This is a genomic window from Brucella tritici (assembly GCF_902825325.1).
GTDB lineage: Bacteria > Pseudomonadota > Alphaproteobacteria > Rhizobiales > Rhizobiaceae > Brucella.
Genome location: NZ_CADEAR010000002.1, coordinates 400,100 through 456,162, shown reverse-complemented (window position 1 = coordinate 456,162; position 56,063 = coordinate 400,100). Strand labels below are relative to the sequence as shown.

Genomic DNA, 56,063 nt, shown 5'->3' with positions numbered 1-56,063 from the left:
CCGCCGCGCCTTTGCGCGCGCCGAACCCGGCGCGGATTTCCTGTTGCAGCGCATTGCCGACGATCTCGCTGATCGTCTCGACGCAGTGGAGCGCCATTTTCCCGTCGCCGTCGATCTGGCTGGCCATACCGGCGCAGCGGCTGCAGCCATAGCACAGACTGGCAAGGCCGACCTGATTGTCCGCATCGAACGCGACAGGGATTTTTTGCAGGGTCCATTCCCGGCTATTGTCGGCGATGAGGAGATACTTCCGCTGAAACCTGGCAGCGTCGATCTTGTCGTGTCGCTGATGGCGCTGCACGCGACAAACGATACGCCGGGCACAATGGTGCAGATCGCCCGCGCCCTGAAGCCGGACGGGCTTTTTCTCGCCGCCCTGAGCGGCAGCGGAACGCTGGGTGAATTGCGCGAAAGTCTGCTTCAAGCAGAAATCGAATTGACGGGCGGCGCCTCGCCGCGCGTTTTCCCATTTCCGGACGTACGCGATGTGGGCGGCCTTCTGCAACGTGCAGGCTTCGCCCTACCTGTAACCGATGTCGATAACATCACAGTGCGCTACGATTCGCTGTTCAATCTGATGGCCGATCTGCGCGCCATGGGGATGCAGAACATTCTGCATGATCGGTCCAGAAAGCCGGTTTCAAAACGCCTTTTCCTGCGTGCCGCTGAAATCTACGCAGAACGGTTCTCCGATCTGGACGGGCGCATCCGCGCCACTTTCTCCGTCATCTGGCTATCGGGCTGGGCGCCGCATGAATCGCAGCAAAAGCCATTGAAGCCCGGCTCTGCAAAAGCATCGCTCGCGGAAGCGCTAAAAAAGGCTGAGGAAGAATAAAGCATGCCTCCCAAAAGCGGGAACCGGTTTTGGGAATAATGGCATGTGAAAGACGGCTAACAATCGCCGTGGTGGCTGCCGTTTGTCTCAATAATGCAGACGGAATTCGGACTTGGCTGAAGCACGCTCTTGCGCACTGTATAGGTCTGACCTGCCGCGTGCGGCTGATTGCCGGTATCACGCTTGATCGAACCGGTCATGGTGCGATCGATCCCGGCCGGGAGCACTGACTGGGCTGCAACCTTGTTTGCCTGATCGTTGAGAACCGGCACAATGATGAGAGCCAGAGCGACAACAGCAGAGCCGAACAATAGCACAACGCGCAGGATTCCACGACCAGCCTTCGTTAGCGGCTTGGCCGTATATTCGTTGTGATCGGCACTGAAATAATTGTTGTCGAAACTCATGCTTCAAGACTCCGGGGCGGCTCGTAAACGAGAATGCCTCAACGGAGTGAATCATAGATTAACCGGCCAGCGGAATCGTAAGAAATTGCCAACCTTTTTCCACAGTTGTGGGCAGGGCTCTCTTTACAGAAGATCCAACAGGAACGGGATCAGCGGTTCGTCGGCCGGCGGCATCGGATAGTCGCGCATATCCTTCGGGCGAACCCATTTGAGTGCTTGCCCTTCAAGCCCTCGCGCGATGCCTTCATAACGACGGCAGACATAGAGCGGCATCAGCAGATGGAAGTCATCATAGGTGTGGCTTGCGAATGTCAGTGGCGCAAGGCAGGCCACCTTCGTGGTGATGCCGATTTCTTCCTGCAATTCGCGGATCAGCGTTTCTTCCGGTGTTTCACCCGGCTCCACCTTGCCGCCAGGAAACTCCCACAGCCCGGCAAGCTGCTTGCCTTCCGGGCGCTGCGTCAGCAGAACGCGGCCATCCGAATCCACCAATGCGCAAGCTGCGACCAGAAGAATGCGCCGTCCCTTTACCTCGGTCATTTGTCGTTGCTCTCCCGATAGGCATAGCGATAGGCTTCCTGAAAGCCGAAGCTCTCGTAAAGAGCAAGTCCGGCGACGTTGTCCGCCTCGATCTGCAGCCATGCCGTCTTCGCACCGAGCTTTGCGGACCATTTGAGCGCAGAACCGACAATCGCATGCCCATACCCCTTGCGCCTTGCGTCGCGCAGGGTTCCGACATCGAACAGACCTGCCATCACACCGTCCTGCACACACAGCAGGTTGGACACAGCGCGACCACCTTCCTCCAGCACGAACATGCCCTTATTCGGGCGAACGCTGTTGAGAAGCTCGGAAAATCCGGGCCGCATATCCTCCGGTCTTTCATGGATCGAAAGCGAGGCATCCACGAAACGCCCGATATCCTTCAAGGGTATCTGGTCGATGGCGCCCGACAGATCGAGTTCCTCGAGATTCGCCGTCATCACGATGGTTTCGTCCCGGCGCTTCCAGCCAAGTCCTTCCAGATAATCCTCAAGCTCGAGCGGCGCGAGTGGCGAAAGCCTGAAGCAGGGAACACGGCCATAGGCGCGAAAACGCTGTGCTGCCAGTTCCACACGCGTTGGAATATCACGCGTGTCGCCGGGATCGAGCGGGTTAATCGAGTTGAGACGCCGGGATGGATGCGCTGCGGTCATGCGTATCGCCCAGGTGCCGTCATAGTGGACCGACGTGGCGGGCCAGGCACGGAAGCCGACGGCTTCGAGTTGGCGTACGATAGCGAGACTTGGGGTGCTGGTTTTTTCCATCACTTCGATCAACTTCTGTAATCGCCGTTGATGGCAACATATTCCTTGGTGAGGTCGCAGGTCCAGACGGTTGCCTTGCCCTTGCCTATCCCCAGATCGACGCGAATATGAATATCCTCGCCCTGCATATAGGCGGACGTCGCTGCTTCCGAATAGGCCGGATCACGCTCGCCCTGATGCGCAACGCGAATATCGCCGAACCAAATCGCAAGCAGGTCACGATCGGCGGGTTCGCCAGCCTTGCCGACAGCCATGACCACGCGGCCCCAATTGGCGTCTTCGCCAGCGACAGCCGTCTTGACCAGCGGCGAATTGGCGATGGAAAGCGCAATTTTCTTGGCAGAAGCTGCAGACTTTGCGCCCGTCACTTCCACTTCCACCATCTTGCGTGCGCCCTCACCGTCGCGCACGACCTGCAGCGCCAGCGACTTCAGGAGGCGGCCCAGCGCCTTCTTGAATTCACCAAGGCGCTTGTCTGCGGGATCGGTGATCTCAGGTGCGCCGCGTTCTGCCGCCGCACCGGTGGCGAACAACATCAGCGTGTCCGACGTGGATGTGTCACTATCCACTGTCACAGCATTGAAGGTCGAGCCAACGCCCTTGGAGAGCAGGCTCTGCAACACGTCAGCCTTGATCGGTGCATCAGTGACGACGAAGGAAAGCATCGTCGCCATATCCGGGGCGATCATGCCCGCCCCCTTGGCGATACCGTTGATCGTGACCGGCACCTGACCGAGCAGCACCGTTTCGGTCGCAACCTTCGGATAGGTATCCGTGGTCATGATCGCCTTGGCGGCTTCGGTCCAGAAATCCTCGACCGCATCCTTGTTCATGTCGCCAAGCAGATGCGCGAATTTGCTTGCATCGAGCGGTTCGCCAATCACGCCCGTTGACGCCAGAAAGACATCTGTTGTGGCGCACCCGACCGCCTTGGCGGCAGCTTCAGCCGTTGCTTCCGTCGCTTCACGACCCTTGACGCCGGTAAAGGCATTGGCGTTGCCGGAATTGACGACGACCGCGCGGGCCTTTCCGTGCACGAGATTGCGTCGGCAGAAATCGACCGGCGCCGATGGGCAGAGCGAACGAGTAAAGACCCCTGCGGCTTCTGCCGGTCGGTCGAAGACCATCAACATCACATCCGTTCGCCCCTTATACTTGATCCCGGCAGCAGCGGTGGCAATGCGTACGCCATGAACGACCGGCATTGTGGGGTAGTGTTTGGGAGCGAGCGGAGAAACAGACGCGGACATATGTGCCTCGATGGAATGCGGTTTCGTAGAAAACCCGAAAATCGTAATACCCAGCAAACGGCGCCACGCAAATTTCGGATTCAAAATATGACGCGCGCATTGGAAAGGTTTGCAGGCCAAAATCAAGCGGGAAACGCGAGATCGAAATAAAAAACGCCCCGGCAAGCCGGGGCGTTGATATTTAACGCCAGTTTTTACTGCTGCGGAGCAGCCTCTTCCGGCGCGTCTTCCTTGTCCGCGCCTTCCTGGGCTGCTGCGGCATCCTTCATGGCTTTCTCGACAGCCGGGTCCTTGTAGTCGATCTTCATGCCGTCACGCAGCTTCTTGACGGTTTCGACATAACGCTCGCGCATGATGATCGAACGGATCTGATCCTTAACCTGATCGAAAGCCGGTGGCTGCTTGGTGCGACGATCTTCGAGCTGGATCACGTGGAAACCGAACTGTGTCTGAACCGGCTCCTTGGTGTATTCACCCGGCTTGAGCGCAAAGGCGGCCTTTTCGAATTCAGGCACCATCTGGCCTTCGGCGAAATAACCGAGATCGCCGCCATTAGCTGCCGTGCCGTCGGTCGAGCTTTCCTTGGCGAGGTCCTCGAACTTGGCGCCGCCTTCAAGCTTCTTGATGATGGCTTCGGCTTCTTCCTTGGTCTTCACGAGGATGTGACGAGCGCGCACTTCCACCTGCGGCGGCATGGCTGCGATTTCCTTGTCGTAGCGCGCGCGCACATCGGCATCACTGATCTTGTCGACAACGGCATCCTTGAAATATTCGTTATGGAGAGCGCGTTCACGCAGGAATTCCATACGATCCTTGAATTCCTGGGACTGATCGAGCTTTTCCTTTTCCGCTTCACCAGCCATCGCCTTGATGTCGATCAGGGCGGCAAGCGCAGCCAGACGGCGCTGATCGGCGGGAAGACGCGAGAACTGCGGGTCAAGATCGCCTGCAGCCTGATCGACTGCACCAACAGTGATGTCCTTGCCGTTGACGGTCGCCAGAACCTTGGACGGATCTTCCTTTTCTGCAGGGGCTGCAGCCGGTGCGGCAGCAGGCTTTTCAGCATCCTGTGCGAATGCGGCGCCTGAGTAGCTTGCCAGCGCCACCGAGGCCGCTAGAGACATGCCGACGACAGCGAGAGCCTTGCGATAAGGGGCTTTCAGAATGGCTTTCATATGGAATTCTCTCCTTCGTGACCGCTTACCGGCCCGATGAATGCGGCGGAATTTGGCCCGGATACCTCCAATATTGCAACAAAGGAAAGGTTTTCCAGCCCTTAGAGCAACGTTGACATCGCCCGAAGCCCCTCTTATCTGTCCTTCGGCTTTACGTCCAGTAAGCGGTGGGGGAATTGCGCCGGAAATGCGCCGTATCTGGCAGCTTTCATAGCGCAGTTTTCTTGCAATTGTTTCAATACGCGTGAATAAAGCATTCGACATTGCCGGAAGCACTTCCGGCTGAACGGACAGGAAAGGACCAGTGATGGTCAGCTTTGGCGGCCTCGCCCGCAAGATATTCGGTTCATCCAATGACCGCCGCGTTAAAACCCTGCGCCAGCGGGCCAATCAAATTACTGCTATCGAGAAGAATTACGAAAATCTTACCGATGAGCAGCTGCAGGCCAAGACCGCCGAGTTTCGCGCGGCGCTGGCTGACGGCAAGACGCTCGACTCTCTTCTGCCAGACGCTTTCGCCACGGCACGTGAAGCCGCGAAGCGCGTGCTCGGCATGCGCCCGTTTGACGTGCAGCTGATCGGCGGCATGGTTCTGCACGAACGCGGCATCGCCGAAATGCGCACCGGTGAAGGCAAGACCCTGATGGCAACCCTGCCGGTCTACCTCAATGCGCTTGAGGGCAAGGGCGTGCACGTGGTGACGGTTAATGACTACCTTGCCACCCGCGACGCCGAAACCATGGGCAAGCTCTACAACTTCCTCGGCCTGACCGTCGGCGTCATCAAGCACGGTCTCGACGATGATGAGCGTCGCGCTGCCTATGCCTGCGATATCACCTACGGCACCAACAACGAGCTCGGCTTCGATTATCTGCGCGACAATATGAAGTATGAGCGCGCCCAGATGGTGCAGCGCCCGCACAATTATGCCATCGTCGACGAAGTGGATTCGATCCTCATCGACGAAGCACGCACGCCGCTCATCATTTCCGGCCCGCTGGAAGACCGCTCGGACTTCTACAATCTCATCGACACCTTCATTCCAGCCCTTGAGCCGGAAGATTTTGAAATCGACGAGAAGCAGAAGACCGCGATCTTCACCGAAGTCGGCACCGAGAAGGTCGAGCAGCTTCTGGAAGCTGCAGGCCACCTCAAGGGTGAAAGCCTCTACGATATCGAGAATGTCGCCGTTGTTCACCACCTGAACAATGCGCTTCGTGCGCACAAGCTGTTCCAGCGCGACAAGGACTATATCGTCCGCAATGACGAAATCGTCATCATCGACGAGTTTACCGGCCGCATGATGCCGGGCCGCCGTTATTCGGAAGGCCTGCATCAAGCGCTGGAAGCCAAGGAACATGTGACCATCCAGCCGGAAAACCAGACGCTGGCCTCGATCACCTTCCAGAACTACTTCCGCATGTACAACAAGCTGTCGGGTATGACCGGTACGGCCGCAACGGAAGCGGAAGAATTCGGGAATATTTACGGCCTTGAAGTGCTCGAGATTCCGACCAATCTGCCGGTCAAGCGCATCGATGAAGACGATGAAGTCTATCGCTCCGTCGAGGAAAAATACCGCGCCATCGTGCGCGACATCCGCGCCTCGCACGAAAAGGGCCAACCGATCCTCGTCGGCACGACCTCGATCGAAAAGTCGGAACAATTGGCCGAACGTCTTCGCAAGGAAGGCATCAAGGACTTCCAGGTTCTGAACGCCCGCTATCACGAGCAGGAAGCCTATATCATTGCACAGGCCGGTGTGCCGGGGACTGTCACCATCGCCACCAACATGGCCGGTCGCGGTACCGACATCCAGCTCGGCGGCAATCTGGAAATGCGTGTCCGTCAGGAACTCGCCGATGTACCGGAAGGCCCGGAGCGCGATGCCAAGATCGCGGAAATCAAGGCTGATATTGCACATCTGAAAGAAAAGGCTCTGGCCGCCGGCGGACTTTACGTTCTCGCCACCGAACGTCATGAAAGCCGCCGCATCGACAATCAGCTGCGTGGCCGTTCGGGCCGTCAGGGCGATCCAGGCCGCTCGAAGTTTTTCCTGTCGCTGCAGGACGACCTGATGCGCATCTTCGGTTCCGATCGCATGGACAGCATGCTGCAGAAGCTCGGCCTCAAGGAAGACGAAGCCATCGTCCATCCGTGGATCAACAAGGCGCTTGAGAAGGCCCAGAAGAAGGTCGAAGCCCGTAACTTCGAAATCCGCAAGAATCTTCTGAAATACGACGACGTGATGAACGATCAGCGCAAGGTGATCTTCGAACAGCGTCTGGAAATGATGGATGAAGAAGACCTGACCGAGATCGTCGGCGAAATGCGCCACGAGGTCATCGAGGACATGGTCGCGTTGCGCATCCCCAAGGATGCCTATGCGGAAAAGTGGGATATTGCCGGCCTGAAGGAAGACATCATCTCCAAGCTCAATCTCGACCTGCCGGTCGAAGACTGGGCCAAGGAAGAAGGTATCGCGGAAGAAGAGTTCGAAAACCGCATCAAGGAAGCCGCCGACAAGGCGGCTGCCGAAAAGGCTGAACGCTTCGGCCCGCAGATCATGACCTATGTCGAGAAATCGGTCATCATGCAGTCGCTGGACAATCTCTGGCGTGAGCATCTGGTCAATCTCGACCATCTGCGCTCGGTTGTCGGTTTCCGCGGTTATGCCCAGCGCGACCCGCTGAATGAGTACAAGACTGAAGCTTTCGAACTGTTCCAGTCGATGCTTGCGAACCTGCGTGAAGTGGTTATCTCGCAACTGATGCGCGTCGAGATCGTTCGCGAAGCACCGCCTGAACCGGAGTTGCCGCCGATGACCGGCCGTCACATCGACGGCACGACCGGCGAAAACGATTTCGATGAAGCGGCATGGTCCGAACATCAGCACGACGAGCGCAACGTGCCTGCTGCCGAACGCGATCCGGCCGACCCACGGACCTGGGGCAAGGTCAGCCGCAACGAACCGTGCCCATGCGGCTCCGGCAAGAAATACAAGCACTGCCACGGCGCTTTCGAGTGATGTGAACGGGCTCAATCGTCGTCTCTATCAAACAAACCCCGGCAAGCCATTTGCCGGGGTTTGTTTTTTTCAACCAAGCAACTCATGTCGATGTATGTCGAAGGCAGTGATATGCCTTTCTTTATTTTAGATATGTCAAATATAGATGCCGTTTAGGAAATACTCACCATTCCTTGAAGTCTTGCGACCTTCGACAGATTAGACTTTTTCTTTTTCTCTTTATAAAGAACTCCTGTCTAAGGTTTCCATGCGCGCCAAAGGCAGCAAAGCATAGGCGCGAAAAGCCGGGTTATCCGGTGCAGAACAAGCGGGTCCTGAGACGCCCGCAAAGACAGGGTTGGCAAATAGTGCGGTTTTCGGCGGCTGAAACGGCGAGCCGGTTTCTACCCGGCAGGATCGCGGCCAGGCTTCGTCCCTTGACGGAGCGGCTGGATGCTGTGCTTACGGATAGCGGACCGCAGGCAAGCGCGCAGCGCTCGTCCCTCATTGCCTTTTCCGTGCGCGTGGCGAGTGCGGCAATAGCTCTTCTGTCTCAGGTCATTCTGGCGCGTTGGATGGGTGAATTCGAGTACGGCATCTTCGTCCTCGTCTGGCTGACTATGGTTATCATCGGCGATCTGGCCTGTTTCGGACTGCACACCACCATCATCCGCTTCGTACCGGAATATGTGCAGCGCCATATGTTCGGCCTCGTGCGCGGCATTATCCGAACCGGACGTATCTTCGCTTTTACAGCCGCTACACTCATCACGCTTCTGGGTGCAGGGCTGCTGCTTCTGCTCAAGGACCATGTGGCGAGCTATTATCTCGTGCCCTTCATCCTCGGCTTCATCTGCCTGCCAATGATCACGCTCGGCAACATGCTAGATGGCATTGCGCGCTCTCGCACCTGGGTGATGATGGCGCTGACGCCAAGCTATATCGTCCGCCCGCTTCTGGTTCTCCTATTCATGATTATCGCGCATGAAACAGGATTGCCCTCCACTGCGACTATCGCGCTGGCAGTATCGATTGCCGCAACCTGGCTCACCACCGCCGGGCAATTTCTGACTGTCGACCGCTCAGTGGAGAAAGATATTCCCGCCGCGGGGCGCGAAGAGCGTCTTGGCGAATGGATGAAAGTTGCCCTGCCGATTTTCCTCGTGGAAGGCTTTTTCTTCCTGCTCATCAATGTGGACGTTCTGATGGTTGGCCACGCGCTCGACCCCGAGCACGTCGCGATCTATTTTGCGGCTACGAAGATCATGGCGCTCGCCCATTTCGTCTATTTCGCAGTAAAGGCCAGCGTCGCCCAGCGTTATTCCGACCTGCTGCACAGTGGCGACCGCGCCGAATTTGCAAGTTTTGCCAAGGCCTCCGTACGCTGGACATTCTGGCCGACCCTGTTCCTCGGCGCCGTCATTCTACTCACCGGCTATCCGCTCCTGCGGCTTTTCGGTCCGGCCTTCACAGCGGGCTATCCGCTTCTGTTCATCCTCATTATCGGGGTGATCGCGCGCGCCAGCGTCGGCCCGGCAGAAAGCCTCCTCAACATGTCGGGAAAGCAGAATATCTGCGCGCTCCTTTATGCGGCAACCCTTGCTGTCAACGTCATTCTCAATCTGGTCCTGATACCGCGCTTCGGCCTGACGGGCGCCGCCATTTCGACAGCCATTGCCATGCTGATGGAAGCAGCACTTCTTTCGGCAGCCGTATCACGCACCTTGCACATAACCATGTTCATTCTCATTCCACGAGACCGTACCAAGACCTCGGAGGGGACTTTGTAATGGCCGCGAAACCTTTGCTTGAAGAATCGGCAGGCGGAAATGCAGCTCACATCGTGTCGGAACTCTCCGAAAGCGGTATGGCGCACGAAGCCATCAAGAAGCTGGAAGAAAGCCTTCATAGCCGCGATATACCGCGCAAGCTCGCGATCTATGGCGCTGCAGCAGGCTTCGAACTGCGCGACGAACTCGATCACCTGAGCAACCGGACCGTCGAGCCGAACGTGTTCTTCAATGCACGGTTTCTAGCGCCAGCCATGCCGCGCCTTGAGGATCGCGAAGTTCGCTTCATGGTCATGCGCGACGAAAACGAAATCCGCAGCCGCCTGCGCTTCGTCATGCCCTATACGATCGAGCGTCCCGGCCTGCCGCTTTCGACGCCTGTGATCCGTGCCTGGTCGACACCGTTCGGGCCGCAAGGCACTCCATTGATCGACCACGACGACCCTGTCGGCGTGCTGGAAGACTTGTTCGACATTCTGGCGCGCAGGCATCTCAAATTACCGGATGTGCTTGTTTTGCCCGAAATGCGCGCCAATGGCCCGGCTGCAAAACTAATCCGTTCGGTTGCGGTGGGCCGACAATTGCCTTTGGTTGCCATAGAACAGAAGGAGCGTCCCTTTCTCCAAAGCGATCTGGACGGCGATGCCTATATCAAAGAGGCAATCGGCGCGCACCATCGCCGGGACTATAATCGTCTGTGGCGCAGGCTGGCAGAAAAGGGCGAACTTGCCTATCGCGTTGCCCGCACGCCTGACGAAGTGCGTCACGCATTCGAACATTTCCTGACGCTGGAAGCGAGCGGCTGGAAAGGCAAACGCGGCACCGCCATGGCTGTCGACCGGTTTCGCGCCGCCTTCGCCCGCGAAGCGGTCAACAATCTTGCTGAACGCGACTGCGTGCGCGTGCATACGCTGGAACTGGATGGACGGGTTATCGCCATTTTGATCGTCTTTACGGTTTCAGGAGAAGCCTGGACATGGAAGACTGCCTATGACGAAAGCCTGAACGCCTGGTCGCCTGGCGTTCTTCTGATGATCGAAGTCGTGAAGAACCATCTGAACGATCCCAACATCAACCGCACAGATTCCTGCGCCGTCCCCGACCATCCGGTCATGACGCGGCTCTTCGACAAGCGCGAGACAATCGAAACGCTGGTAATTGGCCTCAATCCGTCCACGGACAAGCTTGTCCGTCAGGCTGCCTCGCAGATTCATCTTTATCAACGGACACGCAATCTGGCCCGCATCGTGCGCAACCGCATCCGCAGCTTCACCGAGAGGAAATAGGGTCGAATTTAAGCAACCTTAAAAAAGCCCAGAAATCACTGTCCTGAATCTTCTGCGCCGGATTTATCCGGCAAGAAAGTTGCGATTGCAGTTTTGCGGAAGCCCTGCGAAGCTCCATCCCCAACAGCCACTTTGAGATTTTGAAGGTTCAGGAATGCGATTTCCACGCCCAACCGTCGCCAGCGGCACGCTTTGCGTCCTGACCGCGATTTATCTCCTCGCCTTCACCAATACTTCTTTCTGGCAACGGTTGATCGCCTATTTTTCCGACCACCCGCAAAAGCTGGTTGTTGGGGCGGCGGCTATCCTTCTCATCCATATCGCCGTGTTGATGGCCTTCTCGGCGAAATATATCATCAAGCCGGTTCTGATTTTCGCAATATGGGTCGCCGCGGGCGGGTCCTATTTTACAGACACGTTTGGCACCATTATTGACCGCAACGTGGTCGAGGCGACGCTCACGACGACAAAAGCCGAGTCGGGCCATCTGATAACGACGGGCTTTCTGCTGCATATGCTGCTTTACGCCGTCGTCCCCTCGCTTCTCATCATCTGGGTCCGCGTGAAGCACCGGCCTTTACTGCAAAAGCTTCTGGTCAACACCGTTTCGATCATCGTCTGCCTGGCTGTCGCAGTCGCACTTATTGGCTCCGATTACGGCAGCTTCTCCTCAATGTATCGCGAACACCGCTCCGACATCATGGAACGGCTCATGCCCGGCACACCGCTCAAGAGCACGGTGCAATATATCGTACGTGACCTGAATGACAGGCAGATCGTGATGCAGCCGCTCGGCCTCGATGCCAAACAGGCATTGCCGCCGATAGCGTCGGGCAAGAAACTGCTGACGGTTATCGTGGTGGGCGAAACGGCACGCGCCCAGAATTTCAGCCTTTACGGCTACCCACGTGAGACCAATCCCGAGCTCAAGCAGCAGGATATCGTCACCTTCACGAACACGACAAGCTGCGGCACCGATACCTCGGTCTCTGTGCCGTGCATGTTCTCACCCTTTCCCCGTGAGGATTATTCGAGCTCCAAATTCCATAGTTCGGAAAATCTCATGGATGTTCTTAATCATGCTGGCGTGCAGCTAACTTGGTACGAGAACAATACAGGCAGCAAAGGCGTTTCAGACCGCATACCGACGGTTGACCTGCAAAATTCGAACAATGCGCAATATTGCGAAGGCGGCGAATGTCTTGACCAGATTCTGGTCGATCAGCTTCGCGATCACCTGAAAAACGTGGATGGTAATGCCACGATTGTCCTGCACATGACAGGCAGTCACGGACCATCCTATTATCGCCGTTATCCGCCGGAATTTGCAAAGTTCAAACCGGAGTGCCGCACGAGCGAGTTTTCCGATTGCACGACAGACCAGATCGTCAACGCTTATGACAATTCTATCCTCTATACCGACCATATCCTGTCGGAGATTATCAATGTCCTCAAAGCAAGCGAGGACCGTTTTGCGCCTGCCATGATCTACATGTCCGACCATGGCGAATCGTTGGGCGAAGATGGCCTTTATCTGCATGCCGCGCCCTATTTCATTGCTCCTGACGAACAGACGCATATTCCATTCGTCGCGTGGTTCTCGCCGGACTATGCCTATGCCACCAAGCTCGACACGGCCTGCGTAAGGCAGGATGCCGCTGCCCCTTCCTCACACGACAATCTGTTCCACACGATCATCGGTATGATGGGCATAAAAACCTCGGCCTATGATCAGGCACTGGACCGCTTTGCAAATTGCCGGAAAGCCAGCGTCGCAACGTCGAATTAGAACATTCACTGTTGCGTAAATTTGGCTGATTATTCCAACCGAACCAATGATTTGAGCCTCCTGACAAAGCGTGATACACTCTGTCTTGGGAGAGCGCATGGACAGGCGGAAGAGGAGGTCCGCACCGGTGCATTCCGGCACTTTGAACAAGTGTCCGACGCCCGGATAATTATAAGCTTCCGTCTGGCTCAAACGCTATCGCGCCCTCCCGGGAAAGGAGATGCGCCATGGAATATTTTCACTATGTCAGCACGCTGGATTACGTCCTGCTCGGCTTTATCGCCTTGCTAGTCTTCTGGAATCTGGTTGAAGCGAACTTGCGCAGATAAAGAGCGGCAGTCTATTTCCAGGCCGTTCTGGACATATGAAATCTGTTGTGCCTGACGCTGTCAGGAACGGATTTTTTAACCTGAACGCAGCCGTGACGACGGGCGGTTGGGTAGACCACATGCCGCCACTTCTTACCTCTTCAACTTTCTTTCAGAAGAGCGGTACAAGCTGCGCTTTTGAGCAATTGACCTCGTTTCGTTTAGCCGTTATATCCCAACCGCTGTCCCTTTGGACCATATCAAACTGCTTTGGCAGAAATGTGCGGGTGTGGTGGAACTGGTAGACGCGCCGGACTCAAAATCCGGTTCCGAAAGGAGTGTCGGTTCGATTCCGACCACCCGCACCATTCTTATCAATCATTAATGGTGGAAAACTGCGAAGGCATTCAGCACACCTCCGCTGCAGGCCGTCTCAGCGCTTCAGCAATTGCTTCATTTCACTGCCATTCACGCCATATTTGCTCTCGGCAATGGAGCAGACCTTCTTATCCGGTACATTCTGATAGCGCAGCTTTGCGCTCTTATAGCCGTCCAGCGAGCCCTCGATGAAGCTCTTCGCAGTTCGCTCTGGATTACACTCCCTGTTGTAAGCCTTGTTTGCCATACAATACACGAACACTGCGCGCTCGGCATCAACCGCCTTATATTGAGGACAGCGAGACTGAAAATATCGCGCTTCGCCCATATGATGATCGGTTCTGAACTGTTCTGGAATGCGATTGGTCGTGCAAGCCGTGAGCGCCAGAAGCAACCCGGCGCCTAATATAAATTTGCCCCTCATTATCCCTCCAATATGTCTTGAATTGACCATACTGAATTAGCATTGGGGCCTTCTTCGAGAAAGCACCGGCAACCGGTCGCTGCTTTCTGTCGCATAAGGTTTTCAAGCCGTTTCGAGTGCCTGCGCCAGATCGGCGATCAGATCGTCAGGATGCTCGATGCCGATGGAAAGCCGGATCGTCGAGTCCAGCACGCCGATACGCTCTCGCACATCGACGGGAACGCCCGAATGGGTCATAGCAGCAGGATGGCTTGCAAGCGATTCCGTGCCGCCAAGACTGACCGCAAGCTTCAATATCTGAAGCGCATTCAGGAAGCGGAATGCCGCCGCCTGCCCGCCTTTAATATCGAAGGAAAAAGTCGACCCCGCACCGCTGCATTGGCGCTTGAACAGCGCGCCGACATCCGAATTCTCATCCTCAAATGGGAGATAATGCAACTTCGCGGCCTTCGGATGGTCGCGCAGAAATTCCGCGATTGCCCGAGCGTTACTGTTGGCGCGTTCCATGCGCAGCCCGAGTGTTTCAAGCGAGCGCCCAAGCATCCAGCATGAATGCGGATCAAGCTGTGTGCCGATGGCACCGCGCAATGCCTTGACCTGCTTTACAACAGCCTTGGCGCCCAACACTGCCCCCGCGATCAGATCCGAATGTCCGCCGACATATTTGGTCAGCGAATAGACCGAAAGATCGGCACCATGATCGAGTGGTTTTTGATAGACAGGCCCGAGCAGGGTATTGTCGCAGGCAATGATCGGTCGGTGTCCCTGCTCTTGTTCGATTTTTTCTGCAACACGCCGGATGGCTGCAATATCGACAATGCTGTTGGTAGGATTGGCGGGCGTCTCGATCAAAATTACCGAGACGCGCCCCTTGCTAACAGCCTCATTCGCTGCCTGTTCTATCGAGGCTTCGTGCACGCCATCGGCGAAGGCGACCGCTTCGACGCCGAAATTGAGAAATGTCTTGGCAAGGAGCGTTTCCGTACCACCATAAAGCGGCTGCGAATGTAAAATGACATCACCGGGACGTGCGAAGGCAAATAGCGTCGTAGCAATAGCCGACATGCCCGAAGAAAACAGCGCGCAACTCTCGGTCCCTTCATAGACCGCGAGGCGATCTTCAACGATCTCGCTGTTGGGGTGATTAAAACGGGAATAGACGAGACCGGCACCCACACCGGCGGGCGGTTCCTTGCGACCGGAAACAAAATCGAAGAAATCGCGCCCGTCTTCGGCCGTCTTGAACACGAAAGTTGAGGTCAGAAATACTGGCGGCTTGACCGCTCCTTCAGAGAGTTCAGGATCGTAGCCATAATTAAGCATCTGCGTTTCAGGATGAAGCGGATGATTACCCAGCATGGTTTTTGAAGGCCGTGGCGCAGTCATGATTACCTCCTTGAAAAAAAACTCCTCCTGTCCGAGTACGGACGGGAGGAGCTTAACAGAGGTTTTCAGGAATCTTCTTGCGTTGTCATGCGCGTTAGAGAAATCGTTGCAATGTCGGAAGATTGGAAATAGCTGCCAATTACTTGATGACCAGTACCGGCACAGTGCTAAGCGACAGAACCTCCGCCGCCTGACTGCCCAGCAGCAACTTGTTCACACCGCGACGTCCATGCGATGCAATGACGATCAGATCGGCATTCCTGGCATTCGCAGCCTCGACGATGCCCTGCGCCGGTGATTGGTTCTCGACATGCACGGCTTCAGCGCCGACGCCAATCTCCGTTGCCTTCGCTTTGGCCTTCGACAGGATTTCCGTGGCTGCCTTGGTAATGGCCTCGCGATATTCCTGAAACGCCGCCGGGCTCGACGCCCATTCTGCAGCGACCACGATGCCATAGGATGGCAAAAGTTCAGTTACGGACACAAAGGTAACCTTGGCACCCGTTTCCTTGGCCAGCGCGACACCCTGGTCGACGCCTTTTTCCGCAAGTTCAGATCCATCGGTTGCGATCAGTATGTTCTTGTACATTCGTGCTCTCCTGCAGCCTGATACCCGATGATGCGCGCCTCCCCGTTACAACGCATTGACGCGGATCAATCGAGCTTTACTCCAAGCTAATACGTCGCCCCTCATTTATGATGGAATTTATTTCCAATTTATTCAATTATAAAGAATATACTTCCAAACTTGACGCCGCGAGCGCACGTACCCAACTATGCTTTTGCGTCATTTCCTCCTAAACTTTGCGCGACAAAAGGGAGATCACGCCATGAACAAGCCCCTGAACGAACCGAAAGCCGGTAAAACAGCAGGTCGCGGTCGCATATACGATTCCATACTCGACACGATCGGCAACACCCCACTTGTACGGATCGACAAATTCGCCAAGGAAAAGGGTGTGGAAGCCAATCTTCTCGCCAAGCTGGAGTTCTTCAATCCTCTGGCGAGCGTGAAGGACCGCATCGGTCTGGCACTAATCGAAGCGCTGGAACGCGACGGCAAAGCCGTACCGGGCAAGACGGTCTTCGTTGAACCCACTTCCGGCAATACCGGCATCGCGCTTGCCTTTGCCGCTGCGGCCAAGGGCTATCGCCTCATCCTCACCATGCCGGAAACCATGTCGGTGGAGCGCCGCAAGCTTCTGAAGCTCCTCGGCGCTGAACTGGTTCTGACCGAAGGCGCAAAAGGTATGAAGGGCGCGATCGCGGAAGCGGAAGCTATCGCAGAAGGCAATCCGAACGCGATTATCCCGCAGCAGTTCGAAAACCCTGCCAACCCCGAAATTCATCGCCTGACGACAGCGGAAGAAATCTGGAACGATACAAATGGCGAAGCCGATATACTGATCTCCGGTATCGGCACGGGCGGCACGATCACCGGCGTGGGGCAGGTCATCAAGGGACGCAAGCCATCCTTCAAGGTGATCGCGGTGGAGCCGAAAGATTCACCGGTGCTTTCCGGTGGCACACCCGGCCCGCACAAGATTCAGGGCATCGGCGCAGGTTTTGCCCCGAAGACGCTCGATACCGGCATCTATGACGAAGTCGTTCAGGTCTCCAATGAAGATGCCTTTGCCAACGCACGCCTGCTCGCCCGGCTCGAAGGCATTCCGGTTGGCATTTCATCCGGCGCGGCTCTGGCCGCCGCTGTCGAAATCGGCAAGCGTCCTGAAAACGCCGGTAAGAACATCGTCATCATCATCCCGTCCTTTGCCGAACGCTATCTTTCGACGGCACTGTTCGAGGGACTTGAATAGACCGCCCACACGCAAATTCTCAAAAGACAAAAGCCAGAGCGGACAACCGTTCTGGCTTTACTTTTTACAATGCCAATCCGTTCGCCACGCAAACGGAGGCTTCAAGCGCTCATGTCAATGATGGGTACGCGCGGCGCAAGCCGGGCCTGGTCCGCGCATATAATGACGCTCGGGCCGGTAGCTCGGTGCGACGAACTCGCGGATGACATTAACGCTGTCACGCAGCTGAACAAGAATGCTCATCGTCTTAACCTTCGTCAAAAACACGCTATTCGGAATGGATGCCCGTCATGTCCCGACCACCAATTAATCGGGACCATGAAACCCTGTTCATTTCCGAACATCTTAATGAAAACTTTAACAATCAAAGATGAATAAGCTCTGAACTCATATGGTTAAGGGTAAGTTAATAGTAAGGATGTTTGCGCTTTTCCACAGCCCGCGAATTATTGCCACAATTGAAAAAGGCCGGTTCAAACCAGCCTTTTCCACGAAACCATTGTACGCCTTAGCGCGTCGGAACCGGATGCTCACCACGATAATCGTAAAAGCCACGGCCAGCCTTGCGCCCCAGCCAGCCTGCTTCGACATATTTGACCAGAAGCGGGCATGGGCGATATTTGGAATCTGCCAGTCCGTCGTGCAAAACCTGCATGATGGAAAGGCAGGTATCCAGGCCGATGAAATCGGCAAGCTGGAGCGGGCCCATCGGGTGATTGGCACCGAGCTTCATCGCCGTATCAATAGCTTCGACACTGCCAACGCCTTCATAAAGCGTGTAGATGGCCTCGTTGATCATCGGCAACAGGATACGGTTGACGATGAAAGCCGGGAAATCTTCGGCAACCGTTACCGTCTTGCCAAGCGCAGTTACAAAATCATTCGATTTGCGGAAGGTTTCCTCATCCGTGGCTATCCCGCGCACCAGTTCAACAAGCTTCATCACCGGCACAGGATTCATGAAATGAATGCCGATGAAGCGCTCTGGACGATCGGTCGTGGAAGCAAGACGCGTGATAGAGATCGATGACGTGTTGGTCGCGAGGATCGCTTCCGGGTTCAAAGCCGAGCAAAGCTGCGCGAAGATCTTGCGCTTGACGGTTTCGTCTTCCGTTGCTGCTTCGATAGCCAGATCGACACCCGCCAGATCCGCCATGGAATTTGCCGGACGGATAAGCTTCATCGCTGCAGCGCGTTGATCTTCCAGCAATTTTCCTGAAGCAACCTGACGCGCCATGTTGCCATTGATGGTGGCGATGCCCTTTTCCAGCCGGTCCGCTGCCGCATCATGAAGAAGCACATCGAACCCGGCCAGCGCGCATACGTGAGCAATACCGCTGCCCATCTGTCCTGCGCCGACCACCCCTACCGTCTTGATTGCCACAGTTATAACTCCTTCATTCAGCCGCCCCACAACAGAGCCGAGGCCGAGAGCATATGCTCTAACTTTTGTTCTTACGCATTACCCCCAGCAAAATCGCTTCGCACTTTTGCTGGGAATGCTTCAATATACCAATTCTGCCTAAGACAGATACAGCCCTCATTCAGCGAAAGCAAAATCAGTGTTTCGTGCCTGAAGTCCTCCAAAATAAAAAACGGCGGGACCAGCCCGCCGCTTTCTGATCGATCAAAGCGCTTTTTGCAGTTCGGGAAGAACTGTAAAGAGATCGCCGACGAGGCCGTAATCGGCGACCTGGAAGATCGGCGCTTCTTCGTCCTTATTGATGGCGACGATGACGCGGCTGTCCTTCATACCAGCCAGATGCTGGATCGCGCCGGAGATACCCACGGCGATATAGAGATCCGGTGCAACCACCTTGCCCGTCTGGCCGACCTGCCAGTCATTCGGTGCATAGCCTGCATCGACCGCCGCACGGCTTGCACCGACAGCAGCGCCGAGCTTGTCGGCTACAGGCAGGATCACTTCCTGAAACTTTTCGGCAGAGCCGAGTGCACGACCACCCGAGATGATGATCTTGGCCGAGGTAAGTTCCGGACGATCCGAATCCGACAGCGCATTGCCGACGAAGCTCGACAGCGCCGGATCGGCAGGCACGGTTGCACTTTCAACCACAGCCGAACCGCCTTCGCCGGTTGCCTGGAACGAAGCCGTACGAACGGTGATGACCTTCTTGGCGTCTGTCGACTGCACCGTCTGGATCGCATTGCCCGCATAGATCGGGCGCTTGAACGTATCAGCCGATACGACTTCCATGATTTCCGAAAGCTGCATCACATCGAGAAGCGCTGCCACGCGCGGCAGGATGTTCTTGGCCGAGGTCGTTGCCGGAGCAATGATCGTGTCGTAATTGCCTGCCAGTTCCACAATGAGAGCAGCCGTTGGCTCGGCCAGACGGTTTTCCAGTGCATCGCTTTCAGCAAGCAGAACCTTGCGCACGCCCTTCAGCTTGGCCGCGGCATCGGCAGCAGCCTTTGCGCCCGTGCCTGCAACCAGAACATCCACGTCGCCGCCGATCTGGGCGGCTGCCGTCAGCGCCTTCGCCGTCTGGTCGGAAAGGGTTGCATTGTCATGTTCGGCAATAAGAAGAATAGCCATTTATTTCGTCCCTTCCGATTTCTTTAGAGTACGCCGTCGGCCTTGAGCTTCTCGACCAGTTCGGACACTGAACTGACCTTCACGCCAGCCTTACGGCCACCCGGCTCTTCGGTCTTCAGGACCTTGAGACGCGGCGCAATGTCGGCGCCGAAATCAGCGGGCGACTTTTCGTCGAGCGGCTTCTTCTTGGCCTTCATGATGTTCGGCAACGACGCATAGCGTGGCTGGTTCAAACGTAGATCGACCGTGACAATCGCCGGAAGCTTCACGTCGATGGTCTGGAGACCGCCATCAACTTCACGCGTTACCTTGGCCGAACCGTCGCCCAGCTCCACCTTCGAGGCGAACGTCGCCTGGCTCCAGTTGAGGAGCGCCGACAGCATCTGACCGGTCTGGTTCGAATCATCGTCGATGGCCTGCTTGCCGAGGAAAACGAGGTCCGGCTTTTCCGCATCGACCACGCCCTTCAGCACCTTGGCGACGCCGAGCGGTTCAACCGCTTCATCAACCTTGACCAGAATGGCACGATCAGCGCCCATGGCGAGCGCTGTGCGCAGCGTTTCCTGTGCCTGAGCCGGGCCAACTGAAACCGCAACGATTTCCGTCACCTTGCCCGCTTCCTTCAGTCGGATCGCTTCTTCAACTGCGATCTCGTCGAACGGATTCATCGACATCTTGACGTTCGCAAGCTCAACGCCCGATCCGTCTCCCTTTACACGGATCTTTACGTTGTAATCGACAACCCGTTTCACTGCGACAAGGACTTTCATCCGCGATTACCTCTTCAATAACTCTTGCAGCAGGACTATGCCGCCGTGAACTCCCACCTGCATGTCAAAATCCGACATGAAAGCGGCACCGGCGCAACTTGGGTTATGGCGCAAATGCGCTGCCTATCCGCCGGGAACCGGCACGAAACCTAAAGACGGTTGACGTGCACGTCAATCAGGGTTGGGCCGCTATATCGATTAAAATCAATTTATCTTGACAAGAGGTCATTCCGAAACTGCGCAACCCGGCGCCTCCTGTTTTCATGTCGTTTACAAGCCACACGCCATGCTTTAGGTAACGCCCCGTAATCCGGTCGCAGCCTACCCGGTCAAAACAAGGAACCCTGACTTATGAAAACGCTTGTCGTCTGCTCCGGCGGACTCGATTCCGTTTCGCTTGCTCACAGAATAGCAAGCGAACACCAACTTACTACCCTCCTCTCCTTCGACTATGCCCAGCGCCACAAAAAGGAACTGGATTCGGCCAAAGCCTGCGCCGAAAGGCTTGGCGTTCCCCATCAGGTCATCGACATCACCGATATCGGCGCCAGCCTGACCGGCTCTGCGCTCACCGACGATGTCGATGTGCCGGACGGACACTATGCCGAAGAAACGATGAAGATCACCGTCGTCCCGAATCGCAATGCGATCATGCTGGCAATCGCATTCGGTGTGGCGGCAGCACAAAAGGCAGAGGCCGTAGCCCTTGCTGTCCACGGCGGCGATCACTTCATCTATCCTGACTGCCGCCCCGGCTTCATCGATGCTTTCCAGACGATGCAGAACCATGCACTGGACGGTTATGCGAACATAAAGCTGCTCGCGCCTTATGTGCAGGCATCGAAAGCCGACATCGTTATCGACGGCGCAAAATACCGTACGCCCTTTGCCGCGACGTGGTCCTGCTATAAGGGCGGCGAACGCCATTGCGGGCGTTGCGGCACCTGTGTCGAACGACGCGAGGCCTTTCATATCGCGGGCATCGAAGACCCTACCCTCTATGAAGATGCAGATTTCTGGCGCAACGCCGTTGCACGGAGGAGCGCCTGATGTTTCGTATCACCAAGAAGTTTCACTTTTCCGCATCGCATCAGCTGACAGGTCTGCCCGCAGATCATCAATGCGCCCGGCTGCACGGCCACAATTATATCGTAGAGGTCGAACTCTCGGCTCCCGATCTGAACCAGCACGGTTTTGTCCGCGACTATCATGAGTTGGCGCCGTTCAAGCGCTATATCGATGATTGCTTCGACCACCGCCATCTCAACGATGTTCTGGGGCACAACCAGAGCACGGCTGAAGCCCTCGCCCGGCATTTTTTCGATTGGTGCCGTGAGCACTGGCCGGAAATTTCCGCTGTGCGGGTCAGCGAAACGCCCAAAACATGGGCCGAGTACAGACCGTGACACAGATACGCATCGCAGAAATTTTCGGCCCGACGATACAGGGCGAAGGTGTGTTGATCGGCGAGCCGACGGTTTTCGTGCGAACCGGTGGCTGCGATTATCGCTGCGTCTGGTGCGACAGCCTCCATGCCGTTGAAAGCCGTTTTCGCCATGAGTGGAAAGCAATGAGCGCGGAAGCGATCTGGGATGAAGTGACGACACTTTCCCGAAATCAACCTCTAACAGTGTCACTTTCGGGTGGCAATCCGGCCATTCAACCGCTAGGCCCCTTGATCAGGCTCGGCAAAACCGAAGGCTATCGCTTTGCACTGGAAACCCAAGGGTCGGTCGCACAAGGCTGGTTTTCCGAGCTCGACACGCTGGTACTGAGTCCAAAACCACCTTCAAGCGGTATGGACGTCGATTTCAATGCGTTCGCAACATGTGTCGAGGCTGCAGGTGGAGCGCCGAGAACGGTGCTGAAATTCGTCATCTTCGATGAAGAGGATTACGCCTTCGCTAAAGAGGTGGGCAGCCGCTATCCCGCTCTGCCGGTCTATCTCCAGCCGGGCAATCACACACCACCGCCGCCCGAGGCACACGACGCCGCAGTCGATATTGACGGCATCATGCGGCGGATGGAATGGCTGGTGGAAAAGGTGATTGCGGATGGCTGGTACGGAGCACACGTCCTGCCCCAGCTCCACGTGCTGATCTGGGGCAACAGGCGCGGTGTCTGATCAGCGGTTGGCACCGGGCACCCAAAGAATGTCCTGCGCACCATTATCATTGACGGTTCGCGATGCCACGAACAGGAAATCGGAAAGGCGGTTGATATATTGCAGAGCCTCTGCCGAAACGATCTCTCCTTCGACGCGGGCAAGCGCAACCATCAGGCGCTCGGCCCGGCGTGAAACCGTACGAGCAAGGTGCAATGCAGCCGATGCAGCCGAGCCGCCCGGAAGAATAAACGAGCGGAGCGGCTGCAAATCGGCATTGAGGAGATCAATATCGGCTTCCACACGCGAAACCTGCGATGCGACGATGCGCAAAGGTTCGTAGGCGAGCGGTTTGCCGTCATCCGGCGTCGAAAGATCTGCACCAAGATCGAAAAGATCGTTCTGGATACGGCCCAGCATGGCATCGATTTGCGAATGAGGATTATCTTCGCCGCCGGTGTGAAGACGCGCCATGCCAACGCAGGCATTGGTTTCATCCACCGTACCATAGGCTTCGACACGCAGGTCCGACTTCAGCCGCCGTGGCCCGCTGGCAAGCCCGGTTGTGCCCTTGTCGCCCGTGCGGGTATAGATCTTGTTGAGCTTGACCATATTTACTGACCGGTTTTCTGGCGAGCGAAATAGATCGCGCCGACGATCAGAACAATCGCAATGAACTGCAGGAAAACGCGCAGCTGCATCATCTTGTTCGAGAAATTGCCGTCACCGCCGCGCATCATGTTGCGCAGACCGATGATCAGAACGACGGCCACAGCAAACATGGCCACCATTGCCGCGCCCTTGAACAGAACGTCCATTTTATTTCCTTCCCATGCGCACTGTTCCTGACCTCATGACTGGTCGGATAGCATCCGGTAGAGCCAGCGTGCAGGCATCAGGCGCCGTGCCAGTGACCCAAGTTTCGCCGGTCTCGTCACCACATAATGCGGACGGGGACGCGGCGCCTCCAATGCATGAAGCAGTACAGCATAGACGGCTTCCGGTCCAAGCTTGTTCTTGGATTTTGTACCGCCACTTTCTAATTTCGCCATCTGGCGCTGGTAGAGCTCACGATGCACCGAAGCTTCCATATCGATATTGGCTCTGGCGTGACTGGCAGCATTATAGGTAAAGCGCGAAGCAATTGGGCCAGGCTCGATCAACGACACATCGATACCAGAGCCTTCCAGCTCCATGCGCTGCGCAAGCATCAGCCCCTCAAGCGCGAACTTCGACGCCACATAAGCGCCGCGCCATTTCATCGGAACCAATCCCAGAATCGACGAACAATGCACGATACGCCCATATCCCTGCTGCCGCATGACCGGAACAACGCGCCGGGTAAGATCGTGCCAGCCGAAGAAATTGGCGTCGAACTGCTGGCGCAAGGCTTCGACCGGCAAGTCCTCAATCGCGCCGGGTTGCGCGTAAGCACCATTGTTGAACAGGGCATCGAGCGTCCCGCCAGTCCGCCGCAACACCTCATCGGCAAGGGCAGCGATCGACTGCGGCTCCGTATAGTCGAGATAATGGGCTTCAATTCCCTTTGCCTTGAGTGCCTCAATATCCGCATCCTTGCGGGCGGTCGCAAATACGCGCCAGCCACGCTCATGAAGCGCTTCGGTACAATAGGCGCCTATACCGGAGGAACAGCCGGTGATGATGATATTGCGTTGTCGATTCTGACCGGAATGTGCCGGAGCCATAGGTTCGTTTCCCGCTGCGATTTCAACAAGCTTGCTTGATTCGGGTCCGGTTTAAAACGGGTCCCGCCCTTGCAATCCGCAGACCGATGCTAGATTTAAGGCCTTGAAACACAGGCTGAACACCTATCGAATACCGACCAAGGCTTTAGGGGACAAATCTGCGGATGCGAAAAATCAAACGTTTTCTCCGTCAGATCACCTACGACGTCATTGGTCATTTCAGTTCCGACGATGGCTGGGCTTTCGCCAGCCATATCGCGCTTTCCGGCCTGATGGCACTGTTTCCGTTCCTCATCTTTGCTACCACACTGGCGAGCTTTCTCGGCACCAAGGAATTCGCCGATACGGCAGTACATGTTATCTTCGATATGTGGCCATCGAATATCGCTGCCCCAATTGCCAACGAAGTGATGAACGTGCTGACCGTGCAGCGCAGTGGACTTCTGACATTGAGCGTGATTGCAGCGGCTTATTTTGCCTCGAATGGTGTCGAGGCGTTGCGCATCGCGCTCAACCGCGCCTATCGCGTCACCGACCAGCGCTCGATCATTTTCTGCCGCCTGCAAAGCCTGGGCTTCGTTCTGGTCGGCACATTGAGCCTGATGGCAATCAGCTTCCTGCTGGTTCTGGCCCCGCTTGCCGTGCGTATTGCCGAACAATGGTTTCCAGATATTGCGCCGTTCACCGGCACAATTGCCTTCTGGCGCTACACGGTAGCGGTGGCAGTGCTGGTCCTGGCACTGTTCATGGTGCATATCTGGCTTCCAGCCGGACGACGCAGCCTCGGTGATATCCTGCCCGGCATATTGATCACACTCATAGCCTGGCTTGCCGCCGCGATGGCCTTTGCAAAATATCTCGAAACCTTTGCCACCTATGTGACGACCTATGCAGGCCTCGCCTCGATCATGGTGGCGATTGTCTTTCTCTACATGCTGTCAGCAATCTTCATCATCGGTGCAGAAGTAAACGCTGCGATCATGATCTTTCGCAAGCGCGAACAACAACCCGAACTTAACTCATAACATCAACGCACGATCCGGTCCGAAAACCGGCTCCCGCTTTTCGGGATCATGCCCGGCGTAAAGTAGTCAGCGCAACGCCAAGCGTCGTCACCACCATGCCTGCGATCTGGATTGCCGATAGCGTCTCACCGAAAATCAGATAAGCCATGACCGCGGCAGTACCGGGCACCAGATAAAACAGCGATGCGACTTTCGACATTGCGCCTTCGCGGATCATCACAAGAAGTGCCAGAATAGCGCCGATGGAGATGGCAAGCGTCAGCCAGACCAGCGCAAAAATCAGTGATGGCGACCAGATGATGACACGTGTTTCGAAGGCGAAGGCGCAGATAGAGGTCAGAATGGCAGCAGCGATATATTGCACCGCCGTTCCGGCCTTGAGATCGCCAGCCGTGCCGAAACGCTTCTGCCAGACGGTGCCAGTGCTGATCGCCACTACCGCCAAGAAAGCCGCCGCAAGGCTTTTCGGATCAACGCCGCTGCCCGCCGAAAACTTTGGCCATACAACCATCGCAACACCGATGAAACCGATGAGAAGCCCTGTCCATTGCCGTCCGCTCGCCCGTTCTCCCAGAAGAATGGCCGCAATCAGCGTGGTCAGCATCGGCTGAAGACCCGCCACTAGACCGGACATTCCCGCAGGCAGGCCGTGGTGAACGGCCCAGAACAAGGCTGAAAGATAGACGCCATGTATGAGACATCCAGCAATCGCCGCATGAAGAAGTACATTGCCTTTCGGCCAGATGCTCCGGCTTGCCAGCGCCCAAAGCGTCATGATGACAGCCGCAATGGAAAAACGCACCGCCATGAAAGTGAACGGCTCCGCATAAGGCATGGACAGCCCCGCACCGATGAAACCGGTGGCCCAAAGCAGGACAAACATGATGGGGAAGAAACGGGCAGCCATGGCAGAACTCTCACTTTCGCGGCTCGCCTTATACCGGTTCGCAACTAACGCCTATCTCATAAAACTGAACGCAGCGTTGAATTTGCCAAACAGCCGCCCGCATTTTATGAAGCGGCATGAACAACGAACCTGAAACCATCTGCATTCTCGTCGATGCCGACGCCTGCCCGGTGAAAGCTGAAATCTATCGCGTGGCGGAACGACACAATCTGCCGGTCGTGCTGGTGGCCAACAGTTTCATTGCCATCCCACGCGATGCAGAACGTGTTGAACGGGTTGTCGTATCGGACAAGCTCGACGCCGCCGACGACTGGATCGCCGAGAATTCACGGCAGGGCGCAATCGTGATTACCGCCGATATCCCTTTGGCCAGCCGCTCGCTCGAAAAAGGCGCCTCGGTGATCGCTCCAAACGGGCGCGTTCATACCCAAAGCACCATCGGCAATACGCTTGCGACGCGCAATCTGATGGATAGTTTGCGTTCTGCAGGCGAAGTTACAGGCGGACCCGCTCCCTTTTCGCCCAAGGACCGTTCTGCATTCCTCTCGGCGCTTGATCTGGCCATCGTCCGGCTGAAACGCGCCGGTTTCATCTCAGGTTGATCGCATTGAGGCGGAGGCAACACCGGCACCGATCAGCAATGTCCCGCCCGTCCGATTGAAAATGCGCAGCGCCCGTTCGCTTGAGAAGAAGCGGCGTGCCCGGGTCGCCAGAAGCGCATAGGCAAAGGCGTTAAGAAAAGCGAGCACGAGGAACGTGCTTTCGAAAACCAGCATCTGGGTCAGAAAATCCCGGTGCGGACTCAGAAATTGCGGAAGAAAGGCAACGAAGAAGGTGATGCTTTTCGGATTGAGTGCCGTCACCAGCCAGGCATGAACCAGCATTCTTGCGGGATGCACCTTGTCGTGCCGCGCACTGGCATGAAGTGTTCCGCCAGCGCGAAACAATTTTATGCCAAGCCAGATGAGATAGGCGGCACCTGCCCATTTTACGGCGGTGAACACGGTTGCCGAAGCGACCAGCAACGCACCCACACCAAGCATGGAAAGCGTCATAGCCGTAAAATCCCCCAGCGCAACGCCAATCGCCATCGGGAAAGCCGCTTTCCAGCCCTGACCGAGTGCGTATGAAACGACGAGCAGAACAGTCGGCCCCGGAATAATCAGGAGCACGATGGATGCGGCGGAAAATGCAAGCCAGACTTCAAGGCTCATAGGCAACTCCCTCTTTGGAAGAGAAAACAAGCCACTGATTCTCGATTTTGTCGAGTGTTAGAGTCTCTGAGCGGCGTCGATCAGTTTCGCAGCTTCCGGGCTGTCCCACGGCGCCGGACCGTTCATGGATGCAATCTGGCACCCGTCCTTGTCGACCAGCAGCGTCACCGGAAGGCCAAAGGCCAGGTTCTTGCGCTTCAACTCGTTGAAGCTCGACATGGAAGCATCTCGGTGCAGGGTCAGATTCTTGATGCCGATTTCGTTCAGAAAGCCCTTGGGCTTGTCATCCGAACCAGTGTCGATGTTGATCGCGACGACCTCGAAATCAGCTCCGCCTTTTTCGGCCTCCAGCTTGTCGAGAGCGGGCATTTCCTCGCGGCACGGCGCACACCACGTCGCCCAGAGATTAACCAGCAGTGTCTTGCCCTTGAAATCGCCCAGCGTCATCTGCTTGCCGTCAGGTCCCGTAAAGGCAATATGCGAGACTGAGATCGGCTTTTCGGCAGCACGCATCGCAGCCACACCACCAGTCGCAGCTGCATCAAGTGCCTTCAGCTTATCCGCCTTCAACACGCATTGAGCCGAAGCTTCATCGTTTTCCGCAGAGACATTCGTCGAAACATTCTGGGTAACCACATTGCCAGAAGGGCGCTCCATCACGTATACCGCCCCAATACCGGCAATGACACCGGCAAGGGCTGCGAGAAGGACGATCTTGCGATTTCCCGATTTCGCCTTTTCGTTGTCTTCTGCCATGTCGCATCACTTCTTTCTATTATCCGGCCAAATCGTCACTCGGGGCATATGAGCATGAGCGAACAAAAATCAAGCAATCAGATGTGGGGCGGCCGTTTTGCCTCAGGACCCGATGCGATCATGGAAGAGATCAATGCATCCATCGGCTTCGACCGCAAGCTCTATGCGCAAGATATTCAAGGCTCACTCGCCCATGCAGCCATGCTCGCAAAGACGGGCATCATTACGGCAGACGACCACAAGCAGATCGAGCAGGGTTTGAAAACCATCCTCAAGGAGATCGAGGATGGCAAGTTCACCTTCTCGCGCAAGCTCGAAGACATTCACATGAATATCGAGGCGCGGCTGGCCGATCTGATCGGCCCTTCTGCCGGACGCCTGCATACTGCCCGCTCGCGCAATGATCAGGTGGCCGTCGATTTCCGCCTCTGGGTCAAGCAGGAACTGGAAAAGACCGCCATCGCCCTGAAAAACCTGATCGAGGCTTTTCTGGAACGCGCGGAAGAACACGCCACGACCGTGATGCCGGGCTTCACCCATCTCCAGACCGCACAGCCCGTCACTTTCGGTCATCACTGCATGGCCTATGTGGAAATGTTCGGCCGCGATCTGTCGCGCGTGCGTGATGCGATTGAACGCATGGACGAATCGCCGCTGGGCGCGGCAGCCCTTGCAGGCACCGGCTTTCCGATCGACCGTCACATGACGGCCAAGGCACTCGGCTTCCGCGAACCGACCCGCAATTCGCTCGACAGCGTTTCCGACCGCGACTATGCGCTGGAATTCCTGTCGCTCGCCGCTATCTGCGCCGGGCATCTTTCGCGCCTTGCCGAGGAAATCGTCATCTGGTCGACCCCGCAGTTCAATTTCGTGCGGCTTTCCGACGCCTTCTCCACCGGCTCCTCGATCATGCCGCAGAAGAAGAACCCGGATGCCGCCGAACTGGTGCGCGCCAAGACTGGCCGCATCAACGGCTCGCTGGTCGCCCTTCTGACCATCATGAAGGGTCTACCGCTCGCCTATTCCAAGGACATGCAGGAAGACAAGGAACAGGTCTTCGACGCCGCCGAAAATCTGGAACTCGCCATCGCCGCCATGGCTGGCATGGTGCGCGACCTGACCATCAATGTAGCGTCCATGAAGAAGGCCGCAGGTTCGGGCTATTCCACCGCGACCGATCTGGCCGACTGGCTGGTGCGCGAACTGGGCCTACCCTTCCGCGAGGCGCATCACGTCACCGGTCGCGCCGTGGCGCTGGCCGAAAGCCGCAAGGTCGATCTGGCCAAGCTCTCGCTGGAAGAGCTACAATCGATCCATCCGGGCATCACTGATGCGATCTTCGGTTATCTCACGGTTGAGAAATCGGTGAAGAGCCGTCAATCCTTCGGCGGGACAGCCCCGCAGGAAGTTCGCCGCCAGATCCGTTACTGGAAAAAGCGCATCACCAAGGCCTGATAAGCTATCAACATGACGTCATGTGGAATCATCTGCCGAACTGATGATTCCACTTTCGAGCATTATGAGTTAGACCTATCGCAAGATTATACGTTTCGGGAACCAAAGCTGATGACAGGCCGCTCCGCCATTTCTTCCGTGCTTCTGATCGCCGCGCTTGCGGCCATGCTCGCTGCTTGCGGTCGTAAGGGCCCGTTGGAGCCGCCGCCATCGTCGCTGATCACCGACGATCAGGGACACACCAAGCCGAAACCGAAGGAAGACAAGCCTATCATCCTCGACAAGCTGTTGTAAGTTTCTGCTGCAGGGCCTTCCCGTGAACCATTTCGAATATCGCAACGGCGTTCTTCACGCCGAAAATGTCAGCCTGCCTGAAATCGCTCAGGCTGTTGGTACACCTTTCTACGTCTATTCCCGCGCGACCATCGAACGTCATTTCCGGGTGTTCAGCGAAGCCTTCGCCGGTATGGAAACGCTGGTGACCTACGCGCTGAAGGCCAATTCCAACCAGGCCGTGCTGAAAACGCTGGCGAAGCTTGGCGCCGGTGCCGACACCGTCTCGGAAGGTGAGATCCGCCGGGCACTTGCTGCGGGCATCCCGGCCAATAAGATCGTCTTTTCAGGCGTCGGCAAGACCCCACACGAAATGGACTTCGCGCTGGAAGCAGGTATCTATTGTTTCAACGTTGAATCCGAGCCGGAACTGGAAATTCTTTCTGCTCGTGCCGTCAAGGCGGGCAAGGTCGCATCCGTATCGCTGCGCATCAATCCCGATGTGGATGCGAAAACACATGCCAAGATTTCTACCGGCAAATCCGAAAACAAGTTCGGCATTCCCCGCGTCAAGGCGCGCGAGGCCTATGCCCGCGCGGCAAGCCTGCCCGGTCTCGACGTGGTCGGCATCGATATGCATATCGGCAGCCAGATCATCGATCTCGAACCGTTCGACGATGCCTTTGCTCTGATGGCGCAACTGGTCAAGGAACTGCAGGCCGACGGTCACAACATCCGCCACGTCGATGTTGGCGGGGGGCTCGGCATTCCTTACCGTACTGACAATACGCCGCCGCCGCTACCCGTCGCTTACGCGGAAATCGTTGCAAAACACATCAAGCCGCTCGGCTTGAAAACCGTGTTCGAGCCGGGCCGCCTGATCGTCGGCAATGCCGGACTTCTGGTAACGGAAGTGATCTTCGTCAAGGAAGGCGACGCCAAGAACTTCGTCATTGTGGATGCGGCGATGAACGACCTGATTCGTCCCACACTTTACGATGCATTCCACGACATTAAGCCCGTAACCCTGCCGAAGGATGATGCGCCACGCATCCGCGCCGATTTTGTCGGCCCGGTCTGTGAAACCGGCGATTATCTCGGCCTCGACCGGGAAGTGGCAAAACCTGCTCCGGGCGACCTTATCGCCGTCTGTACGACGGGCGCATATGGTGCGGTTTTATCCAGTACCTACAACAGCCGCCTACTCATTCCCGAGGTGCTGATCGACGATGATCGCTATCATGTCGTACGCCCGCGCCGTACCTACGAAGAATTGCTGGCGCTCGATTCCGTGCCGGAGTGGCTATAAAACCCATGCATACAATTATCATGGCAAAGCCTCGCCTTTGCCATGATGCGTGTTATCCTGTTGCCAGATGAAAACGCGATACACGCCAGAAAGCCCAAATGACGGATCGTAGCAACGACAGGAAAGACGGGCCGCGCCCCGCGCGGGATGCCTTCCTGCGGCTCTTTTCCGGGGAAGGCGATGCTCTGCGTCGGCTCCGTCTCCGCGCCTTTCTATCAATCAGCTTCGAGCGCTTCTGGCTGCTGATATTGCCGCTGGTCCTTCTTGTCGGCCTGTTTTTCAGCCTGAGCTGGTTCGGCTTGTTCGGCATGATGCCGCGATGGCTTCATATCGGCGTGCTGGCGCTATTTGGTCTTGCCGGTCTTATTGCGCTTTATCTGCCGTTCCGATTTCGCCCTCCGACAGAAAGTGACATCACAAGCCGCATTGAGGCGATCAACGGTTTGGTTCACGAACCGCTTGCCGTCCAGACGGGCCATATGGCAACCGGAGAACACGATCCTTTCGCCGTCGCCTTGTGGCGGGAACATCAGCGCCGCATGGCAAACCGGCTTAAGAACCTGCAATCCGGCCTGCCCTATACACGCGTTCCCGAACATGACCCCTTCGGCATTCGTGCAGTGGTTGCCCTGCTCTTCGTGACTGCCTTCGCCTACAGCATCAGCCCGAACAGCGGCCGTATTGCCGATGCCTTTCATATCCGCCCAAGTGATGACAGTGCCATTGCCCGCATTGATGCATGGGTGACGCCGCCGCGCTATACCGGCCGTGCTCCGGTCTTCCTGGCTACGGCGAGCGACAGTGAACAAGCCGCAATCAACGTACCGCAGGGCAGCATTCTGTCGGTCCGCGTGATCGGTGGCGGTTCTGAACGCCTGACTGCGACCGATGTGAAGGGCGAGCGCCGCGACGTGCAGCCGGTAAGCGCAAAGGATGACCGAAAAGAGCCTGCAGAACAGGCCGTCGTCGATGGAAGCCGCAATTTCCGTTACGATTTGCAGCAGGACGAGACATTGGCGCTTTCGGGCACCGATGCTCGCTGGAAATTTGCCGTCACGCCGGACAACCCGCCGACGATCCACTTCACAAAGGAACCCGGGCATGCGCTGAACGGCACATTGCAGCTTTCCTATCAGATCGAGGACGACTACGCGCCCGTAAAAGCCGAGGGTGAGATTATCCCACTCAACAATGATGAGGATGAAGAGGCCGCACCGCTTTACGATGCGCCGGAACTGCCTCTTGCATTGCCCCGCCGCGGCGTAAAGGACGCTACGACGTCGAAGGACCTGTCCGAACATCCTTGGGCGGGCGAAAAAATTGCGCTCACGCTGGTTGTAACCGACGCCGCCGGACAAATCGGTCGCAGCGAAACCAAGATCATTACCTTGCCAGAGCGTCCTTTCAGCAATCCGCTCGCCCGCGCCGTTGCCGAGCAGCGCCGTATCCTCGCGCTCGATGCCACGCAACGCGACCATGTGCTCGACATGCTGTCGGCAATCACGCTTCGCCCGGAAGAAACCATCAAGAATGCAGCTCATTATCTGGGTTTGGTCACGATTGGCACGCGCCTCCGTCTCGCCAGGAGTGATGACGCCTTACGCGATGCGGCGGATTATATGTGGCAGGTCGCGCTTGGTATCGACGACGGAAACCTGTCAGCTGCCGAAAAGCGCCTGCGGCAGGCACAGGAAGCCCTAAGAAACGCTCTGCAGAACGGTGCATCGCAAGAGGAAATCGAAAAGCTTTCGGCAGAACTGCGCAAGGCAATGCAAGACTTCCTGCGGGAATTTGCCCAGCGCCAGCAGCAGAACCCGAATGCACGCCGCACCGCACCAGACCCCAATGCGCGAATGCTGACGGAAAAAGACCTGCAGCGCATGATGGACCAGATCGAAAATCTGGCACGTCAGGGCTCGCGGGATCAGGCTGAACAGTTGTTGTCGCAATTGCAGAACCTGATGAACAATCTCCAGATGGGGCAGACACAGCAGGGCCAGCAAGGTCAGGGGCAAGGCCAGCAGAACCAGATGCAGCAGCAGATGAACAAGCTCGGCGAACTGATGCAGCGCCAGCAAAAGACGATGAACGAAACTTTCGATCTCGATCAGAAAATGCAGCGTCAGTTCGGCGGCAGCGATGGTGAAGGCGAGTTCGACGACAACCTGTTCCCCGGCGATGACGGTTCCATGGGCGGCGGACAGCCGGGCGGTGAAGCTGATAACGGTCAAAGCGGGAAAGGCGATATTCCTCCTGATATGGCCGAAGCCATGCGCAAGCTGCAACAACAACAGAAGGACCTTCAGTCCGATCTGCAAAAACTGATGGACGACCTGAAGGGCATGGGCATTGAACCCGGCAAGGATTTTTCGGATGCCGGAAAATCAATGGGCAATGCCACTGATGCGCTCGGCCGCAGCGAAGGCGCAGAAGCAAGCGACCAGCAGGGTAGCGCGCTCGATGCGCTACGTCGTGGCGGGCGCGACATGATGCAGAAAATGCAGCAGGCCATGGGCCAGCAAGGTCAAGGGCAAAGTGGCGCCAATGGCAGTCGCGGAAGGGATCCCCTTGGTCGCCAGCAAGGTACCGGCGACAGCGGCCTCAACGATGACGTCAAGATTCCAGGTGAAATAGATATTCAGCGTGCGCGCGAAATTCTCGACGAAATCCGCCGCAAGCTCGGCAATGCGCTGACGCCGCAGATGGAAAAGGAATATCTGCAGCGTCTGTTGAAGTTCGATTGAGAAACAGGCCGCAGAACCTTTGAGGCTGAATCAAAAAGCGGCATGTGTGCGCGAAAATGGTGATTTTCGAGTACTGGAGCGCAATGTACGTCCGAGCATAGTCCCGAAAAGTTGCAGACTTTTCGGGACTATGCGCCAAAGAAAGCTACATGAGCACCGGAACGCAGGCAAATCGCCATTTGCAGCCACACAGGACGACTTTTGAAACAGGCTCTTATTCCATCACCCGACCAACATAAGGCAACTGGCGGAAGGCATGCCCGACGTCCATGCCATAGCCGACGACAAAATAGTCGGGGCATTCGAAAGCCACGAAATCGGCATCAAGATCGACCTTGCGGCGCACGCTCTTGTCGAGAAGAACAGCAATGCTGACGCTCCGTGCGCCCCGTTCCAGCATGAGTTCGCGAACGAACTTCAACGTCTTTCCGGATTCCAGAATATCGTCGATCAGAAGCACATCACGGTCACGCACATCGCTGTCGATATCGCGCAGCAGACGAACTTCCGTGCTTGTCGTTCCCTTGCCGTAGCTTGAAACGGTGATGAATTCGACATCGGGTTCCACACCTGCATCGTGCATCGCGCGGATGAGGTCGGCTGCAAAGATGAAGGAGCCCTTCAGGATCGAAATTGTCAGCAGATTGTGAAACTTGTGTTCAGCAATGGCCTTGGCGAGCTCGAGATTGCGACCGGCGATCTCATCCGGACTAAAGAGAACTTCGATTGTCTTGCCACCGACTTCGGGCATCTGCTGCTTCTCCTGATCGTTCGCTTTCGCGCAGACTTCGGCGCCCATCAAAGGTGCCGGAAAGGCACGCTCTATAGCACGGTTTGAGGAAATTGCACCCCACCGGATGAAGATGCTCCGGCTTCTCCATTTCCCAGCGTCGAGATTTCATATAGCGTGACCTGCATGCATCCAGACATCATCGAACTGCGATCATTTTACGACACGACACTGGGCCATCTCGCGGAGCGCGCGATCCGCATGGCATTGGCGGGTCTTTGGGGGCATGTGCCGGGAGAGCGGCTTGTCGGCATGGGCTACAGCCTGCCCTATCTCGACCGTTTCAGTGCCGATACAGAGCGCACATTCGCCTTCATGCCGGCTGGTCAGGGAGCCGTCGCCTGGCCTTCGGTAGAAAAAACAGCAACAGCGCTCGTTTTCGATGAGGAACTGCCGCTGCCCGATTCCTCGATTGATCGCGTGCTTATGGTCCATGCGCTGGAATATGCAGAAAACCCGACCGAAACGCTGAAGGAGATGTGGCGCGTCCTCGCGCCAAATGGACGACTCGTCATTGTGGTGCCCAACCGCCGCGGCGTATGGGCCCGCTTCGAACATACACCTTTCGGCAGCGGACGGCCTTACAGCCGGACGCAGCTAACGACCCTATTGCGTGAGGCGAATTTCACCGTCAGCACGGTGAGCGACGCCCTGCATTTTCCGCCCGCCACGCGGCGATGGATGATGCGGCCATGTCTTGCTCTCGAAGGCATGGGGCGACGGTTGTGGCCAGTCTTTTCAGGCGTTCTGGTGGTGGAGGCACAGAAGCGGCTATATCAGGGATTGCCTGTCGCCCAGCGTTCGTCGCGCCGCGTCTTCGTTCCGGTTCTCGCACCGCAAGGCACACCCGTTGGTGGATTGCGGAAAGTACCTGTGCAAAGCAACAAGTCAGACCGAAAGAATTAGGATACGTGCGCATCATCGCCTGTAAAAACGTACAGTTGCTGCAGTCGGCACGTACTATCGAACAAGGTTTTTCTCGACTTGAACGCAATGGCGGGATATGCCGCCACCGTAGTTTTAACATTGACCTTTTGGCGGAGCCAAAATCATGACCGATACGCAGAACCTTACCCGTCCCCAGCCCAAGGCAGGCCTGCTCGACATCGCAGCCTATGTGCCCGGCAAGGAACATGTGGAGGGCGTTGCCAAGGTCTATAAACTCTCCTCCAACGAAACGCCTATTGGTCCAAGTCCGCATGCTGTCGAAGCCTATCGACACGCAGGTGAAAAACTGGAGCTTTATCCAGATGGGCAGGCGCTGGCGTTGCGCGAGGCGATTGCGGAAACACAGGGGCTCAATATGGCCAATATCCTGTGCGGCAACGGCTCCGACGAACTGCTTGGCCTGATATGCCAGACTTATCTTGCTCCAGGCGACGAAGCCATCATCACGGAGCATGGTTTTGCCGTCTACAAGATCCAGACGTTGGGCGCCGGCGCCGCACCAGTTACGGTGAAAGAGAAGAATGAGCGTATCGACGTGGATGCCATTCTGGCCGGCCTGTCGCCGCGCACAAAGATCGTCTTCATTGCCAATCCGGCCAATCCGACTGGGACCTATCTGCCTTTCGAGGAAGTCCGTCGCCTTCACGCCGGACTGCCGAAGCACGTGCTTCTGGTTCTTGATGCGGCTTATGCCGAATATGTCCGTCGCAATGACTATGAATCCGGTCTCGAACTCGTTTCGTCCAACGAGAACGTTGTCATGACGCGCACCTTCTCGAAAATCCACGGGCTACCGGGCCTGCGTATCGGCTGGATGTATGCACCGCTGCACGTGGTCGATGCGCTCAACCGCATACGCGGGCCGTTCAACATGAACTCGGCCGCCATTGCCGCTGGCGCAGCTGCGATCCGTGACCGCGCCCATGTCGAAAAGTCGATCACTTACAATGACAAGTGGCTTGGCTGGCTGGCCGACGAGTTCACCAAGCTCGGCCTGCGGGTAACGCCGTCAGTCACGAATTTCCTGCTGATCCATTTTCCAGACAATGCCGCGCACTCGGCGGATAAGGCCGACGAATGGCTTTCCAAGCGCGGCTATATCCTGCGTCGCGTCGGCGGCTACGGTTTCCCCAATGCCTTGCGCATGACGGTCGGACCGGAAGAAGCCAATCGTGGCGTTGTCGCCGCCCTGACTGAATTTTTGAAGTAGAACAATGTCCACGGTCCATTTCGACAAGATCGCCCTGATTGGCATCGGCCTTATCGGTTCATCGCTGGCCCGCGTTATTCGGCGCGAAAAGCTCGCAGATCACATCGCCATTGCCACACGCAGCGGTGAAACGCTGAAACGCGCCGAAGAACTGGCACTCGGTGACAGCTACACCACCGATAGCGCTGAGGCTGTCAAGGATGCCGATCTGGTTATCGTTTCAGTTCCCGTCGGCTCGTCAGGCACGGTAGCGCGGCAGATCGCGACAAATCTCAAACCCGGTGCCATAATTACGGATGTCGGCTCCACCAAGGCTTCGGTGATTGCGCAGATGCAGCCAGAACTGCCGGACAATGTACATTTCATTCCCGGCCACCCTTTGGCGGGCACTGAGTATTCCGGTCCCGACGCTGGCTTTGCAGAACTCTTCACGAATCGCTGGTGCATCCTGACCCCCCTGCCCGATACAAATGAAGCGGCACTGGAAAAGCTGAGCGACTTCTGGGTCGCCTGCGGCTCGCGGCTCGACCGCATGGACCCGCAGCACCACGATCTGGTTTTGGCTATCGTCTCGCATCTGCCGCACATCATTGCCTATAACATTGTCGGCACGGCCAGCGATCTGGAACAGGTCACCAAATCGGAAGTCATCAAGTATTCGGCTTCCGGTTTCCGTGACTTCACGCGTCTGGCCGCGTCCGATCCGACAATGTGGCGTGACGTATGCCTGCACAACAAGGATGCTATCCTCGAAATGCTTGGGCGTTTTTCGGAAGACCTAGCCTCGCTGCAACGCTCAATACGTTGGGGTGATGGTGAAGCGCTATTTGATCTGTTCACCCGCACGCGCGCTGTTCGGCGCGGTATCATCGATGCCGGTCAGGAAGTAGATGCACCGGACTTCGGCCGTCAGGCTGCGACGCGCACGAGCGAAAAGTAAGGAACGGATAGGGCCGCAAACATAGTGTCCTACTCCCTTACTGCCTTATTCGCCTACTCTCTTAAAGAGCAGGCAACCGTCCGAGCGGAATAAATCCGGCGCTGACTTTACCTTTGCGAACGGCGATCTCCATAACGGGATTGCCGTTTTCGTCTTTCGGCATAGCCGAGAGAGCAAACAAAACGGTGGCGATATTGCCACCCTGCTCGGGAAACACTGTCTGCCCCACCTGCGCCAGCGATTGCGGATTAACGAGCGTCAGTTTCACATCAGCATTGACGAGCCCGTCGACACCGACCGAAAACGGCCCTGCAACAGAAACCATGGCTCCATTGGGCATGGACAGGAAAGCCTGATTGATCGTACCGGAATGTCCGCGCAGACGTTGATGGAAAGGGGTTTCGCTCCTTGCAAGCAGTGTCGCAGCATCTGCCACATCAATATCCGCGACGCCGTCGATTTCAGGGCTGGTGGCACTACCGATCACTGCCTTGGCAAGCTTCAATCCAGCAAAGCGGCCATTGATCTTCAAGGTTCCGTCCGCTTGGCTCATGCGGAAATCCATCTGCTCGAGCGTGCTGAGCGGCTCCGTCTTCGTAGTTTCGGTGCGAAGGCCAACCGCGACCTCACGTGCAGCCAACTCGATTTCGGTCGGGAACGGACGCGCCAGCCGGGTATTGGAGGTAAACTTGCTCCAGTTGACTTCCAGCGGCTCCAGCCCCGGAAACTCAATAAAGGCCGGACCTGTCAGTTCGTTCGAGAGTGAACGTGGCGCATAGACCGGAGAACCCGAAGTGAAACGTCCGGCGCGGAAAGACATACCCTCGGAAGGCCGCTGCCAGGAAATGCTGTCGCAAACGACATTGACGCGCAGCGGATAGCCGCCCATGCGCAGATCTTCGCATTTCACGCCAACACCCTGGGCAGCAAGCTTGGCCATGTCAGCCTCGGCGCGCGCCTCAAGCCTGTTTGCAATATAGAACCAGCCCGCCGTATAGCCAGCGATCAAGACAACGAGAATAATGATGAGCGCTATGGGGCGCTTTCTGGCTTTCGGTGCGTTCATTCCAGTGTGCGCCATTTCAAAAGCCTTACATTAATCAGACGGTTGTTTCGAAGAGCCTCACTCCGGGTTCAGACCAAATATCCAACCCCGATATGTTTTGCTCCTCCCGACTGTTGGCCATATTATGGCAGGAATGTGCCTTGTGAAGCGATAGAGAAGAAAAATCGAGGGATATCCGTTGATTACCGGTGGAAATCGGCGTTCACTGAACCATTATGGATACTCTCATGACCACACTCCCCGATGATAGGCGAATGAACGATTTCTGGGTTTTCGGCTACGGCTCGCTGATGTGGCGGCCGGGTTTTGCGCATGTGGAGACCATGCGCGCGCGCCTTTACGGCTACAGGCGCAGCCTGTGCATTTACTCGCATGTTCATCGAGGAACTCCCGATCAACCGGGGCTGGTTCTGGGGCTAGATGCCGGTGGTTCGTGTCTCGGTATTGCTTTTCGCGTGCCCGGAGATATGACCGGCGAAGTGATGACCTATCTGCGCGAACGTGAAATGTCGAACCAAGTCTATCATGAAAAACATCTTCGCTTGCGTCTTGCCGATGGACGCGATGTTGACGCCGTCACCTATGTGGCCGACCGCCGCCACCTGCAATATGCAGGCTCGCTGAAAGCCGAGGAAGCCGCAGCCATTGTCGCATCCGCCCGCGGCGATTCCGGTGCTAATGTGGATTATGTCACCAACACGCTTCAGCATTTGCGCAGTATGCGCGTCCGTGACCACTGGCTGGAGCACGTCAACAATCTCATTCACCACAATACTCAACGACAATTCGACGGTTCGGGCGACTGAAAGCACTTGCTGCGCTTCTCAAAAATTCCAGCGCTCAAGCGCTCAGCCCTTGTTCTCGCCCGATGCAACCGCTACATCTCGGCCAATCGCCAAGGAGGCCTCCATGATCGCATTGTTCCGCACCATTGATTTGGCGCTCGATATTTACACCTATATTATTATCGCGAGTGCCATTTTCTCGTGGCTCTATGCGTTCAATGTCGTCAATTCCGGCAACCGTTTCGTGGCATCAATCGGTGAGTTTCTCTACAAGGTGACAGAGCCTGTTCTGCGCCCGATCCGCAATATCTTGCCCAATCTCGGCGGCATCGATATTTCGCCGATCATCCTGTTGCTGATCATCTTCTTCATCCGTCAGTTCATGTGGACGACGCTGCTGCCGCTTTTCCTTTAGAGCGCGTTTCGATCTGATTGGATCAGATCGGCGCTCTAAGTTATTATATTTCAAGCATAATCTTATCGATCCTCGTTTCACTCCGGCCGGATTATGCTCTAAGCGCATCACTCGCAAGCCCGAAAACAAAAGCGCCCGGACATTGCCGGGCGCTTTTGTTTTAGACGGATCGAAAAGCTGTCGCTTACTTGCCCTTGGCGCGTTCGATAGCTTCCACGATGAACTTGCGTGCGTAATCCTCGTCACCCCAGTCACCGATCTTGACCCACTTGCCGGGTTCCAGATCCTTGTAGTGCTCGAAGAAGTGCGCGATCTGCTTCAGAGTGATCTCCGGCATATCGGTATAATCGTGGATCTTCTCGTAGCGGCGCGTCAGGTGCGGCGACGGAACGGCGATGATCTTTTCATCCTTGCCGGAATTGTCTTCCATGACCAGAACGCCGATCGGGCGAACGTTGATCACGCAGCCAGGAACCAGCGGACGGGTGTTGCAGACGAGAACGTCAATCGGGTCGCCATCTTCCGAAAGCGTATGCGGCACGAAACCGTAATTGCCCGGATAGGTCATTGGCGTGTAGAGGAAGCGGTCGACGATGAGGGCGCCGGCCTTCTTGTCCATCTCGTACTTGATCGGCTGGCCGCCGACAGGCACTTCAATGATGACGTTGACGTCTTCAGGAGGATTGGAGCCGATGGAGATGGCATCAATATTCATGATGTGTCCTTTCGTGTCGGGCTCTGATAACGGGTTTCATGGTTGCACGCAAGAAAAACGAAAGTTCTAGAAAACGCGGCGAATTGTCGTTCTCGCAACGCAATTGAACGTGATCAGGCCGTTAACATGTTGTGAGGGTTAGGCGCCGAGCTCGTTCAGTCTTTGAACGGCGGTCGGTGGCATGGGTGGTGGATTGGGATCGCGGCTGGCGGCGACCAGAAATTCGTCACAGGCCGTTTCGGTGGATTCGATAAGTCGCTTCAGGAATTCTTCCTTCGGAAGCCCTGCCGGAATTGGCGGCAGAATACGGGCGCGAATGATTCCGGGATAACGGAGGAATTTGCGGCGCGGCCAGTAAAGGCCTGCATTGTGCGCAATCGGCAAAACCGGCAGATTGAGCGCCTCATAGAGATGAACGATGCCATATTTATAGTGCGGTGGAGCACCCGGCGCCCGGCGCGTTCCTTCCGGATAGATCAGAATCTGGCGGCCTTCCGCAATCGCCTTTTCCGCTCCCTTGGTGATCGAATGCAGCGCCTTGACGCGGGAACCGCGGTCCACCGGGATCATCTGCATCTTCGCGATATACCAGCCGAAAAGCGGAATGCGCATCAGTTCCCGCTTCAGGATCAGCACGGGATCGTCAAGATAGGGAAGGAAAGCATAGGTATCCCAGGCAGACTGGTGCTTTGGCGCGCAGATATAGGCGCCTTCGGGAATGTTCTCCAATCCTTCGACCACATAGTCGGTCCCGGCGATATGCTTCTGGAGCCAGAGATTGACCCTTGCCCACAGCTTCGGCACGATCCACGCCTTCTTGCGGGGCAACAAGAAATAAAAGGGTGTATAGACGATCATCTGAACAAGTGTGCAGATATAGAACGCCGCATTGAACAAGATTGAGCGCAGATAGAGAAGCATCAGTCGGTGGAGACCCTGGCTAAAGCATTTTCGCTCCCGGCTGGCGGTAAACGATCACGCGCGAATTCTGGACTTTCTGCAGAAAGTGACGGCACCGATATATCAGGAAGATCGGCCATTTCCATAAGGAAATCGCAATTCTGCGGCCAGATCAGCTCTCGGTCGTTGCATTTTGCCCTGACTGCGTTCCAAACAGTTCGGTCGCACCCACACGGACAGCAGCGCCCAGATATTTCACATATTCGATGAAGAGCACGCGCAATGTGTCACTTTCGGCAACCCAGCTATGTTCGCGTCGCTCCCCATTCACGACCGGATAGGGAATGAATTCCACATCCTTCATGCGATAGGACATTTCCAAGGTGCTGCGCGGAATATGGTAGTTATTGGTGACCAGGATCACGCGGCGATAATTGTTGGTACGAATCCAGCGTTCGCTTTCGGTCGCATTGCCGATGGTATTGAGTGCCGACCGGTCAAGATCAACACAGCAATCGAAGAGGCTCTGATCTGCATGGGTCGCGCGCTGCAGCGCCTTTTCATTGGTCGCCGGATGAACACCGCTGATCAGAAGCCGCTTCCCTCGTTTGTCTTTCAAAAGATCGACGGCCGCCTGGATTCTTGACTGTCCACCAGTCAGAACGATGATCGCATCGGCAGGCTCCTCGATAGCCGGAGGTTGCATGCTGGTGACTTTTTCACCAAACGCGACGAAGCCGACGAGAAACGCCAGAAGAATAACAAAGAGAACGATGGAAACGGGTTGGAAACGTCTGAACATGCGCATCATGACAGACCATAAGAAATTACCGGACGCAACTGTAAAGGACTGCAGGGAAACGCCGCTCCGATTGCGGCGCCAGACCACATCCCCCGTAGAAAGCCCGTTTGCTGTCTGCCTCTGTGCCACTGCATCGTCACTCGACCGGTGCCCGCCCGATAGCGCTTGCGGGATTCGCGTACCATCTCTTCTTCCATCATAGCCAGCATTGCGGCGAGAAGTCGGAGAAGCGGGCGAAAATCTTGTCCTGAAAGCGCCTGTATCGGAAAAGGTCTTCATTCGGAGCGCACTCCCGGACCATCCATGGTTGCAAGCTGGCGGATCACCGTCAGGCGGCTGGTCAGCATGGTGAGGAAACTGACCAGAATAATGATGACGGCAGCTCCGATGTAGCCGCTGCGCCCGATGGCGAAATTACCGAACATGGCAGCAGCCTGGTCGCCTTCGGGGGTCGCCATATGGCTCGATGCCCACCACGAGAAGATCAGAAATACGAACATTGCCGCCGCTCCGCCGCATAGCGCGCCCTTCAATGCGGTGCGGAAGAAGTGCCATTCGAACTCACGTGCCACGAATTTCGATTCAGCGCCGATAAAATGCAGCACCTCGATAATATGGCCGTTGCCTGACATTGCGCCGCGTGTGGCAAAGATCACGGTCAAAACCGTCGCAGCAATCACGAGCGAGAGAACGGCAGTTCCAACCAGCACCGTCGTGTGAGCCATGGAGACAAGCCTGTCGACCCAGGTGCGATGATCGTCAAAGCTAGCCGCCGGAATGGCACGTGTAATTTCAGCACGCATGGTTTCAAAGTCAGGCGGAGCATTCTCGTCGATCGTGACAACGACAAGACGCGGTACGGGCAGTTCATCGATATTGAGGCCACTGCCGAGCCACGGTTCGAGCAAGCGCGCTGTCGCATCCTTGTCGATGATGCTGGTGCCTTTGACGCCGGCAAAGCCGCGCGCGATCTCGCTCGCCTGAGCCAGAGCCTTTTCCATGTCCTGCCCGTCGACCGGCCGGATCTGGATCGTGGCTTCGCGCGCGATCTGGCTCTGCCAGGCAGCAGCCGAGGCGCGAACGAGCGTCACACCGCCCATCGTCAGACATGCTAGAAAGGTCATGATGGCGATCACGATAACGAGCGCGGTGCCTGTCACGCTGCCGTCGGGCACAATGGGACTCGGTCCCTGACGCTTCCGACGCTTGCCTATGCGAACGAGCAGCATGTCCTGAAGGTCTTCGAAACGGACCCGCATATCATCCAATGCGCGTTGCCAGGTGTTCCTTGCATCAATCATAGATGTCGAGCCGCCCATGTTCGAGGATCATGCGCCGCGCATCGACCTGCTCCATCAGGGAAAGGTCGTGGGTCGCGATAATCACAGCCGTGCCTGAACGGTTCAGCTCCGTGAAAAGGCGCAGGAGACGCTTCGCAAGCGGCGGATCGACATTGCCGGTCGGTTCGTCAGCCAGAAGCAGTTCCGGCTGATCGATGAGCGCGCGAGCAATGGCTGCGCGCTGCTTCTCACCGCCCGAAAGGACCGGCGGCAGCACATTCATTCGGTCGCCGAGCCCAACCCAATGCAGAAGCTCCTCCACTTCGTGACGGTAGGTTGCCTCTTCCTTTCCGCGCACACGCAGCGGCAGCGCCACATTCTCATAGGTGGTCATATGGTCGAGCAGGCGAAAATCCTGAAACACAATGCCAATGCGGCGGCGCAGAAGCGGAATTTCCGCATGATTGAGCCGCGCAACATCCTTGCCAAAAATATTGATAAGGCCGCGCGTCGGCTTCAGCGCCATGAAGAGAAGGCGCATGAGCGAGGTTTTCCCTGCCCCCGACGGGCCGGTCAGAAACTGGAATGAACGCGGCGGAATATGGAAACTGACATCGCGCAGGATCTCAGGACCCATTCCATATCGCAGGCCGACATTCTCGAAACGTATCACCGGGCTGTTTCTCTTCAATTGTCCGCGCGCTGAGGGGCGCACGGATGACATCGATATCAGATCGACCTTTATCCTCTATGGTTAATGTTGCGTTAATTCAGCCCGCGTGAGCCTTAAAAAATGCGTGAACGTGGCTGCGGCCATGAAGCATTAACCATTATGAGCCAGTGTGTGGCACCAGTCGAAGGGCGAAAAACGCAAAGGAAGATGACGGCATGATGGCGAAACAACCATCGAAAGCGCAGATGTCGCGCGTGCCTTTGCGCGAAAATCATCGCGCAGCATGGTTTACTTCCGATGTCGGACCGGTCGAGGATGCTGAATTCGAAACCATTGTCCCGGCCTCGCCGTGGCCAGAATCCTTATCACACAGCATTCCGCAGAAGCCGTTTGCGCCAAGAAAGCTTATGTCCGAAACAAGTCTCCCCAGCGGATGGCCCGGTTTCGGCTATTGGGTTTTCGTCGCTCTTTGCGCGACGACCGCCTTCTGGATAGCGGGCGGATATACACTGCTTGCCGACAAGCCTCCTTCCGTCAGGCAGCCGACCCTGCCACTCATTTCGGCACTTCAGCTAACCGATCTCAAAACCAGCGTTGGAGTACATGATAAAGGCGATGTTCTCAGTGTCGGTGGACGCATACGGAACACCACATCCGAAGAACGCGCCACGCCGCCGTTGATCGTCATGATCACCTACAGCGACGGCAGCAAGCGCGAACGGCGCCTGGCTCCAGGAGAAGCAATGCTGAAACCAGGTGCACATATCGACTTCGAAACAATGCTTCCTGCGCTGCGCGGCACCATCGAGAAAGTCGATGTGCGACTGGCCGCCCCGGCCTGAAGCGGTCCGGCTACTGCCAGCAACCGAGGTTACGCCCCTTGAGATTGTGCGAGTCGATCTCGACCACAAGGCGCGGGTCCTCGCGCAAAAGGACCAATGTCGTGCGCTGCTTAAGATCGATCTTCTCCCAGCCCGCGCATTCCGTCGGCATTGGCGTGCTGTCGATCTTCACCTTTTCGGTCCATGCAGTCGCCGTGCAGCCGGACAAGGCTGCAACAATCGGAACGACTTTGACGGCCTCCAAAACGAGCCTTTGCGTTTTCGTCCCACGATGAGTGTTCAAGGCTGACAACTCCAATCTGCCCCGCGAAATCCCGGCTAAACACTCTTGTATCAGCCAGCGTCGCCCGTTCGACATCTGCGCTTATAACGTGCCGCCACCCTGCTCCGCAATATGGCTGAGCGGGATCGACGGCTTTAAAAGGTCCGACCGGCCAATTCTTACTGTCCACCAGGAACCAATTTAGAAGAGATATAAAAGCAATATCGAATATATGAAGAATAGCTTTTTTATTTACTGAAATGACAGGAAAAATCCACAGAGAACAAAAACCGTCAATAAAGTTAAACATGATTGTCCGAAGAAAAAGACGATTATATGCTTCTTGCTATATGATTCGCATATGACATATTCACTACACCAACCCTGGGGACTTCCATGCTGAACAAATTGTCGGCTGAATTTTTCGGAACATTCTGGCTTGTTTTCGGCGGTTGCGGCAGCGCAATTCTCGCCGCAGCCTTCCCTGAACTGGGCATCGGCTTTCTCGGCGTCGCCCTCGCCTTCGGTTTGACTGTCCTTACCATGGCCTATGCTGTAGGCGGCATTTCCGGCGGTCATTTCAACCCCGCCGTTTCCTTGGGCCTCATGGTAGCTGGTCGCCTTCCGGCCAAAGACCTGATCCCATACTGGGTTGCACAGGTTCTGGGCGCCATTGCAGCTGCAGCCGTGCTCTTCCTCATCGCATCAGGCAAGGAAGGCTTCTCCGCCGGTGGTCTCGCTTCGAACGGCTATGGCGAACTTTCGCCGGGCGGCTACAGCATGATGGCGGGCCTGCTCATCGAGATAATCTTGACGGCCTTCTTCCTCATCATCATTCTGGGCTCTACCTCGTCGCTGGCTCCGGCTGGCTTTGCCCCGATTGCCATCGGTCTCGGCCTGACCCTGATCCATCTGATTTCGATTCCGGTCACCAATACATCGGTCAACCCGGCCCGTTCGACCGGCGTCGCTCTCTTCGCCGACACGGCAGCACTCAGCCAACTCTGGCTGTTCTGGGTCGCACCGCTTGTCGGAGCGGCTATCGGCGCGATTATCTGGAAAGGCCTGCTCGGCAAGGACTGATCCAGAACGACAGCAATGAAAGGCCGGTTTGAACCGGCCTTTTTTGTTTGTGAAGCTGTACCGTCACTGTCTGATACAGCACTTCACAAAACCGTTCACAAAAAGTGGTTCCGATCATGGGAAGGATGCTGTAAGTAACATCTATCTTCTTGTTGTTGCGCATTATCCCAAGCAAAGCCGCTTCGCACTTTTGCTGGAAATGCTTTAGATGTTATGAGCAATGTCCCCCTCCACTGATGCTTCTTCTGCAGATCGTTACGCAGCATTCCGGCACTCTGCCTTCAAAAAATACTGGGGCGCCCGTTTCCTGAGCGCATTTGCGGTGCAAATCGTGAGTGTGTCGGTGGGCTGGCAGATCTATGATCTCACCCGTGACGCCTTCAATCTGGGCATGGTCGGACTGGTGCAATTCCTGCCGGCCCTGTTGCTGGTTCTGGTAACCGGCGCTGCTGCCGACCGGTTCGGCAGGCGCTTCATCATGGGCCTGTCGCTCATTCTGGAAAGCGTGGTGACGGCGTTGTTGCTCTGCCTGACCCTTGCAGGTCTGTTCGAGCCCTTGACCGTCTTTGCAGCACTAACTCTTTTTGGTGTCGCACGCGCGTTTCTCGGCCCATCTTCCGCATCGCTGGTCGTCAATCTTGTACCCACGGAGGATTTCGCGAACGCCGTTTCATGGAATTCATCGGCATGGCAGGTAGCGACAATCGTGGGACCGGTTGCAGGTGGCCTGCTCTATGGCATTTCTCCGGTCGCGGCCTATTCCATCGCGACGCTGTTCCTGCTGATCGGCTCCTTCCTGATCTTCTCCATTCCAAAGCCCAAACAGCACACGCTTACCGAGCAGCGCTCGCTGACGAGCATGCTGGCTGGCTTCCGCTACATCTGGAAGGAAAAGATTGTCCTCGGCGCGATTTCACTCGACCTTTTCGCCGTGCTCCTCGGCGGAACGGTGGCTCTGCTGCCAATCTATGCGCGAGACATTCTCGATCTCGGCCCTTGGGGGCTTGGGCTGCTGCGCTCAGCTCCAGGCATCGGGGCTGTCCTGACTGCCGTCTGGCTTGCCGGACATCCGATCCGCGACCATGCAGGCCGCGTGATGTTCATCTTCGTTGGCCTCTTCGGCCTCTTCAATATTATTTTCGGCGTCTCGACACTGACTTGGCTGTCCGTTGTTGCCCTGGCATTTGCGGGTGCGGCTGACATGATCAGCGTCTATATCCGCGAAACGCTGATGCAGCTTTGGACGCCTGATCACGTGCGCGGTCGCGTCAATGCCGTCAACATGGTCTTTGTCGGAGCATCGAACGAGCTTGGCGAATTCCGTGCCGGTCTGATGGCCGCAGCCATCGGCGCTGTTCCGGCCGTCGTCATTGGCGGATTGGGATCAATCGCCGTTGCGGTCGCTTGGGCGGCCATGTTCCCGCAATTGCGCAAGGCCCGTCACTTGCAAGGACGAGTCTGATCGTTCGAGCTATAGGAGGTCATCAGGAAGCGGATGTGCTACGGTTCGCCTTGTCCATGCGCTCCTGAATGGCATTCCGGTCATCCTGCCGGATGCCGACGAGTTCCGCCACGCGCCACATCACGTCGGCCTCGACTTCGCTCACCTTGCCATCGGCATAGACCATTTCCCACATCAGGCCGATCAGGTCGAGACGTGCCTGATAGTCAAGCTGTCGCTTCAGAACCGATGTGAAATCCGATAAATCTATCGCTTCCTGATCGGCTTTTTCCGCGGCAAGGATCAGCCGTTTCAGGCTATCGCCCTTCAGCCCGTATTTCTGCGACAGCATTGAAGAGAGCTTTTTACGCTCGCTTTCACGCGTTTCACCATCGGCATCCATGATGTGATAAAGCAGTGCAGCGGCAGCCAGTCGTGGATCGTCATTGGAGAATTTTTCATTCCGGTCACGAAAACCGCTGGCCGGGAGTTCTTTTAAAAAATCCAGAAGACGATCGAACATTCACCCTCGCTGCCACATTCACTGCTTGCCGACCGTAAACGCGATTCCGGCATATTTAGTTAGCAACATCGAAGGTAACGGGCTGAATGCGCCACGCAAGGCGGTAAACTGTCTTACACCGCCGTTTACCGCCCGAGAGATGCGCTGCGTTGTTTTTCGGCAACGATTCGCGGAAAGCCTGATCAGAAAAGCTTCAATCCACTCTGCACCTTCTGCGAAGATTTGCTTTCGTCGACACCCGGATCGTCCACCACGAGATGCGCGCGACGGGGTTCCTCGTTCGCATCGTCGTCAGTCACGATAACATCGGCGACTGGCGGTTTCACTTCTTCCGCCTTCTTTACCGGAGTTGCTGGCGACACCTTCATGGGCTCAGCAGCGGGAATAATGACCTCGGCCTCCTCGATATCGCGAACAACCGGCTTGCTCTCGGCTCCCGCGGAAACATCCGCCATTTCGGCCTTGTCCCGCAGCTCTGCCAGAACAATCTGATTGACCGGCTTCGCCTCGACCGGGCCCTTGATTTCGGGCTTTTCCGCTTCAATCGCAGGAGCGAGCGCCACGACGGGAACTTTCCACTCGAAACTGTTGAGGCGTCCCGTGACCGGCGATACAGGTGACCATTGTTCGGAAACATAGCCATCGGCAGTCCATGCAGGATCGCGCGGCGCCTTGACCGCACGCGCCAGCCATTCACGAACCTTGCCCTGATCGCCGGTTTCGGCTTCTTCAATATCGGCAAGCAGCAGATAGGCGCTTTCGCGCGGCGAAGCGCGTAGAACCTGCTCGGCATTGTCGCGAGCAAGGCGATAATCGCCCGCCTCATAGGCAGCGCGCGCCTGTGCAAGACTGCCTTCGGCATTATTGGATCGCAGCGATACGAGATGCTTTGCACGCTTCAGTCGATCCTGTGCCGTATCGCCGGATCGTGCATAGACATAGGTTGATGCAATGTCCGGATGCGGAAACCGCTTCCAGGCCGCTTCAAGAATTTTCGAGCCTTTCCGCACGTCGCCATCAGCGAAAAGGGCACGCGCAGCAACCACGGCGGCGGGCACCAGATCAGGCGCGAGCTTGTTTGCCTCCAGCGCCAGCGCCTTTGCCTGGGCATGATCGACATCGACGACTGCCATCGCCTTGGCAGTCAACAATGCAGCGCGTTCCTTCTTCACCACATCCTTGCTGTGGGCGAGAGCCTGCTTGCGCGCATCGACAAGCTTCAGCGCTCCATCCCAATCGCCCTCGGCACAAAGCTGGCCCATCATGGCCGAGGAGGCCCATTCAAGCTGCGGTGCTTGGCTGGTGGCTTCGGCAGCGTAATGGCGGGCGGCATCGCGAGCACCAACACGCTGGGCTTCGATGTAAAGCCCACGCAAGCCGAGCAGCCTTGTCTCGGGATCCTCCACCATCGCCTCGAAGCCCTTGCGGGCATCTTCCGTGCGGCCTTCCAGCATCGCGGTCTGCGCTTCGAGAAGCTTTATCAGCGGCTCCTGATCGGAACTCAGCAATTTCCCTGCCTGCTTCGTCATGCGGCGCGCCGCTTCCGCATCGCCTGCACCGGCTGCAATTAAACCGGTCGAAAGCGACTGATAGCCACGATCGCGCTTGCGCGCGCGAAAATGCCTGCGCAGTGTATAAGGTGACTGTATAATGCTCTTGATGAGCCACCACAGGATGAGAATGGCCGCGACAATGGCAACGATCCCCGCAACAGCGGTTATCAGAGGCACATTGTAGTGGTTGCCCGCGAAAGTGACATCAAGTTCGCCCGGACGGTCCGCAAGCCAGGCAAAGCCGAAACCAAGCGCAGCAACAATGGCGAGATAGAACAGGACACGCAGCATTGGCCTGCCTCCTATTGACCGGAAGAGGCCGGAGCCCCGCCGGTTTCACCCGCCGAAACCTTCGGTTTCAGGCCATCCGCAACAAGGCGCTGCACAAGCGCATCAGCATCCCGTCGCGCCCGCACCTGATCGGCAAATTCCTGTGAGGTGGCCTTGGCATCAGCAGACAACTGCTCCCATTCGCTAAGCGCACGCTCCAGATCGCCGGATTGGAGGGCAGCTTCCATACGGGCCGTGATCGGCCCGACGCCGGTGCCACTGACATTGCCCGCAACCGGGCGCACGCTTACCAATCCTCTGGCGCTGGCGACAAGCTGATCCCAAATTCCGGCATCGGCAGGCAGTTTGTTCTCCGTGGCGACGATCCTGTTCGCAACGGCACCGAACCACGCATTCAGGTCGGTAACGGTCGGGACGCCTTTGTCGGCGTGAGCACGGAGCTGTTCGATGGATGCCTCGTCGGGCACCACCGACGCATATGTGTCCAACTCCGCCTTGAACGAACCGCCGCGATCGATTGCGGTTTTCAGCGCATTTGCCGCTATAAGCGCCGTCGCATCGGGCTGGCGCGAAGCCTGGGTGACCTTTTCCTGCAAGAAGGTCAGTTTCGATTCGAGGGATGAAATCGTGCCGCTGTTTCCCAAAACTCCGGCTGTCGCCTCATCCGCCCGGTTCTGCGCCGCTGAAAGCTTGCTTTCCAGCGCGTCAAGCCGCGCGGTCAGAGCAGAGGTATCAGCCGCCGCTTCCTGTCCCGCCTTTTTCGGCAAGGCCGCAAATTGCTGCTGAAGATCGGCGAAGGAACCTGCGACCGCCTCTGACTTGATCTCGGCGGCCTGTACGTTCTTTTCCAGAGCTGCAAGCTGCGCGCGGCTCGCATCGTCAAGCGGCGCAGGCGTTGGATTGCTCCGCAGATCGGCAATCTGCTGCTCCATATGCGCGAGTTGTTCCGCTGTTACTCTTGCACCTGGAGAGGGGATAACATTGCCCCATTGCAGCGCCAGCAAACCACCAAGGCCGATAACACCACCAGCAATACCGGCCAGAAGATGCGACACCCCCGCCCCGCTCTTTTGCGCAGGCTGATGAATTTCCGGCTTCACGCCCGAGGTAAAGGGCGGTTTGGCATAGGTCGAACTTTCCGGCTTTTCCGTCCTCACGGTCTTTTCGGCAGTCGTCGCTTGCGGTTTGGGTGATGCAGGCTTCTGGGTTTCCGGCTTTGGGTTTTCAGATTTTGAGAAACTTCCCACCGGCTCTGCGTCTGGCGTCGCCTTCGCCGGTTCATCAACCCGCTTTACGTCTGATGGATCGAGATTGATCGTCACAGGATTACGGGCCGGTTTGGAATGTCGCGGAGTGCCGGGTTTCGCCATGGATCCTCTCGTAAACACCGATTGGTTGCCTCAGACTCTAACAGATAAAATCGCCAGATGAAGGAAGGTTGCGCCGAAATGAGTCAAAGTTTGGCAAACAGCCGGAAAAGTCCGCCTTCATCCGGGTGGTCTGCAACAAGGGCATTTGCCCGCCAGAGCGGCGGCAACCGGTCGGCCACACGGGCAGAAATGCACAAAAACCGCGTTTTCTCGTCAAAAGGCGGTGTGATTTCACGCATCGCTTCAACGAAGCTCGTCGCAGCAACGCCGGAATAAAGCATGACCGCGACAAAAGGCGCGCCATGAAGCACATCCAGAAGCGCTCGCGCCGAATAAGGAATCATCTCCGTGTCATAGACATTGGCGACATGCATACCGAGCCTAGCGGCCTGCATCTCGTCTTCGAACACAGGCTGGCGCACGCGTCCGGCGAGATAAAGAACACGGGATTGTTGGGGAAGATCGCGCCGCATCGTCGCCGCAAGACGAACCGCGTCACCGCCGCCGTCGATCACCCGGCTGAACCCGGCCTTCCGCGCTGCCTGCGCTGTTCCCTGCCCCACGGCAAAGAGCGGTAAGCCAAGAAACCGCTTCAACTGTTCCGTGTCGATGTGGTGAAAGGCATTGGCGCTTGTTACCGTCAAAGCCGTAAACGGGCCTTCGGGCAGGGCAAAAGAAAGAGCAACGGTCCGGCTCAGCGGAAGCAGAACCGGCTCATAGCCCCTCGACGCCAGTTTTGCGGCGGTCTGCGAGCCAGTCGGTTGCGGCCGCGTCACCAGAACACGGCCAAGAGATGCGATTTGTACGCGCCCCGCCAAATCTACTCCCAGCCCTCGAAGAATTGGGGACCGGCCTTCGCGCGCAGATGCTCTGCCGCTTCCATACCGAGTGCGGCAGCATTCGATGCCGGACCTCCCGTCCTTATCTCGTGCGCTTCGGACCCGTCCGGCTTCAGAATCATGCCGTGGAACGAAACCGTATCGCCGTTCACGGTCGCAAGACCGGCAATCGGCGTGCGGCAGGAGCCGTCAAGCGCGGCCAGAAATGCCCGTTCACAGGCCAGGGCGATCCCTGTTTCGCGATGCGCAAGGGGCGCGAGCAGCGCATCGATGCGTGTATCGCCGATACGCGTTTCGATCCCGATGGCGCCCTGTCCCGGCGCAGGCGGAAAGCTTTCCGGATCGGCCAGGTCGGTAATGACATCGCCAAGCCCCAGACGCCGCAATCCTGCACAGGCGAGAAACGTCCCGTCGACTTCTCCGGCTTCCAGCTTGCGCAGGCGGGTATCGACATTGCCGCGGAAAATCACCACTTGAATGTCTGGACGAAGGCGGCGGATCAAAGCCTGACGGCGCAATGATGACGAACCGACCGTCGCGCCCTGCGGCAGATCGAGAAGGCGTGAAGCCGTACGACCGATAAAGGCATCACGCGGATCTTCGCGCTCAAGGAAAATGGAAAGATGAAGACCATCGGGCAGAACAGTCGGCATATCCTTGGTGGAATGGACGGCGAGATCGATTCGTCCGTCCGTCAGCGCCTGCTCGATCTCTTCGGTAAAAAGCCCCTTGCCGCCAATCTCGGAAAGTGCGCGATCCTGAATACGGTCGCCCGCCGTCGACATCGGAATGATTTCGATGGCTTCTTCCGGCAGACCATGCGCCTCCATCAGGCGGCGACGCGTCTCGTAAGCCTGGGCGAGAGCAAGCTTGCTGCCCCGCGTGCCTATCTTCAACGTGCCATTCTTCAAGGATGCTGTTTGCATATTGCGCCGTCCATGGTACCGGATTTTCAACGAATTATGAGACAGGCAGGGTCTAACCGCAAATGCGCATTCTTGGAATAGAAACAAGTTGCGACGAAACAGCCGCCGCAATCGTCGAACGTGACGATCGGGGCCGAGGATGGATTCTGTCCAATGTGGTTCTGAGCCAGATCGCCGAGCACGAGCCCTATGGTGGCGTCGTGCCCGAGATTGCCGCACGCGCCCATGTCGAAGCGCTGGACCGGCTGATTGCACGCGCGCTGGACGACGCCGACATGAAACTTGCCGAGGTCGATGCGGTGGCAGCCACGGCGGGGCCGGGGCTGATCGGCGGGCTGATCGTCGGGCTCATGACTGCCAAGGCGCTGGCCATGGCTGCACAGAAACCGTTTTACGCCGTCAACCATCTGGAAGGCCATGCGTTGACGGCGCGTCTGACCGACGGCCTGCCATTTCCCTATCTGCTGCTGCTCGTTTCCGGCGGTCATACTCAGATGGTGCTGGTACGCGGCATTGGCGATTATGAACGCCTTGGCACAACAATCGACGATGCGCTTGGTGAAGCCTTCGACAAGACGGCAAAGCTGCTGGGCCTGCCTTATCCAGGCGGCCCGGCAGTCGAACGCATGGCGCTCACGGGCGATCCGAAGCGATTCGCCCTGCCTCGGCCGTTGAAAGGCGAAGCACGACTCGATTTTTCCTTTTCCGGTCTCAAGACGGCAGTGCGCCAGACGGCAACCGAATTGGTGCCATTGTCGGATCAGGACGTGGCCGATATTTGCGCCTCTTTCCAAGCTGCAGTCGCTGACACGCTCTCCGACCGGGTGGGCCGTTCGCTTGAACGTTTCAGAAACGAATTTCCCGATTGCGAAACACCGGCGCTTGTCGTTGCCGGTGGGGTCGCGGCCAACAAAACCTTGCGCGCCGCGCTCGAAACGCTTTGCGCCCGGCACGGTTTCAGTTTTATCGCCCCACCGCTCGATCTGTGCACCGACAATGCTGCGATGATTGCCTGGGCCGGTGCCGAACGTGCGGCGACCGACGCCCCCGATAGGCTTGATCTTGCACCGCGTTCGCGCTGGCCGCTTGACGAAAAGTCGGCTCCGCTGATCGGCACCGGACGACGTGGGGCCAAGGCATGAGCGGTCGGGATATGAGCGGAAAAACTAGCAAGATCGCCATTCTGGGTGGCGGCGCCTGGGGCACAGCCCTTGCGGCCATGGCATGCAGCAGCGGCCACGATACATGTCTGTATGCCCGTGACGAGGCGATGGTCGAAGCCATCAACCGGACACACCGCAATCCGCACTATCTAGGCGAAATCGAGCTTCCCGCCGCCATTAATGCAAGCACAGACGCGGTCGCCGTAGTCGAGCGTGCGGATGCCGTTCTGGCCGTCATTCCCGCACAGGCGATGCGCGCCGGGCTTTCGCAACTGAGCAACCTTATTCCGCAAACCGCACCTGTCGTACTCTGCGCGAAAGGGATCGAACGCAGCACCGGACGATTGATGTCGGAAGTTGTGGCCGAGGTTCTGCCGAACCACCGGATCGCTGCATTATCCGGTCCAAGCTTTGCAACAGATGTTGCCCGAGGGCTTCCAACGGCCGTGACTATTGCCTGCGAGGACGCTGTAACCGCCGATCAGCTCGCAGCACTTCTGTCTGGTCCAGCTTTCCGCTGCTATTCGACAACCGATCTTAAAGGGGTCGAAATCGGCGGTGCCCTGAAAAATGTTCTCGCCATCGCCGCCGGTGCTGCCGTCGGGCGCGGTTTCGGCGCAAGCGCTCAGGCTGCTCTCGTCACGCGCGGGTTTGCTGAGCTGCGCCGCATCGGACAGGCCATGGGAGCGAGACCCGAAACCATCATGGGTCTTTCCGGCCTCGGCGATCTGATGCTGACCTGCTCTTCGTCGCAGTCGCGCAATTACTCCTACGGGCTGGCACTCGGACGCGGTGAGGATCTGACCAATCGCCCGCTGGCCGAAGGTGTGGCGACCGCGCCGATTGCCGCCGAATTATGTCGCCAACACGCCATCTCCGCACCCATCATCGATGCGACGGGTGCGCTGCTTGACGGCACCATCACCATTGACGAAGCCGTGACGGCTCTGCTCAACCGACCACTCAAGACCGAGGACTAGAGCGTGATCCCGAAAAGTGGGAACCGGTTTTCGGACAAGATCATGCTCGAACGGAAAGGATAATTGACAATGCTTTTTGCTCTTCTGTGCAACGACAAGCAGGACCATCTGCAAGTGCGCCTCGATACGCGCCCTGCACATCTCGACTATCTCAAGGGTCTTGGTGACGGGCTGAAGTTTGCAGGCCCTTTCCTCGGTGAAGATGGCAAGCCGAACGGCAGTCTGGTCGTTGTGGAAGCTGCCGACAAGGCCGCAGCGGAAAAGATCGCTGCCAATGATCCTTATGC

The 56,063-nt window shown here is 56.9% G+C and carries 57 protein-coding genes and 1 tRNA gene (2 of these 58 running past the window's edge); 27 read left to right on the top strand and 31 right to left on the bottom strand.

Features of this window, described 5'->3' with window-relative positions; translation table 11 throughout:
- A protein-coding gene (locus HWX93_RS04380; protein WP_176036609.1) for a methyltransferase domain-containing protein crosses the window boundary here: on the top strand, positions 1–835 show its 3' portion. Its footprint begins 59 nt before the window's first position; the window shows 835 of its 894 coding nt (coding positions 60–894); the start codon falls outside the window, past its left edge; its stop codon occupies positions 833–835.
- A gap of 56 nt (positions 836–891) precedes the next feature.
- Here HWX93_RS04380 and HWX93_RS04375 read toward each other — a convergent pair whose 3' ends face one another.
- The 5 genes from HWX93_RS04375 to HWX93_RS04355 form a co-directional block, all read right to left on the bottom strand.
- A complete protein-coding gene (locus HWX93_RS04375; protein ID WP_151678666.1) occupies positions 892–1,242 on the bottom strand; it encodes a hypothetical protein in 351 nt (116 codons plus the stop codon).
- A gap of 123 nt (positions 1,243–1,365) precedes the next feature.
- Positions 1,366–1,782, bottom strand: coding sequence for an 8-oxo-dGTP diphosphatase MutT (gene mutT, locus HWX93_RS04370; RefSeq protein ID WP_006467893.1), 417 nt, complete (start codon positions 1,780–1,782; stop codon positions 1,366–1,368).
- A complete protein-coding gene (locus tag HWX93_RS04365) occupies positions 1,779–2,549 on the bottom strand; it encodes a GNAT family N-acetyltransferase (RefSeq protein ID WP_176036608.1) in 771 nt (256 codons plus the stop codon). The genes mutT and HWX93_RS04365 overlap by 4 nt, the downstream gene beginning before the upstream one ends.
- Before the next feature lie 8 nt (positions 2,550–2,557).
- Entirely contained in the window at positions 2,558–3,799 is a 1,242-nt protein-coding gene (gene argJ, locus HWX93_RS04360) for a bifunctional glutamate N-acetyltransferase/amino-acid acetyltransferase ArgJ (RefSeq protein ID WP_176036607.1), read from the bottom strand.
- Between the two features lie 194 nt (positions 3,800–3,993).
- Positions 3,994–4,974, bottom strand: coding sequence for a peptidylprolyl isomerase (locus HWX93_RS04355; protein ID WP_109988548.1), 981 nt, complete (start codon positions 4,972–4,974; stop codon positions 3,994–3,996).
- Positions 4,975–5,281: 307 nt separating this feature from the next.
- Here HWX93_RS04355 and secA point away from each other — a divergent pair, with 307 nt between their 5' ends.
- From secA to HWX93_RS04330, 5 genes are all read left to right on the top strand, one after another.
- Positions 5,282–8,002 carry a preprotein translocase subunit SecA gene (secA, locus tag HWX93_RS04350; RefSeq protein WP_176036632.1) on the top strand — a complete coding sequence of 907 codons (2,721 nt, stop codon included), beginning with the start codon at positions 5,282–5,284 and terminating at the stop codon, positions 8,000–8,002.
- A 347-nt stretch (positions 8,003–8,349) separates the two neighbouring features.
- The gene (locus tag HWX93_RS04345) at positions 8,350–9,771 is read left to right on the top strand and encodes a lipopolysaccharide biosynthesis protein (RefSeq protein WP_176036606.1); all 1,422 of its coding nucleotides are present in this window, start codon (positions 8,350–8,352) and stop codon (positions 9,769–9,771) included.
- Entirely contained in the window at positions 9,771–11,057 is a 1,287-nt protein-coding gene (gene bspF / locus HWX93_RS04340; protein ID WP_176036605.1) for a type IV secretion system effector crotonyl transferase BspF, read from the top strand. Before HWX93_RS04345 ends, bspF begins: the two co-directional genes overlap by 1 nt.
- A gap of 154 nt (positions 11,058–11,211) precedes the next feature.
- Positions 11,212–12,846 (top strand): phosphoethanolamine transferase, encoded by a 1,635-nt coding sequence (locus HWX93_RS04335; RefSeq protein ID WP_176036604.1) that lies wholly within the window; start codon positions 11,212–11,214, stop codon positions 12,844–12,846.
- A gap of 591 nt (positions 12,847–13,437) precedes the next feature.
- A tRNA-Leu gene (locus tag HWX93_RS04330) sits at positions 13,438–13,522 on the top strand.
- A 65-nt stretch (positions 13,523–13,587) separates the two neighbouring features.
- Here the strand turns inward: HWX93_RS04330 and HWX93_RS04325 are convergent.
- The 3 genes from HWX93_RS04325 to HWX93_RS04315 form a co-directional block, all read right to left on the bottom strand.
- Positions 13,588–13,956 (bottom strand): hypothetical protein, encoded by a 369-nt coding sequence (locus tag HWX93_RS04325; RefSeq protein WP_109988552.1) that lies wholly within the window; start codon positions 13,954–13,956, stop codon positions 13,588–13,590.
- A 102-nt stretch (positions 13,957–14,058) separates the two neighbouring features.
- Entirely contained in the window at positions 14,059–15,342 is a 1,284-nt protein-coding gene (locus HWX93_RS04320) for a cystathionine gamma-synthase family protein (RefSeq protein WP_109988553.1), read from the bottom strand.
- A 139-nt stretch (positions 15,343–15,481) separates the two neighbouring features.
- A complete protein-coding gene (locus HWX93_RS04315; RefSeq protein ID WP_109988554.1) occupies positions 15,482–15,931 on the bottom strand; it encodes a universal stress protein in 450 nt (149 codons plus the stop codon).
- Between the two features lie 241 nt (positions 15,932–16,172).
- Between HWX93_RS04315 and cysK the strand changes: the two genes are divergently transcribed.
- On the top strand, positions 16,173–17,159 hold the full coding sequence (gene cysK / locus HWX93_RS04310; protein ID WP_109988555.1) for a cysteine synthase A: 987 nt from the start codon (positions 16,173–16,175) through the stop codon (positions 17,157–17,159).
- 114 nt (positions 17,160–17,273) lie between these two features.
- Here the strand turns inward: cysK and HWX93_RS23145 are convergent, their stop codons facing one another.
- The 4 genes from HWX93_RS23145 to HWX93_RS04295 all read right to left on the bottom strand — a co-directional run bounded on the left by HWX93_RS23145 (position 17,274) and on the right by HWX93_RS04295 (position 20,486).
- Complete coding sequence (locus HWX93_RS23145; RefSeq protein ID WP_255362115.1) at positions 17,274–17,402, bottom strand: hypothetical protein; 129 nt, start codon at positions 17,400–17,402, stop codon at positions 17,274–17,276.
- A 265-nt stretch (positions 17,403–17,667) separates the two neighbouring features.
- Positions 17,668–18,543: a 3-hydroxybutyryl-CoA dehydrogenase gene (locus tag HWX93_RS04305; protein WP_061344472.1), complete on the bottom strand. Its 876-nt coding sequence runs from the start codon at positions 18,541–18,543 to the stop codon at positions 17,668–17,670.
- Between the two features lie 243 nt (positions 18,544–18,786).
- Positions 18,787–19,716, bottom strand: coding sequence for an electron transfer flavoprotein subunit alpha/FixB family protein (locus tag HWX93_RS04300; protein WP_176036603.1), 930 nt, complete (start codon positions 19,714–19,716; stop codon positions 18,787–18,789).
- A gap of 23 nt (positions 19,717–19,739) precedes the next feature.
- A complete protein-coding gene (locus tag HWX93_RS04295) occupies positions 19,740–20,486 on the bottom strand; it encodes an electron transfer flavoprotein subunit beta/FixA family protein (protein WP_176036602.1) in 747 nt (248 codons plus the stop codon).
- Between the two features lie 351 nt (positions 20,487–20,837).
- On the opposite strand from HWX93_RS04295, the gene queC reads away from it, so the two are divergent.
- The 3 genes from queC to queE are packed head-to-tail and all read left to right on the top strand — an operon-like array spanning position 20,838 to position 22,611.
- Positions 20,838–21,536, top strand: coding sequence for a 7-cyano-7-deazaguanine synthase QueC (gene queC / locus HWX93_RS04290; RefSeq protein ID WP_176036601.1), 699 nt, complete (start codon positions 20,838–20,840; stop codon positions 21,534–21,536).
- A complete protein-coding gene (gene queD / locus HWX93_RS04285) occupies positions 21,536–21,892 on the top strand; it encodes a 6-carboxytetrahydropterin synthase QueD (RefSeq protein ID WP_176036600.1) in 357 nt (118 codons plus the stop codon). The genes queC and queD overlap by 1 nt, the downstream gene beginning before the upstream one ends.
- Complete coding sequence (gene queE / locus HWX93_RS04280) at positions 21,871–22,611, top strand: 7-carboxy-7-deazaguanine synthase QueE (protein ID WP_176036599.1); 741 nt, start codon at positions 21,871–21,873, stop codon at positions 22,609–22,611. The genes queD and queE overlap by 22 nt, the downstream gene beginning before the upstream one ends.
- Here queE and HWX93_RS04275 read toward each other — a convergent pair whose 3' ends face one another.
- Genes HWX93_RS04275 through HWX93_RS04265 form a run of 3 tightly spaced genes read right to left on the bottom strand, consistent with a single transcriptional unit; the run spans position 22,612 to position 24,296 of the window.
- Complete coding sequence (locus HWX93_RS04275; protein WP_176036598.1) at positions 22,612–23,202, bottom strand: cob(I)yrinic acid a,c-diamide adenosyltransferase; 591 nt, start codon at positions 23,200–23,202, stop codon at positions 22,612–22,614.
- Positions 23,203–23,204: 2 nt separating this feature from the next.
- Complete coding sequence (locus tag HWX93_RS04270; protein ID WP_010657522.1) at positions 23,205–23,408, bottom strand: twin transmembrane helix small protein; 204 nt, start codon at positions 23,406–23,408, stop codon at positions 23,205–23,207.
- Positions 23,409–23,441: 33 nt separating this feature from the next.
- Positions 23,442–24,296, bottom strand: a complete 855-nt coding sequence (locus tag HWX93_RS04265) for an SDR family oxidoreductase (protein ID WP_176036597.1) — start codon at positions 24,294–24,296, stop codon at positions 23,442–23,444.
- A 164-nt stretch (positions 24,297–24,460) separates the two neighbouring features.
- Here HWX93_RS04265 and HWX93_RS04260 point away from each other — a divergent pair, with 164 nt between their 5' ends.
- Positions 24,461–25,321 carry a YihY/virulence factor BrkB family protein gene (locus tag HWX93_RS04260; RefSeq protein ID WP_176036596.1) on the top strand — a complete coding sequence of 287 codons (861 nt, stop codon included), beginning with the start codon at positions 24,461–24,463 and terminating at the stop codon, positions 25,319–25,321.
- A 46-nt stretch (positions 25,322–25,367) separates the two neighbouring features.
- Here the strand turns inward: HWX93_RS04260 and HWX93_RS04255 are convergent, their stop codons facing one another.
- Positions 25,368–26,228: a DMT family transporter gene (locus HWX93_RS04255; RefSeq protein ID WP_109988564.1), complete on the bottom strand. Its 861-nt coding sequence runs from the start codon at positions 26,226–26,228 to the stop codon at positions 25,368–25,370.
- A gap of 116 nt (positions 26,229–26,344) precedes the next feature.
- On the opposite strand from HWX93_RS04255, the gene HWX93_RS04250 reads away from it, so the two are divergent.
- A complete protein-coding gene (locus tag HWX93_RS04250) occupies positions 26,345–26,830 on the top strand; it encodes a YaiI/YqxD family protein (protein WP_109988565.1) in 486 nt (161 codons plus the stop codon).
- Here HWX93_RS04250 and HWX93_RS04245 read toward each other — a convergent pair.
- Together HWX93_RS04245 and tlpA are read right to left on the bottom strand one after the other, a co-directional pair.
- Entirely contained in the window at positions 26,822–27,442 is a 621-nt protein-coding gene (locus HWX93_RS04245) for a LysE family translocator (RefSeq protein WP_109988566.1), read from the bottom strand. The two genes, HWX93_RS04250 and HWX93_RS04245, sit on opposite strands and share 9 nt — an antisense overlap.
- A 57-nt stretch (positions 27,443–27,499) precedes the next feature.
- Entirely contained in the window at positions 27,500–28,198 is a 699-nt protein-coding gene (tlpA, locus tag HWX93_RS04240) for a thiol:disulfide interchange protein TlpA (RefSeq protein WP_109988567.1), read from the bottom strand.
- Between the two features lie 54 nt (positions 28,199–28,252).
- Between tlpA and argH the strand changes: the two genes are divergently transcribed.
- The 4 genes from argH to HWX93_RS04220 all read left to right on the top strand — a co-directional run bounded on the left by argH (position 28,253) and on the right by HWX93_RS04220 (position 33,979).
- Positions 28,253–29,653 carry an argininosuccinate lyase gene (argH, locus tag HWX93_RS04235; RefSeq protein ID WP_109988568.1) on the top strand — a complete coding sequence of 467 codons (1,401 nt, stop codon included), beginning with the start codon at positions 28,253–28,255 and terminating at the stop codon, positions 29,651–29,653.
- A 111-nt stretch (positions 29,654–29,764) separates the two neighbouring features.
- Positions 29,765–29,947, top strand: a complete 183-nt coding sequence (gene lptM, locus HWX93_RS04230) for an LPS translocon maturation chaperone LptM (RefSeq protein ID WP_109988569.1) — start codon at positions 29,765–29,767, stop codon at positions 29,945–29,947.
- Between the two features lie 22 nt (positions 29,948–29,969).
- Positions 29,970–31,235 (top strand): diaminopimelate decarboxylase, encoded by a 1,266-nt coding sequence (gene lysA / locus HWX93_RS04225; RefSeq protein ID WP_176036595.1) that lies wholly within the window; start codon positions 29,970–29,972, stop codon positions 31,233–31,235.
- A gap of 98 nt (positions 31,236–31,333) precedes the next feature.
- On the top strand, positions 31,334–33,979 hold the full coding sequence (locus HWX93_RS04220; RefSeq protein WP_176036594.1) for a TIGR02302 family protein: 2,646 nt from the start codon (positions 31,334–31,336) through the stop codon (positions 33,977–33,979).
- A 214-nt stretch (positions 33,980–34,193) separates the two neighbouring features.
- Here the strand turns inward: HWX93_RS04220 and hpt are convergent, their stop codons facing one another.
- Complete coding sequence (hpt, locus tag HWX93_RS04215; protein ID WP_061345194.1) at positions 34,194–34,730, bottom strand: hypoxanthine phosphoribosyltransferase; 537 nt, start codon at positions 34,728–34,730, stop codon at positions 34,194–34,196.
- A gap of 165 nt (positions 34,731–34,895) precedes the next feature.
- Here hpt and HWX93_RS04210 point away from each other — a divergent pair, with 165 nt between their 5' ends.
- The 3 genes from HWX93_RS04210 to HWX93_RS04200 all read left to right on the top strand — a co-directional run bounded on the left by HWX93_RS04210 (position 34,896) and on the right by HWX93_RS04200 (position 37,867).
- Positions 34,896–35,675 carry a class I SAM-dependent methyltransferase gene (locus tag HWX93_RS04210; protein ID WP_109988572.1) on the top strand — a complete coding sequence of 260 codons (780 nt, stop codon included), beginning with the start codon at positions 34,896–34,898 and terminating at the stop codon, positions 35,673–35,675.
- Positions 35,676–35,820: 145 nt separating this feature from the next.
- Positions 35,821–36,927, top strand: coding sequence for a histidinol-phosphate transaminase (gene hisC, locus HWX93_RS04205; RefSeq protein ID WP_176036593.1), 1,107 nt, complete (start codon positions 35,821–35,823; stop codon positions 36,925–36,927).
- Positions 36,928–36,931: 4 nt separating this feature from the next.
- Complete coding sequence (locus HWX93_RS04200) at positions 36,932–37,867, top strand: prephenate/arogenate dehydrogenase family protein (protein WP_176036592.1); 936 nt, start codon at positions 36,932–36,934, stop codon at positions 37,865–37,867.
- Positions 37,868–37,928: 61 nt separating this feature from the next.
- Here HWX93_RS04200 and HWX93_RS04195 read toward each other — a convergent pair whose 3' ends face one another.
- The gene (locus HWX93_RS04195) at positions 37,929–38,948 is read right to left on the bottom strand and encodes a DUF2125 domain-containing protein (RefSeq protein WP_176036591.1); all 1,020 of its coding nucleotides are present in this window, start codon (positions 38,946–38,948) and stop codon (positions 37,929–37,931) included.
- Between the two features lie 212 nt (positions 38,949–39,160).
- Here HWX93_RS04195 and HWX93_RS04190 point away from each other — a divergent pair, with 212 nt between their 5' ends.
- Together HWX93_RS04190 and HWX93_RS04185 are read left to right on the top strand one after the other, a co-directional pair.
- Positions 39,161–39,739: a gamma-glutamylcyclotransferase gene (locus tag HWX93_RS04190; RefSeq protein WP_109988624.1), complete on the top strand. Its 579-nt coding sequence runs from the start codon at positions 39,161–39,163 to the stop codon at positions 39,737–39,739.
- Positions 39,740–39,842: 103 nt separating this feature from the next.
- Positions 39,843–40,133, top strand: a complete 291-nt coding sequence (locus tag HWX93_RS04185) for a YggT family protein (protein WP_061344492.1) — start codon at positions 39,843–39,845, stop codon at positions 40,131–40,133.
- Positions 40,134–40,317: 184 nt separating this feature from the next.
- Here HWX93_RS04185 and ppa read toward each other — a convergent pair whose 3' ends face one another.
- The 5 genes from ppa to ftsE all read right to left on the bottom strand — a co-directional run bounded on the left by ppa (position 40,318) and on the right by ftsE (position 44,467).
- Positions 40,318–40,848 (bottom strand): inorganic diphosphatase, encoded by a 531-nt coding sequence (ppa, locus tag HWX93_RS04180; RefSeq protein ID WP_010657539.1) that lies wholly within the window; start codon positions 40,846–40,848, stop codon positions 40,318–40,320.
- Between the two features lie 138 nt (positions 40,849–40,986).
- Positions 40,987–41,769: a lysophospholipid acyltransferase family protein gene (locus HWX93_RS04175; RefSeq protein WP_109988576.1), complete on the bottom strand. Its 783-nt coding sequence runs from the start codon at positions 41,767–41,769 to the stop codon at positions 40,987–40,989.
- A gap of 151 nt (positions 41,770–41,920) precedes the next feature.
- The gene (locus HWX93_RS04170) at positions 41,921–42,829 is read right to left on the bottom strand and encodes a YdcF family protein (protein ID WP_109988577.1); all 909 of its coding nucleotides are present in this window, start codon (positions 42,827–42,829) and stop codon (positions 41,921–41,923) included.
- Complete coding sequence (locus tag HWX93_RS04165) at positions 42,826–43,851, bottom strand: cell division protein FtsX (RefSeq protein WP_235969063.1); 1,026 nt, start codon at positions 43,849–43,851, stop codon at positions 42,826–42,828. Before HWX93_RS04165 ends, HWX93_RS04170 begins: the two co-directional genes overlap by 4 nt.
- Positions 43,844–44,467 carry a cell division ATP-binding protein FtsE gene (gene ftsE, locus HWX93_RS04160; protein ID WP_029375806.1) on the bottom strand — a complete coding sequence of 208 codons (624 nt, stop codon included), beginning with the start codon at positions 44,465–44,467 and terminating at the stop codon, positions 43,844–43,846. Before ftsE ends, HWX93_RS04165 begins: the two co-directional genes overlap by 8 nt.
- A gap of 251 nt (positions 44,468–44,718) precedes the next feature.
- Between ftsE and HWX93_RS04155 the strand changes: the two genes are divergently transcribed.
- The gene (locus HWX93_RS04155) at positions 44,719–45,345 is read left to right on the top strand and encodes a hypothetical protein (RefSeq protein ID WP_176036589.1); all 627 of its coding nucleotides are present in this window, start codon (positions 44,719–44,721) and stop codon (positions 45,343–45,345) included.
- A gap of 10 nt (positions 45,346–45,355) precedes the next feature.
- Here HWX93_RS04155 and HWX93_RS04150 read toward each other — a convergent pair whose 3' ends face one another.
- Complete coding sequence (locus tag HWX93_RS04150; RefSeq protein WP_109988580.1) at positions 45,356–45,628, bottom strand: hypothetical protein; 273 nt, start codon at positions 45,626–45,628, stop codon at positions 45,356–45,358.
- A gap of 375 nt (positions 45,629–46,003) precedes the next feature.
- Here HWX93_RS04150 and aqpZ point away from each other — a divergent pair, with 375 nt between their 5' ends.
- Both aqpZ and HWX93_RS04140 read left to right on the top strand, forming a co-directional pair.
- On the top strand, positions 46,004–46,690 hold the full coding sequence (gene aqpZ, locus HWX93_RS04145) for an aquaporin Z (RefSeq protein WP_109988581.1): 687 nt from the start codon (positions 46,004–46,006) through the stop codon (positions 46,688–46,690).
- Positions 46,691–46,910: 220 nt separating this feature from the next.
- Complete coding sequence (locus tag HWX93_RS04140; protein ID WP_109988582.1) at positions 46,911–48,152, top strand: MFS transporter; 1,242 nt, start codon at positions 46,911–46,913, stop codon at positions 48,150–48,152.
- 22 nt (positions 48,153–48,174) lie between these two features.
- Here the strand turns inward: HWX93_RS04140 and HWX93_RS04135 are convergent, their stop codons facing one another.
- The 5 genes from HWX93_RS04135 to hemC form a co-directional block, all read right to left on the bottom strand.
- Positions 48,175–48,654, bottom strand: coding sequence for a TerB family tellurite resistance protein (locus tag HWX93_RS04135; protein WP_176036588.1), 480 nt, complete (start codon positions 48,652–48,654; stop codon positions 48,175–48,177).
- 182 nt (positions 48,655–48,836) lie between these two features.
- Positions 48,837–50,498 (bottom strand): heme biosynthesis protein HemY, encoded by a 1,662-nt coding sequence (locus tag HWX93_RS04130; protein ID WP_176036587.1) that lies wholly within the window; start codon positions 50,496–50,498, stop codon positions 48,837–48,839.
- Positions 50,499–50,509: 11 nt separating this feature from the next.
- Positions 50,510–51,868: a COG4223 family protein gene (locus HWX93_RS04125; protein ID WP_176036586.1), complete on the bottom strand. Its 1,359-nt coding sequence runs from the start codon at positions 51,866–51,868 to the stop codon at positions 50,510–50,512.
- Positions 51,869–51,951: 83 nt separating this feature from the next.
- Positions 51,952–52,686 carry a uroporphyrinogen-III synthase gene (locus tag HWX93_RS04120; protein ID WP_176036585.1) on the bottom strand — a complete coding sequence of 245 codons (735 nt, stop codon included), beginning with the start codon at positions 52,684–52,686 and terminating at the stop codon, positions 51,952–51,954.
- A gap of 2 nt (positions 52,687–52,688) precedes the next feature.
- Positions 52,689–53,633, bottom strand: a complete 945-nt coding sequence (gene hemC, locus HWX93_RS04115) for a hydroxymethylbilane synthase (RefSeq protein ID WP_176036584.1) — start codon at positions 53,631–53,633, stop codon at positions 52,689–52,691.
- Between the two features lie 62 nt (positions 53,634–53,695).
- Here hemC and tsaD point away from each other — a divergent pair, with 62 nt between their 5' ends.
- The 3 genes from tsaD to HWX93_RS04100 form a co-directional block, all read left to right on the top strand.
- Positions 53,696–54,775, top strand: coding sequence for a tRNA (adenosine(37)-N6)-threonylcarbamoyltransferase complex transferase subunit TsaD (gene tsaD, locus HWX93_RS04110; RefSeq protein ID WP_176036583.1), 1,080 nt, complete (start codon positions 53,696–53,698; stop codon positions 54,773–54,775).
- An 11-nt stretch (positions 54,776–54,786) separates the two neighbouring features.
- Positions 54,787–55,776, top strand: a complete 990-nt coding sequence (locus tag HWX93_RS04105) for an NAD(P)H-dependent glycerol-3-phosphate dehydrogenase (protein ID WP_176036582.1) — start codon at positions 54,787–54,789, stop codon at positions 55,774–55,776.
- A 69-nt stretch (positions 55,777–55,845) separates the two neighbouring features.
- Positions 55,846–56,063, top strand: the 5' portion of a protein-coding gene (locus tag HWX93_RS04100; RefSeq protein ID WP_176036581.1) for a YciI-like protein. It continues 73 nt past the right edge of the window; only the first 218 of its 291 coding nucleotides appear in the window; it begins with the start codon at positions 55,846–55,848; its stop codon lies off the right edge, out of view.

Coding starts and splice junctions, on each gene's coding strand:
- tlpA (WP_109988567.1), bottom strand. CDS start 28,198: ATGGCAGAAGACAACGAAAAGGCGAAATCGGGAAATCGCAAGATCGTC.
- queE (WP_176036599.1), top strand. CDS start 21,871: ATGGGCCGAGTACAGACCGTGACACAGATACGCATCGCAGAAATTTTC.
- hpt (WP_061345194.1), bottom strand. CDS start 34,730: ATGCCCGAAGTCGGTGGCAAGACAATCGAAGTTCTCTTTAGTCCGGAT.
- HWX93_RS04335 (WP_176036604.1), top strand. CDS start 11,212: ATGCGATTTCCACGCCCAACCGTCGCCAGCGGCACGCTTTGCGTCCTG.
- queD (WP_176036600.1), top strand. CDS start 21,536: ATGTTTCGTATCACCAAGAAGTTTCACTTTTCCGCATCGCATCAGCTG.
- argJ (WP_176036607.1), bottom strand. CDS start 3,799: ATGTCCGCGTCTGTTTCTCCGCTCGCTCCCAAACACTACCCCACAATG.
- HWX93_RS04260 (WP_176036596.1), top strand. CDS start 24,461: ATGCGAAAAATCAAACGTTTTCTCCGTCAGATCACCTACGACGTCATT.
- HWX93_RS04315 (WP_109988554.1), bottom strand. CDS start 15,931: ATGTACAAGAACATACTGATCGCAACCGATGGATCTGAACTTGCGGAA.
- HWX93_RS04250 (WP_109988565.1), top strand. CDS start 26,345: ATGAACAACGAACCTGAAACCATCTGCATTCTCGTCGATGCCGACGCC.
- aqpZ (WP_109988581.1), top strand. CDS start 46,004: ATGCTGAACAAATTGTCGGCTGAATTTTTCGGAACATTCTGGCTTGTT.
- HWX93_RS04325 (WP_109988552.1), bottom strand. CDS start 13,956: ATGAGGGGCAAATTTATATTAGGCGCCGGGTTGCTTCTGGCGCTCACG.
- mutT (WP_006467893.1), bottom strand. CDS start 1,782: ATGACCGAGGTAAAGGGACGGCGCATTCTTCTGGTCGCAGCTTGCGCA.
- HWX93_RS04365 (WP_176036608.1), bottom strand. CDS start 2,549: ATGGAAAAAACCAGCACCCCAAGTCTCGCTATCGTACGCCAACTCGAA.
- HWX93_RS04375 (WP_151678666.1), bottom strand. CDS start 1,242: ATGAGTTTCGACAACAATTATTTCAGTGCCGATCACAACGAATATACG.
- HWX93_RS04200 (WP_176036592.1), top strand. CDS start 36,932: ATGTCCACGGTCCATTTCGACAAGATCGCCCTGATTGGCATCGGCCTT.
- HWX93_RS04175 (WP_109988576.1), bottom strand. CDS start 41,769: ATGCTTCTCTATCTGCGCTCAATCTTGTTCAATGCGGCGTTCTATATC.
- HWX93_RS04140 (WP_109988582.1), top strand. CDS start 46,911: ATGTCCCCCTCCACTGATGCTTCTTCTGCAGATCGTTACGCAGCATTC.
- HWX93_RS04355 (WP_109988548.1), bottom strand. CDS start 4,974: ATGAAAGCCATTCTGAAAGCCCCTTATCGCAAGGCTCTCGCTGTCGTC.
- hemC (WP_176036584.1), bottom strand. CDS start 53,633: ATGCAAACAGCATCCTTGAAGAATGGCACGTTGAAGATAGGCACGCGG.
- tsaD (WP_176036583.1), top strand. CDS start 53,696: ATGCGCATTCTTGGAATAGAAACAAGTTGCGACGAAACAGCCGCCGCA.
- HWX93_RS04255 (WP_109988564.1), bottom strand. CDS start 26,228: ATGGCTGCCCGTTTCTTCCCCATCATGTTTGTCCTGCTTTGGGCCACC.
- HWX93_RS04130 (WP_176036587.1), bottom strand. CDS start 50,498: ATGCTGCGTGTCCTGTTCTATCTCGCCATTGTTGCTGCGCTTGGTTTC.
- HWX93_RS04295 (WP_176036602.1), bottom strand. CDS start 20,486: ATGAAAGTCCTTGTCGCAGTGAAACGGGTTGTCGATTACAACGTAAAG.
- bspF (WP_176036605.1), top strand. CDS start 9,771: ATGGCCGCGAAACCTTTGCTTGAAGAATCGGCAGGCGGAAATGCAGCT.
- secA (WP_176036632.1), top strand. CDS start 5,282: ATGGTCAGCTTTGGCGGCCTCGCCCGCAAGATATTCGGTTCATCCAAT.
- lptM (WP_109988569.1), top strand. CDS start 29,765: ATGACAGGCCGCTCCGCCATTTCTTCCGTGCTTCTGATCGCCGCGCTT.
- ppa (WP_010657539.1), bottom strand. CDS start 40,848: ATGAATATTGATGCCATCTCCATCGGCTCCAATCCTCCTGAAGACGTC.
- HWX93_RS04320 (WP_109988553.1), bottom strand. CDS start 15,342: ATGACTGCGCCACGGCCTTCAAAAACCATGCTGGGTAATCATCCGCTT.
- HWX93_RS04135 (WP_176036588.1), bottom strand. CDS start 48,654: ATGTTCGATCGTCTTCTGGATTTTTTAAAAGAACTCCCGGCCAGCGGT.
- HWX93_RS04190 (WP_109988624.1), top strand. CDS start 39,161: ATGACCACACTCCCCGATGATAGGCGAATGAACGATTTCTGGGTTTTC.
- HWX93_RS04165 (WP_235969063.1), bottom strand. CDS start 43,851: ATGATTGATGCAAGGAACACCTGGCAACGCGCATTGGATGATATGCGG.
- ftsE (WP_029375806.1), bottom strand. CDS start 44,467: ATGGGTCCTGAGATCCTGCGCGATGTCAGTTTCCATATTCCGCCGCGT.
- HWX93_RS23145 (WP_255362115.1), bottom strand. CDS start 17,402: ATGAGCATTCTTGTTCAGCTGCGTGACAGCGTTAATGTCATCCGCGAG.
- argH (WP_109988568.1), top strand. CDS start 28,253: ATGAGCGAACAAAAATCAAGCAATCAGATGTGGGGCGGCCGTTTTGCC.
- HWX93_RS04195 (WP_176036591.1), bottom strand. CDS start 38,948: ATGGCGCACACTGGAATGAACGCACCGAAAGCCAGAAAGCGCCCCATA.
- HWX93_RS04275 (WP_176036598.1), bottom strand. CDS start 23,202: ATGGTCAAGCTCAACAAGATCTATACCCGCACGGGCGACAAGGGCACA.
- HWX93_RS04155 (WP_176036589.1), top strand. CDS start 44,719: ATGATGGCGAAACAACCATCGAAAGCGCAGATGTCGCGCGTGCCTTTG.
- cysK (WP_109988555.1), top strand. CDS start 16,173: ATGAACAAGCCCCTGAACGAACCGAAAGCCGGTAAAACAGCAGGTCGC.
- queC (WP_176036601.1), top strand. CDS start 20,838: ATGAAAACGCTTGTCGTCTGCTCCGGCGGACTCGATTCCGTTTCGCTT.
- HWX93_RS04220 (WP_176036594.1), top strand. CDS start 31,334: ATGACGGATCGTAGCAACGACAGGAAAGACGGGCCGCGCCCCGCGCGG.
- HWX93_RS04105 (WP_176036582.1), top strand. CDS start 54,787: ATGAGCGGAAAAACTAGCAAGATCGCCATTCTGGGTGGCGGCGCCTGG.
- HWX93_RS04170 (WP_109988577.1), bottom strand. CDS start 42,829: ATGAAGACCTTTTCCGATACAGGCGCTTTCAGGACAAGATTTTCGCCC.
- HWX93_RS04300 (WP_176036603.1), bottom strand. CDS start 19,716: ATGGCTATTCTTCTTATTGCCGAACATGACAATGCAACCCTTTCCGAC.
- HWX93_RS04210 (WP_109988572.1), top strand. CDS start 34,896: ATGCATCCAGACATCATCGAACTGCGATCATTTTACGACACGACACTG.
- HWX93_RS04270 (WP_010657522.1), bottom strand. CDS start 23,408: ATGGACGTTCTGTTCAAGGGCGCGGCAATGGTGGCCATGTTTGCTGTG.
- HWX93_RS04125 (WP_176036586.1), bottom strand. CDS start 51,868: ATGGCGAAACCCGGCACTCCGCGACATTCCAAACCGGCCCGTAATCCT.
- HWX93_RS04265 (WP_176036597.1), bottom strand. CDS start 24,296: ATGGCTCCGGCACATTCCGGTCAGAATCGACAACGCAATATCATCATC.
- HWX93_RS04245 (WP_109988566.1), bottom strand. CDS start 27,442: ATGAGCCTTGAAGTCTGGCTTGCATTTTCCGCCGCATCCATCGTGCTC.
- HWX93_RS04185 (WP_061344492.1), top strand. CDS start 39,843: ATGATCGCATTGTTCCGCACCATTGATTTGGCGCTCGATATTTACACC.
- hisC (WP_176036593.1), top strand. CDS start 35,821: ATGACCGATACGCAGAACCTTACCCGTCCCCAGCCCAAGGCAGGCCTG.